This window comes from Amycolatopsis sp. NPDC051903 (genome assembly GCF_044452505.1).
Taxonomy (GTDB): domain Bacteria; phylum Actinomycetota; class Actinomycetes; order Mycobacteriales; family Pseudonocardiaceae; genus Amycolatopsis.
Genome location: NZ_JBITBT010000043.1, coordinates 1 through 54,844 on the forward strand (window position 1 = coordinate 1; position 54,844 = coordinate 54,844).

Here is a 54,844-nt window from a genome sequence, read left to right on the forward strand (position 1 = left end):
CGGGCCCCGCCCGCTGGGTCTCGGGCCTGGTCGTCTAGGTCAACGGCGGAGCCATCGCCTGACCCACCGCTTGGAGTGGGCCGCACGCCGCGTGGCGTGCGGCCCCGGCGTCACCAGGTGACGGGCACGCTCGACACGCCGCCGGTGAGGCGGTTGGTGCGCACGTCGAGCTCGTCGACCGGCACGGCCAGGCGCATGTGCGGGAAGCGGCGGAAGAGCGTGCCGAACACGACCCGCAGCTCGGTGCGCGCGAGGCTCGCGCCGATGCAGAAGAAGCCGCCGTAGCCGAACGCGATGTGCGAATTGGGCTTGCGCTCGGCGTCGAACTCGTCCGGGTCGGCGAACACGCTCGCGTCGCGGTTGGCCGACGCGGTCGAGATCATCACGGCGTCGCCCCGGTTGATGGTGACCCCGCCGAGCTCCACGTCCTCGTGGGCGTAGCGCAACAGGCCCAGCCCACCCGGCGCGGACATCCGCAGGATCTCCTCGACGGTGGTGTGCAGCCGGCCTTCGACGTCCCCGGCCAGCGCGTCGCGCCGGGCCGGTTCGGTGAGCAGGAACAGCACGCCGAGGTCGATGCGGTTCGACGTGGTCTCGTGGCCGGCGAACAGCAGCCCCGCCGCGAGGCGGGCCAGCTCGTCGTCGGTGAACGCCGGGTCGTCGGCCTGCGCGGCAACGAGATCCGACACCACGTCCGGCGCCGGCTCCGCGCGCTTCTTCGCCGCCAGCTCGGCCATGTAGGCCGTGAACTCGGCCATCGCGACCTGCGCGTCGCCGCCGCTGTCGAGCACGCCGATGCGGTCGGACAGGTCGCGGAACTTGGCGCGGTCGGCGTAGGGCACGCCGAGCAGTTCGCAGATCACCAGCACGGGCAACGGGAACGACAGGTACTCGTGCAGGTTCACCGGCGTGCCGCCGGCCGCGTCGTGCGCCGCCTCGAGCTCGTCGAGGCACCGGTCGGCCAGCGCCTGGATGTGCTCGCCGAGCTTGCGCATCCGGTTGGCCGAGAACGACGGCACGAGCAGGCGCCGCAACCGCGCGTGCTCGGCCTCCTCGTTCTCGTAGCTGCCCTGCGGGCCGGCCAGCACCGCCGCGTCCGACACCGCCGACGCCTCTTCGGGTTTCGGGTGCGAGCGGCCGAACCGCGCGTCGGCGAACACCGCGCGCGCCTCTTCGAAGCGCGTGACGAGCCAGGCCGGATCACCGGCCGGCGTCGTCACGCGCACGATCGGGCCTTCGCGGCGCAACACCTGGTACAGCGGCGCGATCTCCAGGACGTTGGGCCGGTCGAACGGGAGCCGCGGGCGCTCCGTGGTGGTCATCGGGACTCCTCCTCGGGTGACGGTTTCCGGGCCCGCGCACGCACCGTGGCGAGCCAGCTCTGTTCCTGCTCGCCGCGGCGCGCGACCTCGGCCAGCACGAGCCGGCTCCACGGGTCCTCCTGCGCGGCGGCGAGCTTGGCGAGGCGTTCGCACTGGGCGACGAGCGCGTGTTCCCGCGCGTCGAGCACGCGCAGGCGTTCCTCGGGTTCGAGCCAGCCGAACCCCGCGAGCCGCGCGAAGAACTCGGCGGGGTCGCCGGCCAGTTCGGCGGGCAGGTCCGCGAGCAGGTCGTGCAGCAGCTCGCGGCCGACGTCGGTGATCGTGTAGACGTGCCGGGGCGGCTTGCCGTCCTGCGCTTCGTCGACCCGCGTGACGGCGCCGGCTTCGGCGAAGCGGCGCAGCGTCGGGTAGAGCGAGTTGTTCGACAGCGCCCGGCCGCTGGATTCCTCGACCTGCTTGCGCAGCTCGTACCCGTGCAGGGGCTGCGCGGCGAGCTTGGCCAGGAGCAGGACGTCGATCCACATCTAGGTCACCGTAACCTAGGTCTCGGTGACCCAGCAACGGCCGAACGGCGGCAGCCGGGGGAAAATCGCCGTCAGGCGCGCAGCACGGCGGCGCCGGCGAACCGGCCCGCGGCGAGGTCCGAGAGGGCCCGGTCCGCGTCGGCCAGCGAGTACGGCGTGGTCGTCACGTGCAGCCGGTGGCGCCCGGCGAAGTCCAGGAACTCGCGGGCGTCGGCCCGGGTGTTGGCCGTGACGCTGCGGACTTGCCGCTCCTGGAACAGGTGCCGCTGGTAGTTGAGCTCCGGCACGTCGGTGAGGTGGATCCCGGCGATCGCGAGCGTGCCGCCGCGGTCGAGCGCGGCCAGCGCGACCGGCACGAGCCCGCCCGCGGGCGCGAACAGGATCGCCGAGTCCAGCGGCTCGGGCGGCGCCGCGTCGGCGGGCCCGGCCGAAGCCGCGCCGAGTTCGAGCGCGAGCTCTTGCGCCGCGCGGCCGCGGGTCAGCACGTGGACCGTGGCACCGCGTGCGATCGCCACCTGCGCCGCGAGGTGCGCGCTGCCGCCGAAGCCGTACAGACCGAGCCGGCCGCCTTCGGGCACTTCGGCCCGCAGCAGCGCGCGGTACCCGATGAGCCCGGCGCACAGCAGGGGCGCCAGTTCGTCGTCGGTGTACCCGGCGGGCAGGTGGTGCGCGTACGCCGCCGGGACGACCGCGTACTCGGCGTACCCGCCGTCGGCGTCCCAGCCCGTGTACCGCGAGTACGGGCACAGGTTTTCCGCGCCCCGCAGGCAGAACTTGCACTCGCCGCACGTGTGGCGCAGCCAGGCGACCCCGACGCGGTCGCCGGGCCCGAACCCGCGTGCGGTCTCCCCCATCGCGACCACTTCGCCGACCACCTCGTGCCCCGGGGTCACCGCGGGCCGGTGGACCGGCAGATCACCTTCGACGACGTGGAGGTCGGTGCGGCACACCCCGCACACGAGCACCCGCACCAGCAGCTCGTCCGGCGCCGGTTCGGGAACCGGGCCGGCCGAGAGCCGCAGCGGGCCGGTGCCGATCGGGCCGGGCGCGGTGACGCGCCACGAGCGCATGGTCGCGGGCACTCCCGTCATGACCGCTCCTTCGTCCGGGTAACCCGAACGTACCGCGCGCGGTGCGGGACGGCGGGCGCTGCGCCGCCCCGCACCACCCGGTCGGTCAGCGGCCGCCCCACTGGAAGGTGACGGTGGCGCCCGGTCCGGCGGTCGCGTCGAACGAACGATCAACCGACACCACAGTGAACTTCTGCTCCATCTTCGCGGTGTTCACCGCGACGACGGTGGTCGAGCGGTCGGGGTTCGTGAACGCGACCGCCTCGATCGGCGTGCTGTTCCCGCTGGTGTAGACCACGGACGCGGCGACGTGCACTGCGCCCGGCGGCACGAACTTCGAGAAGTGCTCGAGGTCGCGGTACTGGTCGTTGTAGGTCACGGCCTTGGTCTGCGAGTTCACGGTGATCGTGCCGTTGCAGGTGCCGCAGCCGCCCAGGTGCGGGCCGTGGTTCTCGTCGAGCGCGATGTTCCAGTCGATCGAGCTGCGGCCCCAGTTCTTCATCACGCCGAGGATCGTCGAGGAGTCGCCGCCCTCGCACTCGGTCATGAAGATGTCCTTGCCGGGAAACGATGCCTTGAGCGGTGTCTGGGCGTCCGGCGAACCGTAGTAGCAGTGGTAAGCGGTGCCCGCCAGCCACTTCGCGGCCGGCGTCGAGAGCAGGTCGTACGGGTACTCCGGCTGCGGATCCTCCCCCGCGCGCTGGTGCGAGGCGATGTCACCCGGGTGCTCGGCCCAGTTGTGGTCGAAGCCGAGGATCTTCGTGTCGAGGTGCGCGCCGCGCAGCGCCGGGCCGAGGGCCTCCACGACCTTCGCCTCCTGCTGCCACGGCAGGTCGGTGCCCGGGTAGTTGTTCCGCTCCAGCGCCTGCGGTTCGTTCTGCACGGTCAGGTAGTCCACGTGCACACCGGCCTGCTGGTAGGCCTGCACGAACTTCACGAGGTAGAGCGCGTAGGCGCGGTAGATCTGCGGCGAGTCGATGAGCTTGCCGTCGATCATCGAGCCGGAGGTCTTCATCCAGCCCGGCATGCTCCAGGGGCTCGCCACGATCTGCAGCTTCGGGTTGAGCTTCTTCGCCTGCCGCACGAGCGGGAGGATCTGGGCCTCGTCGTGGGCGATGGAGAAGTGCTTCATGGCGTAGTCGGTCTGCCCGGCCGGCAGGTCGTCGTAGCTGTAGTCCTGGCCCACGGCGAAGTCCGACGCGCCGATGGGCTGGCGCAGGAAGGACAGGCCCGCGCCGGCGCGCGGGTCGAAGAGGTTCTTCATGACCTCGTCGCGGTCCTGCGGCGCGAGACCGTAGAGGACGTGGGCGGACGAATCGGTGATGGCCGCGCCGAACCCGGACACGGTCTGGAACTTCACGTTCGGATCGAGCCGGATCGTCGTCGGGGCGTCCGCGGCCGGGGTCTGCCACGGCAGCTGGGCGTCGACGGGCGTGGCGTCGCCGGGGTTCGTGAGCCACTCGTGGACGGTCTGCGAGACGGCGGCGGGCACCGCCGGGGCCTCGGCGGCCGGCACCGCTGACGCGGCCCGGGGTTCGGACGCGGCGGTCGCCGACCCGGCCGCCACGGTCACGACGGCCGCCGCGGCCGTCACCGAACACAGCACTCTTCGCAAGCGCGGCATGCAGATTCCTTCGCTTCACGGGGAAAACCCACCGGACACGGCGCGGGGACGGCGCCGCGGCGACCCCTGCCGCGTTGGCGGCCGCGACCGGGATCCGGCTCGACACAACCAAACCGCGCGCCCGGTGACAAGCTCCCGGCCGCCGTTTTCCCGTGGTTCAGGCGGTTTGCCCCGGCCGGGTGCCGCTCAGCGGTACCCCGCACGCCGGGATCCCGTTGCGCGGCAAGGCAATTCAGCCCGCCGAGTGGGTGCTCGTTATCGTGGCGCAGCCCGCCCCGGGAGTGTGAGGAGACTCGATGAGCACCGTGCGCCACGGCCTGTACCTGCCCCCGTTCGGGCCGTTCGGCGACCCCGCCGTGCTGGTGGACCTCGCCGTGCGCGCCGAGGCCGCCGGCTGGGACGGGGTGTTCCTGTGGGACCACGTCGCGAGCGGAACCGCACCGATCGCCGACCCGTGGACGACGCTCGGGGCGATCGCGCAGGCGACGCGCACGATCCGGCTCGGCCCGATGGTCACGCCCCCGGCGCGCCGCCGGCCGTGGGTGCTGGCGCGGCAGGCCTCGACCGTCAGCAGGCTCTCCGGCGGGCGGCTCGTCGTCGGCACCGGCCTCGGATCCGACGAATCCGGGGATTTCAGCCGCTTCGGCGAGCCCCTCGCCGACCGGTCGGCCAAGTTCGACGAGGCGCTCGGGCTCGTCCGCGCGATCTGGGCGGGCGAAGCCGTGCACCACCGGGGCACGCACTTCCAGGCCGACCTCGACGCGAGCGCGCCCGAGCCGCACCGCATCCCGATCTGGACGGCGATGTCCGCCGAGCACCCGCGGGTCCTCGCCCGCGCCGCCGCCGGCGACGGCATCTTCCCGCTGGCCGGACCCCACCCACCGGCGCCGGCGGACCTCGCCCGGCTCGTCGCCGCGGTGCGGCCGGCGGACCGGCCGTTCGACGTCGCGGTGGCCGGCAACGCGAGCCCCGCGTGGGAGGAGCCGCCGAAGGTCGATCTCGCCTCGCTCACCGAAGCGGGCATGACGTGGTGGCTGGAGTCGCTGATCCACTTCGACCCGCTGGAGCTGTCGCTGGCGGTGGTGGACGCCGGGCCGCCACGCGGGTGACGGCTCGCTCTGCCCGGCCCGCCACCGCCTGTTAGGTTCGAGGCAAGACCGGTTGAGCACCCAGCCGCCACCAGACCGCGTCCGGCACCGCGCCGGACGCAGGGCCTGCTGCCGGCGGATGCCCGGCGGGGCCCGTGAGCCGGGAGGAACCCGCCGTGACCGACGACCTCAGAGCGCCTCGCCTGCGGCGCGTGCCTTCGCTGGACATCACCGCGAAAAGCGGGTCCGGAACGACCATCGTCTCCGCGGCCGGTGAGATCGACACCGCCGTGTCGGACCTGCTGCGCGACCAGCTCGCCGCCGAACTCGAGGCGCGGCCGAAGGTGCTCGTCGCCGACCTGTCCGAGGTGCCGTTCTGCGATTCCAGCGGCCTGTCGGCGCTGATCGACATCCGCAACCGCGCGGGTGAGGCCGGCGTGCTGTTCCGGATCGTTACCCAGCAGCGCGGCCTGCTGCGCCCGATCGGCCTGCTGCACCTCGACGCGGTGCTCGAGATCCACCCGACGCTCGAAAAGGCCACGGAAGACGTTCCTTCTCCCTGATCCCGCCCGCGCCGGGGTGCGGGCCGGCGGTACTGGGCCTAATGTCCCCTCATGAGCGATCTGCCGCGGTTTCCCGACGGAGCGGGCGAGCCCCCACCGCCGTATTCCGAACCCCCGCGCCCTGACGTGCCCGCCACCATCACCGGCGCGTTCTGGGCGTTCATCGTCTCCACCGTGATCGGCATCGTCGGCGCGCTGCTGCTGTTCGGGCAGAAGAACGAGCTGATCGACGCCGCCCGCCGGGCCAACAGCGCGCTGAGCGAGGAGCAGCTCACCCAGGCCGCGAACATCGCGCTCGGAGTCGCCGTTGTCATCGCGATCGTCATCGCCCTGCTCTACGTGCTCTTCGCCGTGAAGCTGCGGGCGGGGCGCAACTGGGCGCGGATCGTGCTCACCGTGCTCACGGTCCTGCAGGTCCTGTCCCTGGTCGCGGGCAGCGGTGGCACCTGGCTGAGCTACCTGTCCGGGCTCGCGGCGGCGATCGGCGTGGTGCTCTCGTTCCTCGGCGATTCGAACACCTACATCGCGGCCTCGAAGCAGATCCGGCGATAACACCCGGCCGGCGGCTGGCGGCTCTAGTGCACTTGCACTACCGTGGGCACATCGGTTGAGCCACCAGCCGCCATCACTCCCGTGCGCCGGGAGGGCCGGTGCCGATCGGCTGGGTCCCGGACTCCGGCCCCTCTCCACCACTCCCCGGGCGGGGTGCGACCGACGAGAGGCGGGCCGCGATGAGCGCCCTACGCCACACGAAAGCACCACTACCGCCGACCGACCGCGTCGATCCGAAGGGCCTGCTGCGCCTGCACGTACACCGCCCCGTGCCGGGCGCGTCCGTGGTGGAGGTGGTCGGCGAAGTGGACTTGTGCACCGCGCCCCACTTGGCGGAGGTCCTGGAATCACGCATCCGCAGCACCGTCGGCGTCGTCATCGTCGACCTGGGCCGCACCACGTTCCTCGCCGTCGCGGGCCTGAAAGTGCTGCGCCGCATGCAGTTGCTGGCCGAACTCCTGGACACCGACTTCTACGTCGACCCCGGCGACTCCCACGCGGTCCGCCGGCTGCTGGACCTCCTGCCGCTCGGCTGCGAACGCCCGGGCTGCGCCGCCGGTCTCGCCGGCGTCGAGGTGCCCGGACAGCGGCGGCTGAACACCTGAGCGCCCGGGTCGCACCCCGACCCGCCTGAGCCGTTCACCCTCCGTTGGTTGCCCGGCCGGGACGGCCCTGTCCAAGATGTCGGGATGATCGAGCGCCACCACCACCGGCACCACCCCGACGACCAGGACGGGCTCGCCGAAGCCGCCGAGCACGCGGGTTTCGACCTCGGCACCGACCTCGCCCAGCCGGTGGCCGGGCACGAGCACACCGCCTTCGACGCGGAGACCGACCTCGGCGTCGACGGGGAGCCACCCGAACTGCGTGGCTGAGCACCGGAGCGCCCCCAGCACACGAGGATGGCCCCCGACCGGAGCCAGGTCAGGGGCCATCGTCTCGTCGGCCGACACGCTGTGTTCGCCTCTCGGCAAATCGCGCGACGCGGCTCCAGCCGGACGGAATTCCGCGAGGGCACAGGGGTGAGCCCGGGGGACACGAAGCGCATCGACCAGCTCGTTCAACATCACGAGCGGCGATCGGTATTCCCGCTCAGGCGGGCCCGGGGTCGCGGAAGTCGTCGGGGCTGACCTCGTCGAGCAGGTCACGGAACTGCCGGATCTGATCCTCACTGCTCTCGGCCGGGTCGCCACCCAGCGCTTCGGCCGGGTCGTCCCCGCCCGCCACCGTCACGTCGACGGCGGCCTCGGCGAGCACGTCCTCGGCGACCTCGATGGGCGCGTGGGCGCGCAGGCCCACGGCGATCGCGTCGCTGGGCCGCGCCGACACGCGCACGCCGTCGGCCAGCACGAGGTCGGCGTGGAAGATGCTGTCACGCAACTCCGTGACCTCGACTCTCTCGACGCGCTGCCCGAACGCGGAGAGCACTTCGAGGATCAGCTCCACCGTGCCCGGCCGGGCCGACACGACCTGCTCCTGCGCCGCCGCCAGCTCCTGCGCCTCGGGAGCGCCGATGGTGATCGCCAGCCAGCGGCGGAGTCCCGTCTCCTCGCGCAGCAGCACCACCGGGGCCACCTCCTGCGCGACGACGGCCAGCCCCTGGACTCGCACCTGCACCATTGTGGTTCACCTGCTTCCGAACTGGAGTCCCCGGAGGGACATACCCAGTGTCGCGCGTGAGCACGCGTGTGCGCGCGATCGGGTCAGGTAAAACTGGACACGGCGGCCACGAACTCGGCCGCCACGTCGTAGAGCTTGCGGTTCCCGTCCTGGGAACGCTTCACGAGCCGTTGAAAAGCTTCTTCCGCCGTGATGCGGTGAGCGGCCATCAGGATGCCCTTCGCCTGGTCGATGATCGCCCGCGTCTCGAGCGCCCGGTTGAGCTGCGCCACCAGCTCTTTCGCGTCGAAGTAGCGGCGGGCGCTGCGCAGGCCGAACACGACGGTCGCGGTGTAGAGCTCGAGGATCTTCACCTCGAGGTCGCTGAACCCGTGTTCACCGAAGCCGAACAGGTTCATCGCGCCCGTCATGTCGCCGTCGACGGTCAGCGGCGCCGCGAGGAAGCTGGCCACGCCGAGCTCTTCGGCGGCCGACACGAACTGCGGCCACTGGTCGCCCACGGCGCCGACCCCGACGCGCACCGGTGCGCCGGTCTCGGCCGCGCGCAGGCACGGGCCGTCCCCGACGCGGTACTGCTCGCGGTCGAAGTTCACCGCCCGCTGGTCGGTGCTCGCGACCGTCTCGGCGACGCCGTCCCGGACCAAGGTGATGCTGGCCATGTCGGCCCCGGCCACCACCTCGACGACGTGCTCGCAGACGGCCTGCAGCATCTGGCCCAGATCGAGCTCCTGGTGGTCCAGCATCGCGGTCAGCGACTCCATCGCCACGGTGACTTCGTCAAGCCGCGCGGATAGCCGGTTCCGGCCGCCGGTCATGTTCCCCAAGCCCCTTCTGTTGGTACGCGAAGGGCGCAGCTGACCAGGCGAGACCCGGGCGCGCGCCACCGATGGCCGCTAGCGCTTTAACGGGTCCGCGGGCGAGATTACTGCATCGGGATCACGTGTGCGGCAGGCGGTCGCCGCTGCTCGCGCGAGCCGGGAACCCGACGTGTCGAAGCACGCCCGAGTGGGTATGCGGAAGGCATGGACAACGATGGAGCCGGCAGCTCGCCGAACCACGGGATGCCCGCCGTCGACAAGCTGCTCGACGAGGTCGTCGAGTTGCGCCTGCCCGCGGAAACCGGGCAGATCCCGCTGGTGCGGATGCTCGCGCAGGCGGTCGCCGCCCGCGCCGACTACGGCCTCGATTCGATCGCCGACGCGAAGATGGCCGTGGACGAAGCGTGCGCGCAGCTCGTGGAACTCGCCGACCTCGGCTCGACGATGACGTGCCGGTTCCGCGTCGCGCCCGACAGCATCGACATCACGGTGGCGACCGACGTCCGCCACGCCCGGCTGCCCAGCGAACGCAGCTTCGGCTGGCACGTGCTCACCACCCTGGCCACCGCCGTGTCGGCGACCAGCTCCCCCGCGGCGGGCGCCGGCAACACCCTGGCCATCCGCCTGTCCCTCGGCCCGGAGACGATCCGGTGAACCAGCAGCCGATCACCCGGCGCCGCGACGAATACAGCCACACGGCTCCTCTCTTCGAAGAGTTCGTCGGCCTCGACGCGGACGACCCCCGTCGAACGCGCGTGCGCGAGCAGCTCGTGACGGAGTTCCTCCCCGTCGCCGAGCACATCGCCACGCGCTTCACCGGGCGTGGCGAGCCCCGGGAGGACCTCGTGCAGGTGGCCCGCATCGGGCTGATCAACGCCATCGACCGCTTCACCCCGGAGCGCGGCCCGGACTTCCTGTCCTTCGCCGTCCCCACGATCATGGGCGAGATCCGGCGCCACTTCCGCGACACCGGCTGGTCCGTCCGCGTGCCGCGGCGCCTGAAGGAACTGCACCTCGCCCTCAGCCACGGTTCGAGCGCGCTGTCGCAGACCCTCGGCCGCTCGCCCACGCCGACCGAGCTGGCCGAGCACCTCGGCCTCGACGTGTCCGAAGTGCACGAAGGTCTCATCGCCGGCAACGCGTACCAGACGCTGTCGGTCGACAAGCCGGTGCACGACGACGCGGAACCCCTTTCGCTCGCGGACACCCTCGGCGAAGAGGATTCGGAACTGGAGCACATCGAAAACCACGAAGCTCTTCAGCCACTGCTGCGCGAACTCCCGAAACGCGAACGCGCGATCCTCGTGATGCGCTTCTTCGGCGGGCTCACGCAAACGCAGATCGCCGACCGCGTCGGCATTTCCCAGATGCACGTGTCCCGCCTGCTGTCGCAGACGCTCGAACAGCTCCGCGGAAAACTGACCGGCGACCCCTGACCCCGAGCCGAAAGCTTTTCACCACAAGGCTTTTCGACCGCCGTCTAACCGCTGGGCGTTACAGGAATTCCGCGATCTCACCCACGAGAGCGACCCACGCCGCAGCCCGTTGTCGGGCCACCCGTCATCTGCAAGGATTCACTTCCCGTCCACGACGAAGGAGTGTCCGGTGGCTTCGATCCTCAACCCCTACATCAGCTTCCGCGACGACGCCCGGCAGGCCATGCAGTTCTACCGGGACGTGTTCGGCGGGGAGCTCACCCTGAACACCTTCGGCGAGTCCGGCATGCCGGACGCCCCGGAGGCCGACAAGATCATGCACGCGCAATTGCAGACCGACAGCGGTTTCACGTTGATGGCGGCCGACACCCCGCCGGGGATGGACCACAACCCCGGCACCAACATCTCGATCAGCCTCAGCGGCGACGAGGGCGACCGGCTGCGCGGGTACTGGGCCAAGCTCGCCGACGGCGGCACCGTCGCCGTCCCCCTGGAGAAGCAGATGTGGGGCGACGAGTTCGGCATGTGCGTGGACAAGTTCGGGATCGGCTGGATGGTCAACATCTCCCAGCCGCAGGGCTGAGCACCCCGTCCACCACCGCGCCCGGTCCGATCGGAACGCAGCCGAACGGGCCGGGCGCGTTCGTGGTGCGGACGCGCGCCGGCCGAGCCGGTTGCGCGTGGCTGCACCCGGGTAACCGTCGCTGGTCCGCCGACACCCGGAAACCGGAAAGGGATGGCCTGATGCGCGTCGTGATCGTGGGTGGCGGGTTCGCCGGGTACCACGCGGCGAAACGCCTGTTGAAGACCGCCGGCGACGACGTCGAGGTCGTCGTGGTCAACCCCACCGACTACTTCCTGTACCTGCCGCTCCTGCCCGAGGTCTCGGCCGGGCTCCTGGACCCGCGCAGCATCACCGTCTCCATCCCCGCCACGCTGCCGGGCGTGCGGCTCGCGCTCGGCACGGTGTCCGGTGTGGACTTCGGCGCGCGCACGGTGACCTACACCGACCCCGAGGACCGCACGCGGCACCTGTCCTACGACCGCCTCGTGCTGGCGGCCGGCAGCGTCAACCGGCTGCTGCCGATCCCCGGCGTGGCCGAGAACGCGCACGGGTTCCGCGGCGTGCCCGAAGCGCTGTACCTGCGCGACCACATCACGCGCCAGATCGAACTCGCGGCCGCGGCGACCGACCCGCAGGAGCGCGCCGCGCGCTGCACGTTCGCGGTGGTGGGCGCCGGGTACACGGGCACGGAAGTGGCCGCGCAGGGGCCGGCGTTCACCGACGCCCTCGTCGCCCGCCACCCCGAGCTGCGGGGACAGCCGGTGCGGTGGCTGCTGCTCGACATCGCCGACCGCGTGCTGCCCGAACTGTCGAAGCACCTGGCCAAGACCGCCGACACCGTGCTGCGCGAACGCGGGATCGAGGTCCTGACGAACACTTCGGTGAAGGAGGCGACCCCGGACGGGGTCACGCTCACGTCCGGCGACCGGGTGCCGACCCGCACGCTCGTGTGGTGCGTCGGGGTGCGGCCCGACCCGCTCGTGGCCGACCTCGGCCTCCCCACCGCCAAGGACCGGATCGTGGTGACCACCGAGCTCGGCGTACCCGGCTACCCGGAGGTGTTCGCCTGCGGCGACGCCGCGGCGGTCCCCGACTTGACCCGGCCCGGCGAGTACACGGCGATGACCGCGCAGCACGCCGAACGCCAGGGCAAGCTCGCCGGCCGGAACGTCGCCGCTTCACTGGGTTACGGCCAGGCCGGCACCTACCGCCACCACGACCTCGGGTTCGTGGTCGACCTCGGCGCCGGGCACGCGGCCGCGAACCCGCTGCACCTGCCGCTGTCGGGGTTTCCCGCGAAGCTCGTGACCCGCGGCTACCACCTGCTGGCGATGCCGGGCAACCGGTTGCGCACCGCCACCGGCTGGGCGCTCGCCACCGTGAGCAAGCGACCGACCGTCCAATTGGGACTGGTACGCGGGCCGTCCGTGCCGCTGAACACGGATTCCCCGGAGCTGCCGCACCGCCACTGAGCCGACGCCGTGTTCCACAGTGGACTGATCAAGCCTTGACCTCGACGGCCGCGCCCACGGGCAGGCCGGCGAAGAACGCCTCCGAGTCGGCGTCGCTCAGGTGGATGCAACCGTGCGAGGGCTTGTCCAGCGGCCCGGCGTGGAACGCGATGCCGCCGGGCGCGAAGAACACGGAGTTGGGCATCGGGTCGCCGTACTCACTACTGGTGTGGACCTTGTCCTTCCACGCGACCGCGAACGTGCCGACGGGTGTCGGCTGGCTCGCGTCCCCCGGCTCCATCGCGACCGGGCCGCGCACGACGACACCGTCCTTCAGCAACCACGCCAGCCGCAGCGACAGGCTCGCGCACGCGCCGGTCGTCACGGCACAGGGCGGGGACGGCGGTGGCGGCGCGGTGGTCGACGTCGGGGTGGTGACCCTGGCCGGGGCGGTCTGCGGAGCGAGGCTCGAGGCCTCCGCCAGCGGTTTCGGAGTGGGCTCCCGGGGTACCGAACACGCCGTCACCGCCGCCGCCGCGGCCACTGCCAACAGTCCGGCCGCGTAGATCTTCGCCTGCATCAACACTCCCGTCCGTCCGGTCCGGGGTGGTCGACGAGTGAGCGGACCGGAAGGTTGAGCCCGTGATCGCCGACACTACCGAGCAGGAATGTTGACGCATCAGCAAATTGTTCGTTAGGTTCGACGGAGGACCTCGCGAGGAAGTGGACATGGAACTCGGTATCTACAGCTTCGGCGACCGGCCCGCCGACCCGCTCACCGGTGAACAGGTGCCGGTCGCACAGCGGCTCGCCGAAACGATCGAGCGCATCAAGCTCGCCGACGAGCTCGGTCTCGGGTTCTACGGGCTCGGCGAGCACCACCTGCAGCAGTACGCGATCTCCAACCCCGCGACCGTGCTGGCCGCGGCCGCGAGCGTCACCGAGCACATCACGCTCGCCAGCGCCGTCACCGTGCTCTCCACCGAGGACCCGGTGCGCGTGTACCAGCAGTTCACCACGCTCGACCAGCTGTCGGCCGGCCGCGCGGAACTGCTCGCCGGGCGCGGCTCGTTCACCGAGTCGTTCCCGCTCTTCGGCGCGGACCTCGGCGACTACGACGAGCTGTTCGAGGAGAAGCTCGCCCTGCTGCTGCGCATCGACCGCGAAGACCCGATCACGTGGTCCGGCCGCTTCCGCCCGCCGCTGGACAACGCGCACATCTACCCGCGACCCTACGGCCGGCGGCTGCGCATCTCCGTCGGCACCGGCGGCAACCCGGAGTCCTCGATCCGCGCCGGCCTGCTCGGCCTGCCGGTCGTCTACGCCGTGATCGGCGGCGAGCCGGAGCGGTTCGCGCCGCTCGTGGACCTCTACCGCCGCGCGGGCGAGGCCGGCGACCACACCGCCGACGACCTCGAGGTGACCATGGGCGCCATCGGCTTCGTCGCCGAGAACTCCCAGGACGCCAAGGAAACCTTCTTCCCCTACTGGCTCGAGACGATGAAGTGGGGCGCCCGCTCCCGCGGCTGGGCCGTGCCGACGCGCGCCGAGTACGACCAGTACACCGCCGGCGCCCGCGCCCTGTTCGTCGGCAGCCCCGGCGAGATCGCCGACCGGCTGATCTCGGTCGGCAAGCTCACGGGCGCGAAGCGCTACGCCATGCAGATGGACTGGTCCGGCGTGCCCCACGCGAAGGTGATGCGGGCGATCGAACTGCTGGGCACCGAGGTGCTGCCGCAGATCCGCAAGGAGTTCGGCTGAGCCGTCAGCAGAACTGCTTCGCTCCCCCGGCGAGCAGCGCCGCTCGTTCCACCGCCACGCGCAGCAGATCCCTTGGCGCGCAACACGTTTCCACCAGTCCGGCGACCAGCGCGCCTTCCGGGGTGTAGGTGCGGGTACCCCGCCGCAGCGCGGGCCAGGCCGGGCCGGCGTGCCGGCGCAGCACGGCCTCGACCGGATCCGACACCGGAGCCGGGGTGCCCAGGCCGAGGCGGCCGCCGGACATGACGCGCAGGTCCGCGGCGGCCGCGAGGGCGTAACCGGCGCCCAGCGCGTCGCCGCCGAGTGCGGCGACCACCGGGGCCGGGTGGTGGGCGATCGCGAGCACGGCCCGTTCGAGCCGGTCGGTGGCGCCGCCCGCGAAGCCGCGGGCGAACACGTCCTCACCGCCGGTCAGGACGACCGCGTGCGAGCCGCCGAGGTAGGCCAGCGCGGCGGTGATCCGGTCCAGCGCCTCGGGGACCAAGGCGCCGCAAGGATTTTCGTGCATCCGGACCACCGCGACACCGTGGTCGTGCTCCAGGTCGATCATGCGCCGTCCTCCCGGGAACTCCTCGAGCCGCTCACGACGGGATGTCGATGCCGTAGTCCCGGATCTTGCGGTAGATCGTGGCCCGGGACATCCCGAGGGAGTGGGCGGCGCGGGACTTGTTGCCGTCGGCGTCCAGCAGGCTGCGCACGATCGCGTCGCGCTCCAGGGACTCCAGCGGGTTCAGCACGCGCTTCACGACCGTCCGGCACTCCGGCGGCAGGTCTTCCGGCTCGATCACGCCGGCGCGGCGCGTGTGCACGACCTTGCGCAGCACCTGCCGCAGCTCGGCGATGTTGCCCGGCCACTCCGCGCGCAGCAGCAGCTGCAGCGCGGCCGGCGAGCAGTGCAGCAGCGGGCCCTTGCCGAGCTGCGCGAGCAGGAACGGCACGAGCACCCGCACGTCCTCGATGTGGTGGCGCAGCGGCGGCACCGTGACCGACGTGGGGAAGTGGCGCATCAGGTCGGCGTCGAGACCGTCCTGCTCGCCGTCGGCCACGGTCGCGACACCCCACACACGCGCGTCGAGCCGGGCCTCGTCGAGCACCGCGGCCAGCTTGCGCTGCTGCTCGCGCGGGAGCTTGTCCAGGTGCCGGAACACGACCGTGCCCGGGCCCTCGCTCAGCGCCCGCCGCACGGAGCTCTCCCACTCCCCCGGCCCGGTGCCCGCCAGCTCCACGACCTCGCACGGCGCGCTCGCCGTGGCCCCGGAGTGCGCGGCCCGCGCGACGGCGAGCTTGCCGCTGCCGGGTTCGCCCTCGACCACGGTCCACTTCCGGTCGCGCGCGAACCGCCCGACGGAGTGACACGCGCGCGCCCACAACGCCCCGGTGCCGACGACACCGGGTAGCACCGGCTGGCGCGTGTCCACGCGCGCGGCGACGACTTCGGGTTCCTTCAGCAGGCGGGCCCGCACGACACCGCCGGCCGGGCCGACGTCGCTCGACACCGGTGTGTACGACAGGCGCGCGCGAGCGCCGCTCGGCAGGTCCATCGACAGCGACCGGTCCGACTGCGAGCTCAGCGCCTCGACCGCCCGGGCCAGCAGCGCGGCCTGGTCCTCGGGCACCAGCAGCTGGCGGGCGTGGTCGTTGAGCATCACGAGGTCGTTGTTGACCGCGAGCACGATGCCCTGCCCGCGCCGGCACGCGCGCAGGTAGGCCGAGAACAGGCTCAGCTCCCGCAGGCCGACCTGGTTCATCAGCTCGGTCTCGATGTCGTGCGCGGTCGCCTTCGCCAGCGCCAGCAGCAGCGGGCCCGCGTCCTTGCGCCAGCACGTGAGGTCGAGCAGGCCCAGGACCTGACCCGAGACCGGGTGGCGGATCGGGACGCCGGCGCACGCGAGCGTGTCCAGGTTCTCGGCGTAGTGCTCGTGCCCGAACACCGCGGTCGCCTGCCGTCCTTCGAGCGCCGTGCCGATGCCGTTCGTGCCGACGAACTCCTCGGCGTAGCTGAACCCGCGCGCGAGCTGCACCCCGTCGAGGTAGCGCTCCAGCGCCCGGTCCTCCGTCCGGCGGTCCAGCACGAGCGACTGGTCGTCGGTGAGGATCACGCTCACGGCGAGGTCGCTCAGCTTGTCCTCGAGCGCGTCGAGCACCGCGCCGGCGCTCTGCAGCAGCGGCGTCTCGAGGTTGGGGTCCTCGACGTACGGCGTTCTGACGTGGTCTGCCGCCACCTGGTGCGTCCTCGACCGCCACCACGACGCGAGGATCGTCTTGCGGACGCTCGCCGCGTCGACCTCTTCCGTGGTCAGGAACCGCTCCCTGGCCGTCGCGAGCCCGTCCGGCGACGAAATGGAGGCGCCTGCGTCGGTCAAAGCCTCACCTCCCGGCAGTAGGGCGCCGTGCGCCCCGGCCGGCACACGACGTCGTGTACCGGTCACCATAACGGCACCGCTGACCACTGCCTGTCTCAAATTGAGACCACCGTCACAGGGTGCGCAGGGTGTCATCTCCTCCGTCCGGACGGCGACGTGCGAGCTGCATCCGGTGCCCGGCGAGCAGGCGGCCCGGCCCCGGATCACCACCCGCGAGTAGCGCGAACGAGCCGAGCCAGGAACTGCCGACGACCGATCAGGTGGAGGTACACGGCGTGAGTCGACAAAGTCTGAGCAAGGCCCACAAGAAGATCACGGAGCTGTCGTGGGAACCGACCTTCGCGACCCCCGCGAAGCGCTTCGGGACCGACTACAAGTTCGACAAGGCTCCCAAGAAGGATCCGCTGAAGCAGATCCTCCGGTCCTACTTCCCGATGGAGGAGGAAAAGGACAACCGCGTGTTCGGCGCCATGGACGGCGCCATCCGCGGCAACATGTTCCGCCAGGTCCAGGAACGCTGGATGGAGTGGCAGAAGCTGTTCCTGTCCATCATCCCGTTCCCGGAGATCTCCGCGGCCCGCGCGATGCCGATGGCCATCGACGCGGTGCCGAACCCCGAGGTGCACAACGGCCTCGCGGTGCAGATGATCGACGAGGTCCGGCACTCGACGATCCAGATGAACCTCAAGCGCCTCTACATGAACCACTACATCGACCCCGCGGGGTTCGACATCACGGAGAAGGCGTTCTCGAACAACTACGCCGGCACCATCGGCCGGCAGTTCGGCGAGGGCTTCATCACCGGTGACGCGATCACCGCGGCCAACATCTACCTCACGGTGGTGGCCGAGACCGCGTTCACGAACACCCTGTTCGTCGCCATGCCGTCGGAGGCCGCGGCCAACGGCGACTACCTGCTGCCCACGGTGTTCCACTCCGTGCAGTCCGACGAATCCCGCCACATCAGCAACGGCTACTCCATCCTGCTGATGGCGCTGGCGGACGAGGACAACCGGCAGCTGCTCGAGCGCGACCTGCGCTACGCCTGGTGGAACAACCACTGCGTGGTCGACGCGGCCATCGGCACCTTCATCGAGTACGGCACGAAGGACCGCCGCAAGGACCGCGACAGCTACGCCGAGATGTGGCGGCGGTGGATCTACGACGACTACTACCGCAGCTACCTCATCCCGCTCGAGAAGTACGGCCTGAAGATCCCCCACGACCTCGTCGAAGAGGCCTGGAACCGGATCATCAACAAGCACTACGTGCACCGCGTGGCGCAGTTCTTCGCCACCGGGTGGCCGGTGAACTACTGGCGCATCGACCCGATGACCGACACCGACTTCGAGTGGTTCGAGTCGAAGTACCCGGGCTGGTACAACCAGTTCGGCAAGTGGTGGGAGGCGTACAACCGCCTGCGCTACCCCGGCAAGAACAAGCCGATCGCGTTCGAGAACGTGGGCTACGAGTACCCGCACCGCTGCTGGACCTGCATGGTCCCCGCCCTGATCCGCGAGGACATGGTGACCGAGAAGGTCGACGGTCAGTGGCGCACCTACTGCTCGGAGACCTGCGCGTGGACCGACACCACGGCGTTCCGCGGCGAGTACGAGGGCCGCGAGACCCCGAACATGGGCCGGCTCACGGGCAAGCGCGAGTGGGAGACGCTCTACGACGGCATGGACCTCGCCGACATCATCTCCGACCTCGGCTACGTCCGCGACGACGGGAAGACCCTCATCCCGCAGCCGCACCTCGACCTCGACGACCCGAAGAAGCTGTGGACGCTGAACGACGTCCGCGGGATCACCTTCGGCAGCCCGAACATCGCGCTCAACAAGATGTCGGACGCCAAGCGCGAGGCGCACATCGCCGCGTACAAGGCGAACCCGAACGTCACGGTGGCCTGAGGCCGCACCCCGAAACGGTTCCCGCCGGGGTTCCCGGGTTCGAGTCCCGGGTGCCCCGGTGGGTGCCCCCATCCCCCAGGAGCGGCGTCCATGGGCGACAAGCACAACATCCGGTTCGAACCGGTCGGCATCGACATCGAGGCCGACGAGGACGAGACCATCCTCGATGCGGCCTTCCGGCAGGGCGTCATGCTCATGCACGGCTGCAAGGAGGGGCAGTGCTCGGCGTGCAAGTCCTTCTTGCTCGACGGTGACCTGCAGATGGACCGGTACTCCACGTTCGCGCTGGCCGACTACGAGAGCGAGGAAGGATTCGTGCTGCTCTGCCGAGGGCACGCGTACTCCGACCTCGAGATCGAGCTGACCAACTACGACGAGGACATGATCCGGTCCGGCCTGCCGGTCGTCACGGCGGGAACCACGGTGGAGTCGATCACCGACCTGACCCACGACATCTCGCTCGTCCGGCTGAAGCTGGACGACGACGCCGGGATCAGGTTCCACCCCGGGCAGTACGTGGACATCAGGATCCCGGGCACGGAGGAACACCGGTCGTTCTCGATGGCCAACACGTCCGTGGCCGATGGGGTCCTCGAGTTCATCATCAAGCGCTACCCCGGTGGCAAGTTCTCCGGGCTGCTCGAGGGTTCCCTGTCCGCCGGCGACCCGCTGGAGGTGACCGGGCCGTACGGCACGTTCACGCTGCGGGTCAGCTCCGACCGGCGGCTGGTGTTCGTGGGCGGCGGGGCCGGGATGTCCCCCATCCTGTCGCTGCTGCAGCAGATGGCGGACAGCGGCAACGAGCGGGAGGTCGTGTACTACTACGGCGCCCGCACCGAGCGGGACCTCTTCCACCTCGAAGAGATGGCTGAGCTCGCGCGGCAGCTGCCGAAGTTCCGGTTCGTCCCGTGCCTGTCGGACTCCGCTCCGGAGGGCTGGCCGGGTGACGGCGAAGGCGAAACGGGTCTGGTGACCCAGGTGCTCGAGCGGCGGGAGGACAACCTCGCCGAATGCGACGTGTACCTGTGCGGCCCGCCGCCGATGATCGACGCGGCCCTGCCCCTGCTCGAAAGCCTGGGCGTGCCCGGCGATCAGGTCTTCTACGACAAGTTCACGATCACGGCCGCGGCGGAGGACTAACCCCCGCACGGACCGATCCCACCCGAAGCAGGCCACTACACACAGAGAGGTGTGCTCATGGTCAGTACGGAAAAGCCCCAGCAGAGCTTCCCCAAGCCGGAGTTCACCGGCGCCGAAGCCGGACTGCTGGAGTTCCCGAGCTCGAAGAGCCGCAGCTACAACTACTTCAAGCCGCGCAAGCTCCGCGCGACGATGTACGAGGACGTGACCTTCGACGTCCAGCCCGACCCCGAACGGCACCTCTCGCAGGGCTGGATCTACGGCTTCGCGGACGGTCCGGGTGGCTACCCGAAGGAGTGGACGCAGCTCAAGTCGTCCGACTGGCACCAGTTCCTCGACCCGAACGAGGAGTGGGAACAGACGATCTACCGGAACAACTCCAACGTCGTCCGGCAGATCCAGCTCAACCTCGAGAACGCGAAGAAGGCCGGCGCCTACCACAACTGGGCGCCGGGCTGGGTCAAGTTCGTCGAGCGCCACCTGGGTGCCTGGATGCACGCCGAGCACGGTCTCGGCATGCACGTGTTCTGCTCGGAGCAGCGGTCCGCCCCGACGAACATGATCAACAACGCGATCGCCGTGAACACCGCGCACAAGCTGCGCTTCGCCCAGGACCTGGCGCTGTACAACCTGGACCTGACCGAGTCGGAGATCGACTTCGACGGCTCGGTGCACCGTTCGGTGTGGCACGAGGACCCGGCGTGGCTGGGCGTCCGCGAGAACGTGGAGCGCCTGACCGCGATCGGCGACTGGGCCGAGTCGCTCTTCGCCGCCAACGTGGTGTTCGAGCCGCTCGTCGGGGTGCTGTTCCGCAGCCACCTCGTGATGCAGGTTTCGGCCCGCAACGGCGACTACGTGACGCCGACGCTGGTCGGGGCCGGCGAGCACGACTACGAGCGGGACCGCGGCTACACCCGTGCCCTGTTCAGCTTGCTCACCAACGATTCCGCCCACTCCGCGCACAACAAGCAGGTGCTCACGGGGTGGCTCGAGAAGTGGGTGCCGGTGTCCGTGGCCGCCGCCCGCACGCTGCAGCCGATCTGGTCGCAGCCGCAGGAGAAGGTCGTGTCCTTCGCCGAGTCCTGGGACGCGTCGGTCACCGGCCTGCGCACCCTGTTGTCCGAACTCTCCCTCGACGAGCCGAAGGGGCTGCTTTCATGACCGCGAGCAAGCAGTACACCGTCGACCGCACCGCCTCCAACATGTGCGGCGTCACCTTGATGAACAACCAGAACGGCTACGTCGTGGCCGAGGTCATGCGCGGCAAGCCGGGTGTCACGGTGGCGGAGTACCCGTCCATGATCCGGGTCGACGGCAAGAACCGGATCGTCTTCGGCTGGGACGAGATCTCCGAGGCGATCGGGTTCGAGTTCGGTCAGCCGGACTTCGAGGAGATCATGTCCACCCACTACGGGCGCATGGTCCACCTCGACGACGAGACCATCCTCTTCGCCAACCCGGAAGACGCGGCCGAGTACATCGACTTCGATCTCGAACCGGTCGAGTAGCCCGCGCACCAGCGCCGGTTCGCGCCCCAGGGGGGCGGGGGGGGGGGGGGGGGGGGGGGGCGGGGCCCCCCCCCCCCCCCCCCCCCCCCCCCCCCGGCCCGCTTCCCGACGAGAGGATCCCCATGTATCGCAAGGACGGCGAGAGCTACTTCATCGTCGACAGCCACGTGCACTTCTGGGACGGCAGCCCCGCCAACCAGGCCAACCGGTACGGCAAAGGCTTCATCGAGTGCTTCTACGACTACCACCGCAACCTGAGCCCGGCGGAGTGGCTGTGGTCGCTGGAGAAGTTCGGGAAGTACTCGGAGCAGACGCTGATCGAGGACCTGTTCACCGCGGGCTACGTGGACAAGGCCATCTTCCAGCCGACCTACCTCACCGACTTCTACGTCAACGGGTTCAACACCACCGAGCAGGACGGCGTGGTCGCGGAGAACAACCCGGGCAAGTTCATCGTCAACGGGGCGTTCGACCCGCGTGACGGCGAGGCCGGCCTGGCCAAGCTCGAAGCGCTGGCGCGGCGGTGGAACCTCAAGGGCGTGAAGCTCTACACGGCCGAGTGGAAGGGCGATTCGAAGGGCTGGAAGCTCTCGGACCCGTGGGCCTACCGGTACCTCGAGAAGTGCGAGCAGCTGGGGATCCGCAACATCCACGTCCACAAGGGACCGACGATCTACCCGCTCAACCGCGACGCGTTCGACGTGGCCGACGTCGACGACGCGGCCAGTGCGTTCCCGAACCTGAACTTCATCATCGAGCACGTGGGCCTGCCGCGGCTGGAGGACTTCTGCTGGATCGCGACGCAGGAGCCGAACGTCTACGGTGGACTCGCGGTCGCGATGCCGTTCATCCACACGCGACCGCGCTACTTCGCGCAGATCATCGGCGAGCTGCTCTACTGGCTCGACGAAGACCGCATCACCTTCGCCAGCGACTACGCGATCTGGCAGCCGAAGTGGCTCGTCGAGAAGTTCGTGGACTTCCAGATCCCCGAGGACATGCAGGCCGAGTACGGCACGCTGAGCACCGAGGTCAAGAAGAAGATCCTCGGCCTCAACGCCGCCGAGCTCTACGACATCGAGGTGCCCGCCGAGGTCACCGCCGGACCGGCCGCCCGGGTTCCGGCATGACCGCCGCCACGGCCGAAACGCTGACCAGCCGGGTCTGGCGCACGCTCGCCACGGTCGTCGACCCCGAACTCGACGAAGCGATCACGGACCTCGGTTTCGTGGCCGGCGTCCAGGTGCGCCTGCACGACGACCGCGGCCACGCCGTGTCGGTGCGGCTGCGGCTGCCGACCTACTTCTGCGCGCCCAACTTCGCCTACCTGATGGTGGCCGACGCGCACGACGCGGTGCTGGCGCTGCCGAGCGTCGACACGGTCGACATCGTGCTGGAGGACCACTTCGCCGCCGAGGAGATCAACGCGGGAGTGGCGGCGGACGCCGGCTTCAGCGGGTCGTTCCCCGCGCAGGCCGGCGGCGAGCTCGACGAGCTGCGGCGCACGTTCCGCCGCAAGGCGCACCTGGCGTGCCTGGAGCGCGCGGTGCGCAAGCTCGTGGCCGAGGGCTGGCAGGTCGACGCGCTGTCGGCGGGCCGGCTCGGCGACGTGCCGCAGTCTCCCGAACGCGAGAGCCTGCTGCGCCGCCGCGCCGAACTGGGGCTACCCACCGACCCGGCGTCACCGCTGCTGCTCGAGGACAGCGGTGAAGAGATCCCCGCGGAAAACGTCGCCGCTCGGCTGCGGTTCGCCAAAGCCGTACGCGTGAGCATCGAGGGCAACGCGGGCCTGTGCCGCGGGCTGCTGCACACCCGCTACTCGCGCATGGCCGAAGAAGTGCCCTCGTGACAGCGGTGCTCTCGGTGTTCGGCTACGGCGGGACGCCGGCGGTGCCGATCACCGAGTTCAGCTCCACCGAGATCAACCTCGACGGGTCGTCCTCCGATCCCGCCGAGCCCACGGTGTTCGCGGCGCGGGCCCGGGTCTCGCCGCGCACCAGCACGTACGCCCTGACGGATTCCGAGAAGGCGCTCGACGATCTGGACCGCGGCCCCGTCCGCGGCCGCGCGATCCTCGTGCCCTGACCGCCGGCAGGTTCAGCCGCGACCACGACCTCCGTACGGAAAGGACAGACATGGCCAAGGATCTGCGGTTCAACGTCGAAGCGCGCCAGCTGCTGGAGTCGGGCGTGAACGCGCTCGCCGACGCGGTGAAGGTGACGCTCGGCCCGAAAGGCCGCAACGCGGTGATCGAGAAGCTCACCGGCGCGCCGACGATCACCAACGACGGCGTGACCATCGCCAAGGAGATCCAGCTGCGCAACCCGTTCGCCAACATGGGCGCGCAGCTGGTGAAGGAAGTGGCGATGAAGACCAACGGCGTGGCGGGTGACGGCACGACCACCGCCACCGTGCTGGCGCAGGCGATCGTGCGCGAAGGCCTGCGCGCGGTCGACGACGGCGCCAACCCCCAGCTGCTGAAGAACGGCATCCAGAAGGCGGTGCAGCGCGTCGTCGAGGTGCTGCAGACGACCGCGCGCGAAGTCACGGAAGCGGGCGACCTCGCGCACGTCGCGACGCTGTCGGCGAACAACGACCCGGAGATCGGCGACATCATCGCCGAGGCGATGGGGCGCGTCGGGCTCGGGGGCGTGGTGACGGTCGAGGAGTCGCCGGCCTTCGGGCTGCAGGTGAACTTCGTGGACGGCGTCGAATTCGACAACGGCTACATCTCGCCGTACATGGCGCAGGACAAGGACCGGATGGAAACGGTCTTCGAGGACCCGTACCTGCTGCTGACCAACGAGAAGATCTCGAAGGTGCAGACGCTGATGCCGCTCCTGGAGCAGGTGACCAGGACGCAGAAGCCGCTGGTGATCATCGCGGAGAACGTCGACGGGCCCGCGCTGGGCATGCTCGTGGCGAACAACGTGCACAACACGTTCAAGTCGGTCGTGGTGCGCGCGCCCGGTTTCGGGCACCGGCGCATCGCGGAGCTGTCGGACCTCGGCGTGTTCACCGGCGGCGAGGTGATCACCGGCGACGCGGGTCAGAGCCTCGACGCGGTGCGGCTGGAGCAGCTGGGCCGCTGCCGGCGCATCACGGTCACCGAGGGCAGCACCACGCTCGTCGGCGGCGCGGGTGCCGACACGGCGGTGTCCGCGCGGATCGAGCAGATCAAGCGGGAGCTCGAGCGCGCGGAGAACGAGCACGACCAGGACAGCCTGCAGGCGCGGATCGCGCGGCTGTCCGGCAGCGTCGCCGTGATCCACGTGGGCGCCGCGACGGAGGTCGAGCTGCGCGAGAAGCAGCACCGCGTGGAGGACTCACTCTCGGCGACGCGCGCGGCCATCGAGGAGGGCATCGTCGCGGGCGGCGGCACGGCGCTCGTGCAGGCCCGGTCGGAACTCGACGGTCTCGAGCTGACCGGCGACGCGGCGGTCGGGCGCGACATCGTCCGGCGCGCGCTGGCCGAGCCCCTGCGCTGGATCGCGATCAACGCGGGTTACGACGGCGACGAGGTGCTCTCGCGCGTCAGCTCCGCCCCGCGCGGCTCCGGCTTCAACGCCCTCACCGGCGAGTACGGCGACATGTTCCACGCGGGTGTCATCGACCCGCTGAAGGTCACCCGCTCGGCCCTGCAGAGCGCGGCCTCGATCGCAGCGCTGCTGCTGACGACCGAGACGCTCGTCGTGGAGGAGATCATCCAGAACCCGGGCGCCATCGTGGCCCCCGGCTTCGGCGATCTGGCCGAGGGCATGGTGCGGCCGTCGAACATCTACTGAGTCGCCGGGCCGGCGGTGCTCCTCGCGGGGCACCCGCCGGCCGGGTCGGCTTGCCGAGTGCTTCCGGCACCTGGTCCCTCCTCCGCCACGGCGGACCGGCCGGGTGACGCGACTTTTGGCGAACAACCGGAGCAGCCGGACGGCAATCGGCCACCGGCGAGCCGGGGCGCGCGGCCCCGGCGTTCCCGGACTCGGTTCCCGGCGCGGGACGCCCGCCGGGGGCCGCGGCTGGTCGTGGGTACGGGTGGTCGCGGCGCCCGGCCCACGCCCGGTCACAGCACGTGCGGCCACTGCGGCTTTGCGGAGGACACCATGATCTTCATCGTCGTCAAGTTCACGGTGCGGCCCGAGCGCAGCGAAGACTGGCTCGGCCTGGTCGAGGAGTTCACCCTCGCCACCCGGCGCGAACCGGGGAACCTGTTCTTCGAATGGTCGCGCAGCGTCGACGTGCCCCACCAGTTCGTGCTCGTCGAAGCGTTCGCCGACCCCGACGCCGGCCGCGCGCACCTCGCGTCGGCGCACTTCGCGAAGGCGATGGCGTGGATGCCCGGCGTCATCGCCCGCACGCCCGAGATCGTCAGCCTCGACGCCCCGGGCGCCGGCTGGAGCCCCATGGCGGAGCTCCGCATCGACTGACCGCCCCCACCACCCAGTACGGGGCCGGACCGCCGCGACGGGTCCGGCCCCGTCCGGCGGTCACCGCTTTCTGCCCCGCCGGGAGCGGCGGGCCGCGCGGCCGAGGATCCACGCCAGGGAAATCACGACGGCACCCGCCGTGATGCCCCACGCGGTGACGTCGACGGCCGGTACCCACGTGACCTCGGAGCCGCGGACGACGAAGGCGCCCGTGGGGCGCGCGAAGAGTCCGAAGCCGAGGCCTTCCTTGTCCGGTTCCTCGTGGCCGCCGCCACCGCCGCCGGTGACCATGGCCGCCGGGATGACAACGATGCCGTCCTTTTCAACGGGCTCGCCGTACACGCGGGTGGCCGTGTACAGCTCGGTGGTCGAAGCCACGATGTCCTTCAGTCCCATGTGGTCACTCCTTCGGTGAAGTTCCTGCCGCCCATGATGCTCGTCCGTTACAACGTCCGGGTGAAGTCCCTGGCCACCACAGCTCAGGTTGTTAGCGTGGACGCCGCTGACTCGAGGGGACGGTAGGACATGACAGCACCCGCACAGGACCGGACCAGCACACCACGAAGACCGGCGAAAGGAGAAGAACCGTTGTACCGCAAGGAAGAACCCGGGCTCGCGCTGAGCATCGCCCTCACGACGGCCCTCGGTTTCGCCTGGGCGGCCGAGGTGGGCGTCGGGGTCGGGATGAGCATCGGGCACCTCGTCACGGGGAACGCCGGCAAGCCGATCGCCCGCTGAAAGACGCTGAAGGCGCTGAAAAACGCGGCACCGCAAAGGAATCGGCGGTGCGCCCAGGCCCTCGCACCGGATCGCACCGTCCAGCTAGGACCAGATCGTCACGTACACCGGTGGCCTGAACCTCGACGGGGGCACCCCGCTGCCCGGCGCGCGCATCACGTGCATCGCCGCCGGGGTCGTGAGGAAGTGGCGCAGCGAGTTGGCCGCGCCGGTGCGGCGGTCGGTGGGCAGGGTGGTCACGTACCAGCACGTCGACATCGGCGTGTGGCGCGTCGGGACGACGGCGAGTTCGTGCCGGCGCAGCTGCGGGGCCACGAGGTGCTCCAGCGCCACCGACACGCCGCTCCCGCTGGCGGCGGCCGACCACGCGGCGGTCTGGTTCGGGAAGACCTGGATCGCGTCGTCGGGTACGCCGAGGCGCGCGAGCAGCCGGCCGGTGTCACTGCCGGGGTCGGCGCCGGAGGGGTCGAGCAGCCACGGCCAGTGCGCCGGGCTGCCCTGGTGGCGGCAGTGCGGTGAGCCGACGACCACGAGCGACGCTCGGAAGATCGGCGTGCAGTCGAGGTCCTGGCCGCCTTCGCCGGTCACGTCGGGGCCGAGCGCGACGTCGGCGAGGCGGTTGGCGATCAGCACGGGCAACTCGGCCACGCGCGCGAGCCCGGACGACGCGTCGATGGCGTTGCCGGATCTTCGCGTGAACGCCTCCAGCAGCGGGTTCGCCACGAACTCCGCGATCTCGCTCGTGACGGCGAGCTGCAGCCGCGCCGCGTAGCCGTTGGCCTGGCGCACGGCGGCGTCGGCCTCGGCGCCGAGCGCGACCATCTGTGACGCGATGGGCAGCAGCCGGCTGCCGCCCGCGGTGAGGGTCATGCCGCCGGAGCGCTTGGTGAGCAGCTTGTCGCCGTGGTGCTGGCGCAGCGCGGCCAGGGCCTGCGACACCGCGGGCTCGCTCACGCCGAGCGCCTTCGCGGCGTCGGTGACCGATCCCAGCCTCGCCACCAGGACGAACGCGTTGAGCTGGCCCAGTGTCATGGTCAAATACTCTCGGTAACCCCGGACCATCGACACTACTCCTTAAGCAAAGGGTTAATCCAGCCCCGGACGAGCCGGTCGAGAGCGTTAGCTTCGGTTCATGGACGACGAAGCCCTGGAGGTCCTGCGCGAAGTCTGGCGTGCCCGCGGCCAGGACGCCGACGAGGTCGAGGCCGCCTGCGGCCCGCAGCGGGCGTGCAAGAGCATGGCCGCCGTCGGGTTCGGCGAGCTGGCCGCCGCGGGCGACGGCGACCTGCGGTCCGCCTGGCGCACCCAGCTCGCGCGCGAGGGGAAGCTGGCCCCCGGTACGACCACGGTGCGTGATCTCGTGCTCGGCGCTGACGAGCAGGGATGAGCGAACCGGACACCGTCGCGGACCTCACCGCCGCCCTGCGGGGCGGGGGCTACCTCGCCGACCGCGGCCTCGCCACTGCGCTGCTCGTCGGGCTGCGGCTGCACCGGCCCGTGCTGCTGGAGGGCGAGGTCGGCGTCGGCAAGACCGAGGTCGCGAAGACGCTCGCCACCGTGCTGGAGCGCCGGCTGATCCGGCTGCAGTGCTACGAGGGCATCGACACCGCCCAGGCGCTCTACGAATGGGACTACGCCCGCCAGCTGCTGCGGATCCGCGCGCTGCAGGACCACCGGGCCGACGACGACTCCGTGGTGGAGCAGCTGTTCGGACCCGAGTTCCTCGTCGAACGGCCGCTGCTGGCCGCCGTCCGCGCGGGCGCCGGGGCGGTGCTGCTCGTGGACGAGATCGACCGCGCCGACGACGAGTTCGAGGCCTTCCTGCTCGAACTGCTCTCGGACTTCCAGGTCACGATCCCCGAGATCGGCACGATCGCCGCGCCCAGCCCGCCGCTGGTCGTGCTGACCTCCAACCGCACGCGCGAACTGCACGACGCGCTCAAGCGCCGCTGCCTCTACCACTGGCTCGGCTACCCGGGCGCCGACCGGGAAGTGGAGATCGTGCGCGTGCGCGAGCCCGGCGTCGAGGCGGCGCTGGCGCGGCAGGTCGTCGCCGCCGTGCGCCGGCTGCGGGAGCTCGACCTCGCGAAGCCGCCCGGGGTCGCCGAAACCATCGACTGGGCGCGCATGCTGCGGTTCCTCGGCGAACCGGTCCTCGACGAGCGCGCCGCCGCCGACACGCTCGGCGCCGTGGTGAAGGACCGCGACGACCTCGACGTGGTGCGGGAAAACCTGGCGGAGCTCACCTCCCGTGGCTGAGTTCACGAGCGTGCTCACCGGTTTCGCGCGGGCCCTGCGCGAAGCCGGGCTGCCCGTCGGCTCCGGTGACGTGCTCACCTACTGCCGCGCCATGACGACGCTGGATCCCGCCGACCTCGTCGACCTGTACTGGGGCGGGCGCACGACGCTGGTGAAGCGCCACGAGGACCTCCCCCGCCACGACGGAACGTTCCGGCGCTACTTCCTCGGCGCCGGCGAACCGCCCGCCGAACTGCGCACGATCCTCGCCGAATCCGCGACCGACGCCGTGCTCGCGATGCCCGAGACCGAGCGGGGCGAGGAGCAGGAGACGGACACGCGGCTCGGGCTCTCGGCGTCCGATGTGGACACCCTCAACCGCAAGTCGTTCACCGCGTGCACCCCCGAAGAGCTCGCCGCGATCCGCCGCATCATGGCCCGGCTGCGCCTGACACCGCCGAAGCGCCGCACCCGCCGCACCCGGCCCGCTCACACGGGCCGCGCGCCGGACCTGCGGCGCACGGTGCGCGACTCGCTGCGGACGTTCGGTGAACCGCGTGCCCTGCGGTGGCGGGCGCGGCGCGTGCGGCTGCGGCCGCTGATCCTCGTGCTCGACGTGTCCGGGTCGATGGCCGACCACTCGCGAGCGCTGCTGCAGTTCGCGTATTCCGCCCGCCGCGCGGCGGCGCGGGTCGAGGTGTTCTGCTTCGGCACGCGCCTGACGCGGATCACGGACCGGCTGGCCGCGCGCGACGCCGACGAGGCACTGGCGCGAGCGGCCGCGGCCGTGGTCGACTGGGAGGGCGGAACCCGGATCGGGGCCGCGCTGGACGAGTTCGTCCGCACCTACGGCCGGCGGGGCCTGTGCCGCGGCGGCGTGGTCGTGATCTGCTCCGACGGGTTCGACCGCGGCGACCCGGACGTGCTGGCCCGGGCGGTGGAGCGGCTCTCGAGGCTGTGCCACCGGCTGGTGTGGACGAACCCGCACGGTGGCACCGGGCCGGGTGCGCTCGGCATGACGATCGCCGCGCCGTACGTGGACCTGCTGGTGAGCGGCCACGACCTGCGCAGCCTCGAGGAGCTCGCGGCGGAGCTGCCGCGGCTCGGTTAGGAGAGCGCGATGCGGTGGAGTGTGGGCATCGAGGCGGACGGCGACCGCGTGTTCACGCGCGAGGAGATCGTGAACCTGGCCGACGCGGTCGCCGCGGCGGGCGGCATCGCCAGCGGCATCGGCACCACGCGCTACGGCGTGCGGCTGCTCGTCGACGCGCCCGACCGCGACAAGGCGATCACCCTGGCCACCGCGGAGTTCCGCCGCGCCGCGCGCGAGGCGGGCCTGCCGCCGCTGCCGGTGGGCCGCGTCGAGGCCGTGAGCGAGTGATCCGCCTCGGCACCGCGGCGGGCTACCCGTTCGACGGCCCGCGCCTGCTGGGCGGCTGGACGCCGCCGGCGGTGGCCGCGGTGTACGCCGTCCTGTACCGGCCCGATCCCGAAGGCCGGCCCGACCGCTACGCCGTGATCTACGTCGGCCACGCCGAGGACCTGTCCCGCGCGCGCCTGCCGTTCCGCCACCCGCGCGCCCCGTGCTGGATCGCGCGGGCCGGTTCGCGGTGGAAGGTGCACATCTGCACCTACGAGGTCCCGGGCGGCCTGCCCGCGCACCGCGAGCAGATCGTCCGCGAGCTCACCGCGGTCTACCGCCCGCGCTGCAACGAAGCCCAGTACGAGCACACCTGGCACGAGAACTGGATCGGCCGCAGCGGGTGAGCGCTCAGTGCGGAGCGAACCCCACCGCCTGGTGCAGCCGCGACCGCCGCGTGCCCGACGCCGGCCGCGCCGGCTCGCGCTCCTCGGTGGGCGGCGTGTCCGTCGCCCCGGCGACGATCTCCTCCGCCATCCCGTACAGCAGCGGCAGCGCGCCGGCCACCACGCCGCCGGTGCGGTTGATGTGGGAGACGCCCGGGACGATCGCTTCGGCGTGCTCGTTGATGCGCGCCACGGTTTCCGCGCAGTCCTCGAGGTTCGTGGCGACGCGGCCGAGCAGGCTGCCGACCCAGAACAGGTAACCGGCCAAGCCCGCGATGAGCAAGGCGATCTCGACGACGGTCAGCACGACCAGGGTGGTGGTCACGACTTCACCTTTCCGAGCACGCGGCCCAGGAACAGGTGGTGTTCCAGGCCTTCGGCGAGCACGGCGTCGACGCGCGAAGCCGTGACGGGGATGAGCGCGGTGTCCGCCGTGTTCGCCTCGGCGCCGTGCAGCGTGTCGCGGATGCCGCCGACGCGGCGGTCGATCACCTGCACGTAGCGGATGAGCAGGCTCAGCAACGCGACGACCACGAGGAGCACCACGAGGCCGGCCGCGAGCGCGATCCACCACAGGGTTTCCGTGGACATGGCTCAGCCTCCCAGCCGCGCGCGGCCGCGTCGCAGGCCCGCGACGATGACCTCGGCGTGGTCGATGGTGGTGCGCAGCCCGGCGAGCGACGCCGTGTCGCGTTCGGCTTTCTTGAGCTCGTCGTCGATCAGCGGCGCGGCGCGGCCGATGGAGCGCGCCAGCACCAGGATCGGCACCACGAGCGCGACGACGACCACCACGAGCGCGCCGCCGATCGAGAAGCCGATGATCCAGCCCGTCGTCACGACACTCCCCCTTTCACACCGACTCGCAGAAATCGCGCACCGGCTTGAGGTTCGCGTTCACCGAACCGAGCGCGACGGGCACGGGCGCCGTGCGCTCGGCGATCACCCGCACCCCGCCGAGCACTCCGCCGAGGGTGCGGCGGACGTGGCGCAGGTGGAGGATGACGCGCAGCAACCCGACGGCGACGAACAGGATGATCACAGCGCTGACGGCCAGCGTGGCCCAGGCGGCGGCGGGCATGGCGGAACTCCTTTCAGCCCAGCAGCTTCGCGACGCTGCCGGCGTAGCGGGTAGCGCCGACGGCCACTTCGTCGATGGTGCGGTCGGTGCGCGCGAGCGCGGCGGGCACGGGTTCGAGCTGCCCCGCGAGCCGCCCGCCGCCGGCGAGGACGCCGTCGGCCGCGGCGCGGATCCGCTCGAGCGCCGCGAGCACGCGGTTGAGCAGGGCGATGACGACGGGCAGCACCACGAACAGCAGCACGGCGTTGCCGATCCACCACAGGACCACGGTTGCCTCCTCAGGCCGGGGTGCTCGGATAGGGCGCGAAGAACCGGCGGAACACGCGTTTGAGCGCCATCAGCGTGGCCTGCAGGCCGATGGTGAACCCGCGCGCGGGGGCCGCCGCGTGCCGGGCCGCCGGCTGCTCGCCGCGTTCGGCGCGCGCGATGGCCTCCTGCACGTTGAGGGCGAACTGGCGCATCAGCACCGACGAGACGTCGGAGATCATGCCGCGCCCGTACTGCGCGGCGGCGCCGGACACCTGCAGGTCCTGTTCGAAGTCGACGCGGGTGCCCACGTCCGCGCGCGCGAGCGTCGCCGTCACGACCATGGCCGCCTGGCCCCGGCCGCGGGCTTCGGCACCGCTCGCGTCGACCACGAGCCGGCGGGCTTCCTCGTCGCGCGAGGTGATGGCGGCGACGCCGTCGAACTTGAGCGACACCGGTCCCAGCCGGACGCCCACGCGGCCGCGGTAGCGCTCGTCGCCGAGCTCCTCGGTCAGTTCGGCGCCGGGCAGGCACGTCGCCACGGCGGGCACGTCGTCGAAGAAGCGCCAGACCTTGTCGACCGGCTGCGCGACCTCGAACTGGTTGCGGATCAGCATCGGCTCTCCTTCTTCGCGTAGGCGGCCGGGTCGCGCAGGAATTCGGCGCGGCACCCGGCGCAGCAGAAGCTGTGTTCGAGACCCTCGTAGACCACCGGGTCGGTCACGATGACCGTCATGCCGCACACCGGGTCCACGGCTTCGGTGGTCTCGGCGGCTTGGGTGACGGCCGCTACCGGCGGGATCCCGCGCGCCGCCCGGATCCGCACCAGCTCCGCGAGGATCGCCACGGCGATCTCCCGGTGCGAGACGTGGCCGAGGTCGAGCCCGGCCGGCACCTGCACCCGGGCGAGCTGATCGGCGGCGACACCGCGATCGGCGAGGTACCCGAGCACCGCCGCGCCGCGCCGGCGCGACCCGACGAGCCCGAGGTACACCGGCCGCGCGGCCAGCGCGCGTTCCACCGCGTCCTCGTCGGCGTGGCCCTGCGTCGCGACGACCACGAACGACCGCTCGGTGGCCGCCGCCGGATCGTCGGCGAGCTGCGCGTGCCAGCCGAGCGAACCCGCCAGCTCCACGAGTGTGCGCGCCATCGGCGAGCGCCCGACCACCACCAGGTGCGGCGCGGGCTGCACGGGTTCGATGTAGACCTCCAGCGCGCCCTCGCTCTGGCACGAGATCGGGACCACGGTCATGCCCTCGGGCACCGCCCCGGCGAACTGGTCGGGCGACCCGAGCAGCAGCAACCGGGGCTCGCCCGCGACGAGCGCCTGCCGGGCCTCTCGCAGCACCGTCGGTTCGGCGCACGCCCCGCCGATCCACCCGTGCAGCTCACCGGCGGCCGTGATGATCGCGCGGCAGCCCTGCTTGCCCGACGACGGGCCCTGCCGCCACACCACGGTCGCGAGGGCGAACGCCTCGCCGCGGCGGGCGAGTTCGCCCGCCTGTTCGAGCACGTCCCAGCCATCCGGCGCGGACACGGCACTCACCTCAGTCGTCCGTGCGCACGGGCGGCGCACCGGACACGTCGTGGCGCTGCGTCAGCGCCTCCCACACGCGGTCGGGCAGCAGCGGCATGTCGATGTTGCGCACGCCGGTGTCGTCGAGCGCGTCCATGACCGCGTTCACGAACGCCGCCGGCCCGCCGACCGCCGCGCACTCGCCGATGCCCTTGGCGCCGATCGGGTGGTGCGGCGACGGGGTGACGACCTCGCTGTGCAGCTCGAACCCCGGCGTCTCCCACGCGGTGGGCAGCAGGTAGTCCATGTAGTTCGAGCCGACGCAGTTGCCCTCGGCGTCGAAGGTGATGAACTGCATGTTCGCCATCGCGTAGGCCTCGGTCAGCCCACCCATGATCTGGCCCTCGACGATCATCGGGTTGATGCGCACGCCGCAGTCGTCGACCGCGACCGTGTTCAGCACGTCCCACACGCCCGTCTCCGGGTCGACCTCGACCGTCACGATGTACACCGCGAACGGCCAGGTCAGGTTGGGCGGGTCGTAGTAGGCGTGGTTCTCCAGCCCGGGTTCCATGCCGTCGGGCATGTTGGAGTACGCGGCCATCGCACATTCCTGGATGGTCACGCCCTGCGTCGGCGCACCGCGCACGTGGAAGCGGCCGAGTTCCCACTCCAGGTCCTCTTCGGACACTTCGAGCAGGTGCGCCGCGAGCTTGCGCGCCTTGGCCCGGACCTTGCGCGACACCATGGAGATCGCCGCGCCCGCGACGGGGGTGCTGCGCGAGGCGTAGGTGCCCATGCCGAACGGCGCGGTGTCGGTGTCGCCCTCCTCCACCGTGACGTCGTCGGCCGGGATGCCGAGCTCGTGGCTCACGATCTGGGCCCACGTGGTCTCGTGACCCTGGCCCTGGCTCTTCGCCCCGACGCGCAGCAGCGCCTTGCCGGTCAAGTGCACGCGCAGTTCGGCGGAGTCGAACATCTTGATCCCGAGGATGTCGTACTCGCGGCTGTTGCCCGCGCCCAGCGGTTCGGTCATCGTCGAGATCCCGATGCCGAGGCGGCGCCCGCGGCTGCGCGCTTCCTCCTTCTGCCGCAGGAAGTCCTCATAGCCGACGGCTCGCAGGCCGACGTCGAGGCACGCTTCGGGCTGGCCGGAATCGACGAGGAACCCGAACGGCGTGCGGTGCGGGAACGCGTCGGCGCGCACGAAGTTGCGCCGCCGGAACTCCGCCGGGTCCAGGCCGAGGTCCTTCGCAGCCTGGTGGACCATGCGTTCCTGGAAGAACATCGCCTCGGTGACGCGGAACGAGCAGCGGTACGCGACGCCGCCGGGCGCCTTGTTGCTGTACGTGCCGCGCGCGGTCAGGTGCGCGGCCGGGACGTCGTAACAGGCGAACGTGGAGTGCAGCAGCCCGATCTTGAACTTGCTGGGCTGCGCGTCGGCGAAGAACGCGCCGTGGTCGGCGTCGGCGTGCATGCGGACGCCGAGGATCTTGCCGTCGGCGCGCAGCGCCAGCTCACCGTCGAGGTACATGTCGCGGGCGAAGCCGGTGGAGATCAGGTTGCCGGACTTGTCCTCGATCCACTTCACCGGGCGCTCCAGCAGGATGGAGCACAGGATCGAACACACGTAGCCGGGGTACACGGGCACCTTGTTGCCGAACCCGCCGCCGATGTCCGGGGAGATGATGCGGATCATGTGCTCGGGCAGTTCGGCCACCATCGCGACGGCGGCGCGGATGATGTGCGGCGCCTGCGTGGTCATGTAGACGGTGAGCTTCTGCGTCGCGCGGTCGAAGTCCGCGACCGAGCCGCAGCACTCGATGGGCGACGGGTGCGAACGCGGGTAGTGCAGCCGCAGCTTCGAGACCACATCGGCCCGCTCGAACGCCGCGTCGGTGCCGGCGCGATCGCCGACCTCCCAGCGGTACACGACGTTGTCGGCCTGGCCGGCCTTGTCGTCGCGGATCACCGGCGCGTCCGGCGCCACGGCCTGCTCGGGGCTCACGATCACCGGCAGCGGCTCGTACTCGACGTCGATGGCCTCGCACGCGTCCTTGGCGATGTACGGGTCGTCGGCGACGACGCACGCCACTTCCTGGCCCTGGAAGCGGACCTTGTCCGTGGCCAGCACGGCCTGGGTGTCGTAGGACAGCGTGGGCATCCAGGCGAGGTTGCGCGTCGCGGCCATCTCGCCGGTGAGCACGAGCCGCACACCCGGGATCTCCCACGCCCGGCTCGCGTCGATCGATTTGATGCGCGCGTGCGCGAGCGGGCTGCGCAGGATCTCCATGTGCAGCATGCCGGGCAGCACGATGTCGTCGGTGTAGTTCCCGCGGCCGCGGATGAACCGGTTGTCCTCCACGCGCTTGCGGCTCGCGCCGAGCCCGCCGATCTTGTTCTCGTCCAACGCCTGCGACACGTCGATCCTCCTATTCGGACCGCAGCTTGGCGGCGGCCCACAGCACCGACTTCACGATGTTCTGGTACCCCGTGCAGCGGCACAGATTCCCCGACAGCGCCCAGCGGACGTCCTCTTCGGACGGATCCGGGTTCTCGTCGAGCAGCGCCTTGGCCGAGAGCATCATCCCCGGCGTGCAGAAACCGCACTGCAGCCCGTGTTCCTGCCGGAAGCCCTCCTGCAGCGGGTGCAGCTCGCTCGCCGTGGCGAGCCCTTCGACGGTCATCACGTCGTGCCCGTCGGCCTGCACCGCGAACATCGTGCACGACTTCACCGCGCGCCCGTCGACGAGCACGGTGCACGCGCCGCAGTTGGTGGTGTCACACCCCATGTGCGTGCCGGTGAGCCGCAGGCCCTGGCGCAGCAGGTGTGCGAGCAGCAGCCGCGGTTCGCACTCGACCACGTGCCGCTCGCCGTTGACCGTGACCGTGATCCGGCGGACGGGGACGTCGCCGGTCGCTTCGTCGTGGATCTCGTGAACGCTCGTCATGCCGCTTCCTCCCCGTTGCCGGCCAGCGCGCGCACGACGAACGTGCGCACCAGGTGGCGTTTGAACCCGGCCGTGCCCCGGTGGTCGGTCTTCGGGCGTGCGGCCGCCGCGGCCAGTTCGGCGGCGTGCGCGACGCTGCCGGCGGTCAGCGGGCCGCCGACGAGCGCGTGTTCCGCGTCGGTGGCCTCGATCGTCGAGGCGCCGACGCCGGTGAGCGCGATGCCGGCGCGGGTGACCGTGCCGGACTGGGTTTCGATCGCCACGGCGACCCCGACCGTCGCGAAGTCGCCGACCCGGCGCTCCAGCTTGAGGTAGCCGCCCGAGGGTGTGCCGCGGGGTGCGGGGATGACCGCTTCGACGGCGATCTCGTCGGGCGCGAGCGCGTTCTGGAACGGCCCGAGCACGAAGTCGCGGGCCGCGATCGTCCGCCGCCCGGCCGGGCCTTCCGCGACGATCGACCCGTCGAGCGCGAGCACCACCGACGCCCAGTCGCCCTGCGGGTCGGCGTGGCACAGCGAGCCGACGAGCGTGCCGCGGTTGCGCACGATGGGGTCGGCCACGAGCGGCGCCGCGGCCGCCATCGTCGGCTGCGTGGACTTGAGCAGCTCGGACCGTTCGAGGTCGGCGTGCCGGCACAGCGCGCCGACGTGGAGGTTGCCGGCGGCGTCGAGTTCGTGGTGGGCCAGGCCGCGGATGTTGTTGATGTCCACGACGAGCGAGGGCGAGGCGAAGCGCAGCTTCATCAGCGGTACAAGGCTCTGCCCGCCCGCGAGCACCTTGGCCTCGTCGCCGCCGGAGTGCAGCAGGTCGAGCGCTTCGGCGAGCGACCGGGGAGCTTCGTAGCGGAACCGGGACGGGTACACGTGGCCCTCCTCAGGTGGTTTCGGGAGGTTCGGCCACGGCCGTGGGGAGGGTGTCCTCCTCCGGGTCGGGGCGCGGGCGCTGGTGCGGTGGCCACGGACCGGCGACCGGGCGGCCCGCCACCTTCAGGAAGTCCACGAGCTCGGGCCACGCCCGCACCGTCGGGCTGTGTCCCGCCGCGGGACCTTCGTCGGGTGCGTCCTCCACGAGCTCGTACAGCCGGGGGTTGCCGCGGCTGTACCCGTCGGACTCGATCCGCATGACGCGCACCTGCTTCCGCCGTTGGTCAGGTGCGGTGATGCTCCCTCCGGACGGGGAGCCGGACAATCCAGGATTAACCCTTTGCTTAACCCCGAGCCGACCTGGGCGGAACCGGTCCCCCGCGCGAATTAGGGCATCGGTTAATCCGCTGTTGCGGCGCCCGCGCGCGACGGGGACGATCGACCGTTATGCAGGTGCCGGCGCAGTTCGAGTACGAGCGGGCCTCGAGCGTCGAGCACGCGCTGGCGCTGCTGGCCAAGTACGGCCCGGAAAGCCGCGTGATCGCGGGCGGGCACAGCCTGATCCCGATGATGAAGCTGCGGCTGGCCCGGCCGGAGGCGCTCGTCGACGTCAACGAGCTCACGGAGCTGGCGGGCATCGGGATCGACGGCGGCGAGCTGCGCATCGGTGCGCTCGTGCGGCACGCGGAGCTGCTGACGTCGGCGGAAGCCGGCGCGCTGTTCCCGATCCTGCCCGACGCCGAGCGCGTGATCGCCGATCCGATCGTGCGCAACCGCGGCACCGTCGGCGGCTCGCTGTGCCAGGCGGATCCGTCGGAGGACCTCTCCGCCGCGTTCGCCGCCGTGCACGCGAACGCCGTGATCCGCGGCGAGGAGGGCACGCGGACGGTGCCGGTGCGGGAGTTCTTCAGCGGCCCCTACAGCACGGTCGTCGGCCCCGCCGAGCTGCTGGTGGAGCTGCGGCTGCCGATCCGCGAAGGCGGCGGGAGCGCGTACGCGAAGGTCGGCCGCCGCGCGGGCGACTGGGCGGTCGCGGCCGCCGGCGCGTCGCTGGTGCTGGACGGCGACGGCGTGGCCGAGGCCGGCATCGGGCTCACCGCGGTGGGCGCGACGCGGTTCGTCGCGGCCGAGGCCGAGGACTTCCTGCGGGGCGGCGGCGCGTCGGCGGAGCGGTTCGAGAAGGCCGGGCTCATCGCGGCCGAGCACTGCTCGCCGGCCGCCGACCAGCGCGGGCCGGTGGACTACAAGCGCCACCTCGTCGCGACGCTCACCACGCGAGCGTTGCACCGGGCCAAGGAAAGAGCGGTCGCGTGGAGATCACGGTGACGGTCAACGGCGAAACCCAGCGCCGCACGGTCGAACCGCGCCTGCTGCTCGTGCACTTCCTGCGCGACGACCTCGGGCTCACCGGCACGCACTGGGGCTGCGACACCTCCAACTGCGGCACGTGCGTGGTGTGGCTCGACGACCTGCCCGTGAAGTCGTGCACGGTGCTCGCCGCGATGGCCGACGGCAAGCGCGTGCGCACGGTCGAGGACCTCGGCCACGGCGCCGCGCTCGACCCGGTGCAGCAGGGTTTCGTGGCGTGCCACGGAATCCAGTGCGGGTTCTGCACCCCCGGCATGCTGATGACCGCGCGCTGGCTGCTCGACCACGACCCGGATCCGAGCGAGGCCGTGATCCGCGAAGCGATCTCCGGGCAGCTGTGCCGCTGCACCGGCTACGAGAACATCGTCCGCTCGATCCGGTGGGCGGCCGAGCACCCGGACGGAGCACCGGCATGACCTACGGCTCGTTGCCGCGCAAGGAAGACGCGCGGTTCGTGCGCGGGCGCGGCACGTTCGTCGACGACCTGGTGCTGCCCGGGATGCTCCACGGGGCGATCCTGCGCAGCCCGCACGCGCACGCGCGCCTGGTGTCGGTGGACGCGAGCGCGGCCGAGGCGCACCCGAAGGTCCGCGCGGTGCTCACGGGCGAGGACCTGGCCGCGCGCGGGATGGCGTGGATGCCGACGCTCTCGCACGACGTCCAGGCCGTGCTCGCCACGGACAAGGTCCGGTTCCAGGGTCAGGAGATCGCGTTCGTCGTCGCCGAAGACCGTTACGCGGCGCGCGACGCGCTGGAGCTGATCGACGTCGAGTACGAACCGCTGCCGGTGGTCGTCGACGCGCCGGCCGCGCTCGCGCCCGGCGCTGCCGTGATCCGCGACGACCTCGGCAAGGCCGACAACCACGTGTTCGACTGGTCGGCCGGCGACGCCGAGGCGACCGAGGCCGCGTTCGCGAAGGCGGACGTGGTGGCGCGCCAGGACATGCTCTACCCGCGGGTGCACCCGGCACCGCTGGAGACGTGCGGCGCGGTGGCGGACGTCGACGCGATCACCGGCAAGCTCACCGTGTGGGCCACCGCGCAGGCACCGCACGCGCACCGGCTGCTGTACTCGCGCGTCACGGGGCTGCCCGAGCACCGCATCCGCATCGTCGCGCCCGACATCGGCGGCGGGTTCGGCAACAAGGTCGGCATGTACCCCGGATACCTGTGCGCCGTCGTCGGTTCGATGGTGACCGGACGGCCGGTGAAGTGGACCGAGGACCGCTCCGAGAACCTGATGAGCACCGCGTTCGCCCGCGACTACCACATGAGCGGTGAGATCGCGGCGACGCGCGAGGGCAAGCTGCTCGGGCTGCGCGTGCGGGTGCTCGCCGACCACGGCGCGTTCAACGGCACCGCGCAGCCCGCGAAGTTCCCGGCCGGGTTCTTCCACGTCTTCACCGGGTCCTACGACCTGCCGGCCGCGTACTGCTCGGTCACCGGCGTGTACACGAACAAGGCGCCGGGCGGCGTCGCGTACGCGTGCTCGTTCCGGATCACCGAGGCGGTGTACGTCGTCGAGCGGATGATGGACGTGCTGGCGCGCGAGCTCGGGATGGACCCGGCGGAGCTGCGCATGCGCAACCTGCTGCGCCCGCACCAGTTCCCCTACACGTGCGCGACCGGCTGGCAGTACGACTCGGGCGACTACCCGCGCGCGCTGGAGCTGGTGAAGGAGCTGGCCGGCTACGACGAGCTGCGCCGCGAACAGGCGGCCAAGCGGAGGCGCGGCGAGCTGATGGGCATCGGGCTCAGCTTCTTCACCGAGGCCGTCGGCGCGGGCCCGCGCGAGCACATGGACATCCTGGGCTTCGGCATGGCCGACGGCGCCGAGCTGCGCGTGCACCCCACCGGTTCGGCCGTGCTGCGGCTTTCCTGCATGTCGCAGGGACAGGGCCACGAGACGACGTTCGCGCAGCTCGTGTCCCACGAGCTCGGCATCCCGCCGGACGAGGTCGAGGTCGTGCAGGGCGACACCGACCACACGCCGTTCGGCCTCGGCACCTACGGTTCCCGCTCGACCCCGGTGTCCGGCGCGGCCGCGGTGACGGTGGCGCGCAAGGTCCGCGAACGCGCGCGGCAGGTCGCGTCGGCGATGCTCGAGGTGAGCCCGGACGACCTCGAGTGGGAACGCGGGCGCTGGTTCGTGCGCGGCGTGCCGGACCGCGGGCACACGATCCGCGAGATCGCGCTGGCCGCCCACTCCGACCTGGCCCTGCCCGACGGCGTCGAGGGCCAGCTCGACGCGAGCAGCGTGTACAGCCCACCCAACCTGACCTACCCGTTCGGCGCGTACCTGTGCGTGGTCGACGTCGACGCCGGCACGGGCCAGGTGCGGGTGCGCCGCTTCGTCGCGGTCGACGACTGCGGTGTGCGCATCAACCCGATGATCGTCGCGGGCCAGGTCCACCGCGGGCTCGCCGACGGCATCGGCATGGCGCTGATGGAGCTCGTGGCCTTCGACCCCGAGGGAAACCACCTCGGTGGCTCGTTCATGGACTACCTGCTGCCGACGGCGCTCGAGTGCCCGTCGTGGGAGCTGGGCGAGACCGTCACGCCGTCACCGCACCACCCGATCGGCGCCAAGGGCATCGGCGAATCGGCCACGGTCGGCTCACCCGCCGCCGTCGTCAACGCGGTCGTGGACGCGCTGGGGCCCTTCGGCGTGCGCCACGCCGACATGCCGCTCACGCCGGCCGCGGTGTGGCGGGCCATGAAGGGCGCGCCGCTGCGCGCCGACCTGGCGATTTCCTGACCGCCTGAACCGGCGCGGCGCCCGATCCGTGTTCCTGACGGGGAGTGCGGAAAGGAGCCGCCATGTCTGCCACCCCGCTCACGGGCCGGGCGCTCGCCATGCTGCGGGCCGTCGCCGATGGCCGGGCCGAGCTGGCCGGCGGCCGCGAACCCGACCTGCGCGTCGACGGCCTGCTCTGCACCGACCAGGCGACGGCCCATCGGCTCACGCACACCGGCCTCGTGCGCCCCGCGGCACCCGGCGCGCCCGGGCAGTGGGTTCGCGCCGAGCTGACGCCCGAGGGAATCCGCGTGCTGGACGTGAACTCAGCGGCCTGACGAGCGGGGGAAGGCCAGCACGGCACCGAGACTGAGCACCGCGACCCCGACCATGTAGAGCGACACCGACAGCGACGTGCCGGTCGAGGTCTGCAGCGCCGTCGCGATCAGCGGCGCGAACCCGCCACCCAGCACGGCGCCCACGGCGTAGGCGAAGGAAGCGCCGCTGTAGCGGAACCGCGGTTCGAACAGCTCCGCGAACAACGCCGACTGCGGTCCGTAGGTCGCGCCCAGGCCGAGGTTCAGCACCACCACCGCGACACCGAGCAGCCACGGCTGGCGCGTGTCGACCAGCAGGAAGAACGGGATCGACCACACCACCAGCAGGACCGAGCCCACGAGGTAGACCCGCTTGCGGCCCACGCGATCGGACCAGCTCGCCGCCGCCACGATGCTCACGAGCCACACCACGCTGCCGAGGATGATCTCGACCAGCATCGTCGTGCTGGACAAGTGGAGCACCGACGTCCCGTACGACAGCAGGTAGGCGAAGAACACGTACCCCAGCGCCGTGTTCGCGATGAAGCTCACCGCCGCCACCAGCACCTCGCGCGGGCGCTGCCGCAGCACCTCGACGATCGGGACGCGGCTGCGCTCGCCCGTGTCCCGCAGCCGCGCGAACACCGGGCTCTCGGCCACCCGCAGCCGGATCGCCAGGCCCACGGCCACGAGCACGAGGCTGACCAGGAACGGCACGCGCCAGCCCCACGACCGGAAGTCCTCTGGCGACAGGGCGCCCGAGACCACGAAGAACACCAGCTGCGCGAGGATGAGCCCCGCGGGCACCCCGATCTGGGAGAACGAGCCGTAGCGGCCGCGGCGCCCCTCGGGCGCGTGCTCGACGGCCATCAGCGCCGCCCCGCCCCATTCGCCGCCCGCCGAAATGCCCTGCAGCACCCGCAGCACCACGAGCAGCACGGGTGCGAGGACGCCCGCCGACCCGTACGTCGGCAGCACCCCGACCGCGGCCGTCGCGAGCCCCATCAGCACCAGCGACGCGACGAGCATCGCCTTGCGCCCCACGCGGTCGCCGAAGTGGCCCCACACGATCCCGCCCAGCGGGCGCGCCACGAACCCGACGCCGAGCGTCGCGAACGCCGCGAGCGTGCCCGACGCCGGCGACAGCGAAGGGAAGAAGAGCTTGTTGAACACCAGCGCGGTGGCCGTGCTGTAGATGAAGTAGTCGTACCACTCGATCGTCGTGCCGATCGAACTCGCCAGCGCCACGCGGCGCACCTGCGCGCCGCGGTCGAGGACCTGCTCCGCCATGCCCGGCTCCCCCCTTGTTGATCAAGGGCCGAGAGTAGTGGCGGCCGGGCGCCGGCGGCAGGTCCGGAAGTAAGTCAGCTTTTGCCCATCCGTACCAGCGACCCGAGCGACGCGTCCGGCAGGTAGGCGCGGGTGAGCGCCACCCCGATCCGCGGCAGGTCGGCCTCCTCGCGGTAGGCGAGGTACATCGGGACGTAGCGCGGGTTGAACTTCATCTTGAAGGTGTGCAGCGAGCGGAAGCCGTAGTACGGCTCCATCGCGCCGCCGAAGGAGTCGAGGAGGCGTTCGAGCGGCGCGGCCGGCGGGGCGTCCGGCGCGCGCGCCAGCGGGGCGCCCGAGAGGGACACGAAGCGGGCGCCTTCGGCGCGGAACTCCTGGCAGCTCGAGGCGATGAGGAACTCCACGACGGGCCGGAACCCGTTGCCGCGCCGGCGCATCACGTCGAGGGTCCAGCCGCCGATCCGGCCGTCGCCGCAGTACACCGGCAGCCACGACGTGACGCCCTGCACGACCCCTTCGGGATCGAGGGCCAGGCCGACGCGCGTGCGCGGGTCCAGCGCCTCGTCGACACCGCCGAGGGTGAAGCCCATCTCGGGCATCCCCTTGTCCCCCACCCACTCCTCGGAGATCGCCCGCACCTGCGCCACGAGCGACCACGGCTCGTCGGCCAGGGTCACGAGGCGGAAGGCGACGTTCTCCTTCTTCGCGCGGTTGAGGGCCGAGCGCACGTTCTGCCACGCCTTGCCGCGGAACTCCAGGTTCTCCAGGTCGACGATCGTGTCCTCGGCGACCTGCACGCGCGACCAGCCGAGCCCGTCGGTGACCGCGATCGTCTCGTCCGTGACCGAGAACAGGCACGGGATCAGCCCCGCGCTGTCGCACGCTTCCGAGAACGCGGTGATCGCGCCCGGGACCGCGCCGATCGGGTCGCCGAGCGCGATCGCGACGCCGGCGTGGCGGTGGTAGGCGAGGTAGGACTCGTCGTCGGGGAAGAAGTGGTAGTTCTCGGGCCAGGTGGTCATCCACGACAACGTGCCGCCGCCGTGGCGTTGCAGCAGCTCGGTCGCGGTGTCGACGTCGCGCGTGCCGAGCGCCCGCCGGCGTTTGCGCCGCGAGGGCACGCGGAACGCGCTGCGCGCCGCGACCAGCACGGTCAGTTCCGCACCCCACAGCACGGCGTCGGCGACGAGGAACGGCGCGTTTTCGATCGTGTAAGCCAGGCCGAAGATCTCCGCGATCACCACGAGCACGGCGATCACCACACCGAGCAGCACGATCAGCGACGCGAGCCCGACCGCCCAGCGCCACGCGGCGCGTTTGCCGCGGCGCAGGCCGTTGATCATCAGCGCGATGACGATCAGCACGATGGCCAGCTCCGGGATCGAGTCGGCCTGCCCGGCCGTCGACCCGAGCGGGCTGGGGCCCGGCGCGATGCGCACCACGACCTGCACGGCGCCGGCGACCACGAGGCCGGTGACCGCGAGCAGGCGCCACTCCCGCCGGCTCGGCCTGCCCAGCGAGCGCACGCGCCGGGGCCCGGCGAGGCGGCGCGCGAGCGGTAGCGTAGCCCCGACCGCGAGCAAGTGCTCGAGATCCGCGAGCGTGCCGACGTAGAGGATCGACACGCCGACGTACACGCACAGCAGCGCCCGCAGCCGCAGCCGCCACGGCGACTTGATGGTCGCGCTCACCACCGCGACCACGGCCAGCGCTCCCGCCGAGAAGCCGACGTCGGTGCGTGCGGCCAGTGCCACGGCCCAGTCCCAGCCGGTGGTGCGCAGGCCGAGCAGGACCAGCGCCGCGCCGAGGGTGGCGGCGAGCTGCGCGCCGACGGCGATCGCGGCCGTGCGGCGGGTGCCCAGCCGCGCTTCCGCGGGGCCGACCAGCAGGGCGAAGCCGCCGGCCACCGGCAGGTAGAAGATCGGCGTCAGTGCGAAGAACGGCCCGGTGAGGAACGTCCACCAGCGCCCGTTCTCCAGCGAGGGCAGGCCGTAGGAGACCAGCGGGAACCACTCGCGCGATGCCACGGCGCTCCACAGCGACCCGGTCGCGAGGCCTGCCACGACCATCACCAGGACCACCGCGGTGGTGAACGGGGCCCGCCGCCACAGCAGCAGGACGATCGACCGCAGGCGGTCGAGGAACTCGGGGTGTCTCGCGGGCTCGACCGCCGCGGCGTGCTGGGCCATGGGTCCCTCTCGGTCGCTCAGTCCGTCAGGACGGCGGTCCCGTCGATGTGGAGACGCGGGCGCGCGGGCGGCCCAGAGCGAGGGCGAGGACGGCGACCACGACGAGCACGACCCCGCCGATGAAGAACCCGAGCGCGTAGCCGAACAGCCGCGGCAAGGACAGCGTCACGTCGAGCTGCGCGTTCACCCCGGCCGAGCCGTCGGCGTTCATCACGACGGCCCGGTAGTCGCCGTCGCGCAGCTGCCACGTGAGATCGGTGGAGCCGGAGGCGACCCAGAACGGCTGCGTGGCCGGCGGCCGCACGGTGAGCGCGCCGTTGACCCGGGTGGAGTTCGCCGAGAACGGGGCGAGGTCGAAGTCGCGCGCCTGCTCGATCGCGGCGCCCGCGAGGTAGCGGTCCACCTCGGCGGCGGGCCCGATGCCGAGGAACAGGCCCGAGGTGTTGCCCCCGGTGGCGTGCACCGTGACCGAAGGTGCACCGAGGAAGCGCGTGAGGCTCGTCGAGTCGGTGACCTGCGCGGTGTCGGTCACGAGCGCGACGGTGGGCGTCGACACGGCGTGCTGGCCCGAGCGCAGCTGCCCGTTCGTGCCGAAGATCAGCAGCAGCACCCCGCCACCGATGGCCAGGCACACCCCGACGACGAGCACCACGATCGAGAGGACGATCACGGCCACGCGCGCCGGGCTGCGCCGCGGCGGCGACTGCGGGTAGGTGGCACTCATCGTCGGCTCCCCGGCTCGAAGACAGGTCCAGCCCGGACGATCCCCTGCGGCGGCGGCACGCGAATCCGTGAACTCACCAGTGTCCACAGTGGTCGGAAAGCGACGCGGAACCCCGTCGCGCCGGAAACTCACCCGTCGAGGTCGAGGCGCGCCAATTCCGTGCGCGAGGTGACGCCGAGCTTCGTGAACACCTTGTGCAAGTGGTACTCCACGGTCCGGCGGCTGAGGAACATCTTCGCGGCGATGTCGGGGTTGCTGGCCCCTTCACCCGCGAACCGCGCGATCTGCAGCTCCTGCGGGGTCAGCCGCGCCCACTGGGCTTCGTCGCGTTTGTGGGCGCTCTCGCCGCTCGCGCGCAGTTCGGTGGCGGCGCGCTCGGCCCACGCCGCGGCACCGGCGCGTTCGAACGTCTCCAGCGCGGCCCGCAGGTGCGCCCGCGACTCGCTGCGGCGCCGTTCGCGGCGCAGCGATTCACCGAGCAGCAGCTGGGTGCGAGCGCGTTCGAGCGGCTGGCGGCCCTGCGGGTCGAGCCGCACCGCGGCGCGGAAGCGGTCGACCTCACCGGACAGCAGGCCCTCGCACCGGCTCAGCGCCGCGGTCGGGCCCGGTTGCGGGCTGCCGCGCGCCCAATGGGCCAGCGCCGTCACGGATTCGCGCACGGCGCCGGGTTCACCCGCGCGCACGGCGGCCTCGACCAGGTCCGGCGTCGCCCACAGCCGGATCAGCGCGTGGTCGCCGGGTCCGCCGGGGGCCAGTGACCACAGGCGCGTCGCGGCTTCGGCGGGCTGCCCGGCGCCCAGCGCCAGCAGGCCGAGCGCCCAGTCGGCGCCCGCCGCGACCACCGTCAGGCCGCGGTCCGCGGCCACCCGGTGCGCCCGGTCGGCGGCGCGCCGGCAGGCCGGCCCGTCCCCGGTCCAGGCGGCGGCGAGCGCGAGGCTCACCAGCGCGAGTCCCACGTCGAGCCCGAGGTCACCGGCGAGCCGCAGGCCCTCGGTGGCGTTGGCCGTCGCCTCGGCCGGGCGCCCGGCGAGGACGTCGGTGAACGCCAGCCGGTCGAGCACCATCGGCAGGGCACCGACTTCGCCGCCGGCGCGGGCCCGCGCCACCGCCCGGGTGTAGGCCGTGCGGGCCGTGTCCACGTCGCCCAGGTACAGCGCGGCCCGCCCGGTCCACAGTTGCCGCACCGGATCGTCGTCGGCTCCCGCCGCGTCGACGACGGAGCCGAGCAGCCGGGCGCCCGCGTGCCAGTCGTCGCGGGCCAGGCTCGCCCACCCCGCGACGAGCCGCGACTGGTCACCCTCGCCCGCACACCGTTCGACCTCCGCCGCCAGCACCGGATCGCCGAGCAGGGCCGCGGCCTCGCCCGCGTGCACGAGCGTCGCCGGACCGTCCTCCGGCGTTTCCGCCGCGCTGCGCAGCAGCAGCCGGCACGCGGCCGCGGGATCGCCGGACCGCAGTTCGACCATGCCGCGCAGGAACCACCCGCGGCCGCGCACGGACCGTGGCGTGTCAAGCCGTTCGGCGGCGTCGAGCAGCGCCGCGACGCGGCCGTTCTGCCCGGCGTGCCAGGCGTCCTCGGCCGCGGCGACGAGCAGCGCCGCCCGGTCGGCGTCGGCCGTGCTCAGCTGCGCGGCGCGCTCCAGCGCGTTGGCCGCGGCCGCCGCCCCGCCGCGGGCCCGCGCCCGCGCGGCCGACTCCTCCAGCGCCTTCGCCAGCTCCGCGCTCGGCTCGAGCGCCGCCGCGGCGAGGTGCCAGGCCCGGCGATCGGTGTCGTGCGCGGCGTCGAACACCGCTCCGAGGGCGAGGTGGGCCGAGCGCCGGGCCAGGAACGTCGCGCCGTGGTACACCGCCGAGCGCACGAGGGGATGGCGGAACTCGAGCCGGTCGCCGAGCACGCCGACGAGACCCGCGCGCTCGGCTTCGTCGAGCCCAGCCCCGTCCGCGCCCGCGGCGCGCAGCACGGCGAGCAGGTCCCCTCCGCTCTCGGCCGACGCGACGAGCAGGAACCGTTGTGCCGCTTCGCCGAGCGCCCGAACGCGGGCGAGGAACAGGCGTTCCACGTCCCGGCCGGCGTCGAGCGGCACCGGCAGCGGGGCGCGTCCGGCGAGCTGGTCGGCGCTCAGGGAAGCCGGGATTTCCAGCAGCGCCAACGGGTTTCCGGCCGTGCCCGCTACGAGCGCGGCGCACACCCCGGGTGCGAGCCCCGGCGCCGCTTCGTCGAGCAGTGCCCCGGCGGCTTCGACGGCGAGCCCGCCCACGGCGAGTTCGGGCAGGCCGGGCGCGCGGAATTCCCGGCTTTCGCCCTCGCGAGCGGCGAACAACAGTGCGACCCCGTCCTCCTGCACCCGCCGCGCGACGAACGCCAGTACCTCCGCGGACCCGTGGTCGAGCCACTGGGCGTCGTCGACGAGGCACAGCAAACCCCGCTCGCCCGCGACCTCCCCCAGCAGGGACAGCGCGGCGACGGCGATGAGGAACGGATCACCACCGCGGCCCGGGGCGAGCCCGAACGCGCCGCGCAGGGCCGCCGCCTGCGGGTCCGGCAACAAGCCGGCCCGGTCGAGCACGGGGTGCAGCAGCTGGTGCAGCGCGGCGAACGGCAGCCGCACCTCCGTTTCCACGCCCGCGCCGCGAAGCAGCCGCATGCCACCCGCTTCCGCGGCCGCGTAGTTCAGCAGCGCCGACTTGCCGGCGCCCGGTTCGCCGCGCAGCACGAGCGCGCCGCTGCGGGAATCGCGGGCCGCCGCCAGCAATCCCCGGATCTCCGCGCACTCGGCTCCCCGGCCGTAGAGCATGCAGCGGATGGTAACCCCGGGTCCGGGCCGTCCCCGGCGCCGCGAGACCGGGCATCTCACGGATGCCGGGGCGCCGCGTGGCCGGGCAGCGTGGGCCGCACGAACCGAACCCCTCACCAGGCGAGGGCCCATGGGCATCGCGCACCTCGACGCCGTGGTCGTCGGAGCCGGCCTCGGCGGGCTCGCCACCGCGCTGCTGCTGGCGCGCGCCGGCGCGTCGGTGACCGTGCTCGAACGCGACCCGGACCCGGGCGGGCGCGGCTGCGGAATCCTGGTGCAGCCCAACGGGTTGGCGGTGCTCGCCGGCCTCGGCCTCACCGGTGCGCTCGAACGCGAAGGCCACGCGATGCGCGCCACCGCGCTACTCGGCACGCGCGGGTCGACGCTCGCCAAGCTCACCGTGCCCGGCTTCGGCCCGGGCCTCGACCACGTGCTCGCCGTGCGGCGGGGCCTGCTGCACGCCGTGCTGCGGAAGGCCGTGCGAGAGGAACCGGTGATCGACCTGCGCCTCGGCGCGACGGTGAAAAGTGCGGATCCGGCCGGGTCCGTCGAGCTCGAGTGGCACGGCCGCGGAAGCGTGATCGAGGCCGATCTGGTGGTCGGCGCGGACGGCGTCGATTCGACCGTGCGCGACGGCGGCTCCTTCGGCACCCGCCGGCGCGTCGACGGCGAGAGCTACGCGCGCGGCCTGGTGCCCCGCCGCGGCGACGACGTCGTGGGCGAGGTGTGGACCGAACTCGGCCTGTTCGGCGCGGCCCCGGTCGACAAGCGCACCTGTTACTGGTACGCGTGCGTCACCTCGCCCGCGGTCGCGAACGCCCTGGACTCACGCGACCTGGCCGCGTTCCAGGCCGCCTGGGCCCGCGTCTCCCCCGGCGCCGGCCACCTCGTCGCCCGCCTGACGGCGATCGACGAACTGCTGATCACCCCCACCACCCGCATCGACTGCTTCCCCTGGCACGACGGCCGGCTCGTCCTGCTCGGCGACGCCGCCCACGCCATGGCGCCGACCGTGGGCCAGGGCGCGAACTCCGCACTGGTCGACGCCGCCGTGCTCGCCGCCGGGCTGGCCGAGGACTCCGTCGACGCCGCGCTCTCGCACTACACCGACCGACGGCGCCCGGCGGTGCTGCGCGTGCAGAACCACGCCGACCGGCTCGCCCGGCTCTCCTCCCGGTCCTCACCCGCCGCCCGCCACCTGCGCGACTGGACCCTGCGCACGAGCGCGCTGACCGGCTCGTCCACCCGCCTCGTGCGAGCGGTCCAGCAGGAGGATCCGGCGGAACTGGTGGCGCTCGTCACGAAACTGACCGGCAGCTGACGCGTGTTCCCCGCGCCGTCGGGCTTTCCCGTCAGCTGTCGGTCTTGTGCAGCTTGAGCACGCGGCCGGTGACCGGGTTCGCCATCGCCCGCAAGTACGCCCGCGCGACCTCCGCGGCCGGCACGGGCGTGAACCCCGGGAAAAACGGGTGGTAGGCCACCGATTCGGTCAGCACCGTCGGGCTGACGCAGTTGATCCGCACGCCGCGCGGCAGCTCCGTCGCCGCGGCTTTCACGAAGCCCTCCACGAGGTGGTTCACCGTCGCGCCGATCGTCGCGGCGGGCGTGACCTCGTCGGTCAGCACGCCCGACACGAGCGTGAACGAGCCCCCGTCGGTGACGTGCGGCAGCGCCGCGCGCACCACGTTGACCTGCCCGAGTCCCTTCGACGCGAGCGAATCCGCCCACTGCTCGTCAGTCGCCTGCTCGAACGGCGCCGGGAACACCTCGCCGGCCGCGCAGGCCACCGCGTCGAACGACCCGAGCCGCGCGAACAGCCGCCGAAGGCTCGCGAGATCGGCGAGGTCCGCCTGGAACTGCCCGGACTTCCGCCCGACGGTCACGACCTCGTGCCCGTGTGCGGCCACCGTCTCCGCCACCGCCGCGCCGATCGTTCCCGTCCCGATGACCACTGCCTTCACGACTTCTCCTTGGTGTCACGTTATGCCACATCTGTCAGTAACTGACACATTCAGCGTGTCACGACACCTGGAGGTGCGTCCACCGGGGCCACGCCGAAACTCACGACACGAGGGCACTGGCCCGCGTCCTTCCGAGCCCACAGTGACGGCCGCAGCGAGCGCCGCTGGCTTGAATCGTTTAAACCAACCCGGTCCGCCGAGCGGCGTCAGCAGCCGCAGGACTCCCGCACGACCAGCGCCGGCGGGGCGGGCCGCTCGGTGTGCTCCGCGAGGTCGAGCACGCCGAGCTCATCGAGGAGCACCGCGCCCGCGTAGCGGCCTTCGCCGAGCGCGTCGACCGCGACCGTGGTGAGCGCGGGCGAGAACATCGCCGAGGTCGGGATGCCGTCGATGCCGACGACCCGGCACTCGCCGGGCCCGATCCCGGCTTCCGCGAGGGCGCGCAGCAGGCTCCACGCGAGCTCGTCGCTGTGACACACGAGCGCTTCGGGCGGCGACCCGCCGGCGAGCAGCCGGCGCGCGGTCGCGTAGGCCTCTTCCGGCGTCGGCGCCGTGCCCACCGCCCACCGCTGCGCGAAGGTCACCCCCGCGTCCGCGGCCCGTTCCCGCAGGCGCGCCAGCCGCACCCGGCGAGGCCGGGCCGCTTCCACACCACCGAAGTAGCCGACGGTGCGCACGTGGTGCTCCGCGAAGAGGTGGTCGGCCGCGAGGTCCGCGATCGCCTCGTCGTCCTGGTGCACGAACGGCAGCCCGGCGCCCTCGATGTCGCGGTTGACGAGCACGAACGGAAGCCCGGCAGCGTGCGCCGCGCGCAGATCGGCCGCCGGGGTGTCCAGCACGGGGATGACGACGGCTCCCGCGGCCCGCTGTTCGGCGAGCGTGCGCACGAGCTTGAGCTGCTGCTCGACACTGCCTCCGGTGTTGGCCAGCAGCAGCACGAACCCGTGCTCGGCCAGCACTTCCTGGACCCCGGTCGCCATCTGCGCGACGAACGGGTTCGTGATCACCGGGACCACGAGGCCGACCAGGTTGCTGCGGCCGCGCCGGAGGTTCGCCGCCGCGCGGTGGTAGACGTACCCGAGCCGGGCCGCCTCGGCGCGGACGCGTTCCCGCGTCGCGGGCGCCACGACCGGTGCGTCGCGGAAAGCCAGGGAGACCGTGGAGAGCGACACGCCGAGGGCGTCCGCGACCTGCTGCATGGTCACGGCACCACGACCGTCCCGCGGAGTGCGTGTCGCCACGGGGAGAACTCTCTCACGCGCCGGCGAGGTCCGGCACGCCGCCTCCGCGCCTGAAACGTTCAAAGAATCATGGCCCGGACTCTTGTGTCCCGCCGCCGGGCGGTGTCAGCATGAACCGGCTTTCAATCGATTGAAATCGATGAGGAGACGACGATGTCCCCCTCCGCACCTCCCGGCGCGCGGATCAGCGCGCCGCAAGCGTCCCGCTCGCAGTGGTACCGCACCGTGCTCGCGTGCGTGGCCGATTACCTCGACGCCGGCTCGATCGTCGGGGCGTCGGCCGCCCTCACCCTGTGGACGAGTGCGTTCGGGCTCTCCCCGACCGCGCTCGGCGTGCTGGCCGCCCTCGGCGTGAACGCCGGGTCGTACGCGGTCGGCTCCCTCATCGGCGGACGCCTCGGCGACGTGCTGGGCCGCAAGCGCATCTACCAGTGGGACCTGCTGGTGTACATCGTCGGCGGGCTCGTCCTCGTGTTCGCCGCCCAGGGCTGGATGCTGTTCGCCGGCCTGATCGTCATGGGGCTCGCGGTCGGCGCCGACGTGCCGACGTCGTGGGCGCTCATCGGGGAGATCGCACCCGACCGGGCGCGCGGGAAGTTCGTCGGCATGACGAGCGTGTTCTGGAACCTCGGCCCGGTCGTCACGCTCCTGCTCGCCTTCGCGCTCGCACCACTGGGCCTGCTGGGCACGCGGATCCTGTTCGCCCACCTCGTGCTCGTCGCGGCCGTCACGTGGCTGCTGCGCCTGCGCATGGCCGAATCGGAACTGTGGCTCGCCGCCAAGCGCAGGGCGGGCAGTGGCGCCGGCGAGCTCCGCCGGCTGTTCCGGCACTACTCGAAGCGCATGCTGTTCGTGTTCGCCGTCCACACGCTCGGGTCGATCGCGCTGGGCACGTTCGGCTTCTTCCTCCCCTACATCCTCCGCACGATCGGCTCGCAGTCCCAAGCCGCGAGCGTCGGGTTCAACGCGATCAACTTCGCCCTCACCGGGCTGGGCGTCGGCTTCCTCTACGTGCCGTTGATCGAGCGCGTGAACCGGCGGGTGTTCTACGGCGTCGCGGGGATCGTCGCGGTGGTTTCGGTGCTGCTGCTGGTGTTCCTCCCGCTGAGCAACCCCGCCGTGGTGCTGCTGTTCATCGTGCTGCAGGCCCTTTCCGCGGCGTGCGGCCAGGAGCAGTTCTACCGCCTGTGGTGCCAAGAGCTCTTCCCCACGATGAGCCGCGCGACGGCGCAGGGGCTGATCATCTTCGCGCAGAAGGTCGTCCTGGCCGTGTGGAGCGTGTTCGTGCCCGTCATCGTCGCCGCGAGCTTCCACGCCTTCACGTGGATCCTCGCCGCCGCGACGGCCGGCGCCGTGGTGATCGGTTTCGTCTGGATGCCCCGCAAACCCGCGACGCTGGAGGACGTGGCCTGAGGTGAGCGCACCCAACATCCTGCTGATCTTCTGCGACCAGCTGCGCGCCGACGCCCTGCGCGCCTACGGCAACCCGATCGGCCGCACACCGGTGCTCGACGACCTCGCCGCCGGCGCCGCCGTGTTCGACTGCGCCTACACACCGTCGCCGGTGTGCGTGCCCGCGCGAGCGGCCCTGCTCACCGGTGCCGAACCGCAGACCAACGCGTGTTTCGACAACGGCGACCCGATGCCCGCGAAGCCCACCTTCGTGGCGCAGCTGACCGATGCCGGCTACCGCACCCACGGCGTGGGCAAGATGCACTTCACACCCGACCCTCAGGACCTGCGCGGGTTCGAGACCCGCGACCGCGGCGAGGAGTTCGGCACCGCGCGGGACGACGACTACCTCGCGTTCCTGGCGGCCGCGGGCTACGGCTACGTCGAGCGGCCGCACGGCCTGCGCGACGAGATGTACTACGTTCCGCAGCTGTCCCCGGTCCCGGAGCACCTGCACTTCTCGCACTGGGTGGCCGACCGCTCGATCGCGTTCCTCGACTCGGCGCCGAAGGACCGGCCGTTCTTCCTCTGGTCGAGCTTCATCGCGCCGCACCCGCCGTTCGCGCCGCCGTCGCCGTGGCACCGGCTGTACGAACCGTCCCTGATGCCCGACCCGTTCGAACCGGCCGGCGGCGCCGGACTCCTCACCTCCTACGACCGGCTGCAGGCCCGGTACAAGTACCGCGACGGCGGCCGCGACCGGCGGTTGTGGCAGCTGATCCGTGCCTACTACCTCGCCTCGGTGTCCTTTCTGGACTACCAGGTCGGCCGGATCCTCGCCGCGCTCGAGCGCAGCGGTCAGCGCGACAACACCGTCGTCGCGCTGACCGCCGACCACGGCGAATTCCTCGGCGACTACGGCACCTTCGGCAAGCGGTCCTTCCTCGACCCCGCCGCCCGCGTGCCGCTGCTCGTCTCCGGCCCGGGCTTCACCGCCGGGCGGCGGCCCGACCCGGCGAGCCTCGTCGACGTCGCGCCGACGTTCCTGCGCGCGGCCGGCGCCGATCCGTCCACAGCGGACGGTCTACCGCTGCAGGAGCACCACGACGGCCGCACGGTGTACGGCCAGTTCCAGCACGGCCCCCGCGGCCTGTACGCGGTGATCGGCGAACGCTGGAAGTACATCTGGTCCGCGCCCGACGCGCGGGAGTACCTCGTGGACCGCCGAAGTGATCCGCGCGAGACGCAGAACCTCGCCTACCACGTCCGGGTGGCGGATGTGCTGCGCGCAAACCGCGACCAAGCCCGCGCGCATTTCACCGACCTCGCCGATGCCGATTTCGCGGCCGCCTCCGGCAACGCCGGGCTGGATCTCGAAACGTCCGCCGCGGACGCCGGGCTGGCCGCGCTGCGCGCCGTTTCGCTCGACCGCGACGCGTCGACGCTCGTCGTGCGGCCGGGCGGCTGGCCCGAAGCACCACCCGGCTACCGCCCCGAGGGCTGAGCGCTCAGGACGCGGTGGTGAACTGCGGCATCTGCGCCATGATCCGCTGCAGCTCGCGGTCGTCGGACACGCCCTGGAAGTCGTGGCGCGGGGTGTAGTGCTGTTCCAGCCGGGCGAGCTCCTCGCCGCTGAGGGTGATCTCCAGCGAGGC

Annotated in this window: 61 protein-coding genes (1 of these 61 cut by a window edge); 32 read left to right on the plus strand and 29 right to left on the minus strand. The window is 71.9% G+C overall.

Going from position 1 to position 54,844, the window contains the following annotated elements; genetic code table 11:
• Positions 1–110 precede the first annotated feature (110 nt).
• The 4 genes from ACIA77_RS44475 to ACIA77_RS44490 form a co-directional block, all read right to left on the minus strand.
• Entirely contained in the window at positions 111–1,322 is a 1,212-nt protein-coding gene (locus ACIA77_RS44475; RefSeq protein ID WP_395892214.1) for a cytochrome P450, read from the minus strand.
• Positions 1,319–1,846 (minus strand): PadR family transcriptional regulator, encoded by a 528-nt coding sequence (locus ACIA77_RS44480; RefSeq protein WP_395892215.1) that lies wholly within the window; start codon positions 1,844–1,846, stop codon positions 1,319–1,321. The genes ACIA77_RS44475 and ACIA77_RS44480 overlap by 4 nt, the downstream gene beginning before the upstream one ends.
• Before the next feature lie 71 nt (positions 1,847–1,917).
• Positions 1,918–2,916 carry a zinc-binding alcohol dehydrogenase family protein gene (locus tag ACIA77_RS44485; protein ID WP_395892290.1) on the minus strand — a complete coding sequence of 333 codons (999 nt, stop codon included), beginning with the start codon at positions 2,914–2,916 and terminating at the stop codon, positions 1,918–1,920.
• Positions 2,917–3,022: 106 nt separating this feature from the next.
• Positions 3,023–4,540 carry a glycoside hydrolase family 30 beta sandwich domain-containing protein gene (locus ACIA77_RS44490; protein WP_395892216.1) on the minus strand — a complete coding sequence of 506 codons (1,518 nt, stop codon included), beginning with the start codon at positions 4,538–4,540 and terminating at the stop codon, positions 3,023–3,025.
• Between the two features lie 296 nt (positions 4,541–4,836).
• Here ACIA77_RS44490 and ACIA77_RS44495 point away from each other — a divergent pair, with 296 nt between their 5' ends.
• From ACIA77_RS44495 to ACIA77_RS44515, 5 genes are all read left to right on the plus strand, one after another.
• Positions 4,837–5,649 carry an LLM class flavin-dependent oxidoreductase gene (locus ACIA77_RS44495; protein WP_395892217.1) on the plus strand — a complete coding sequence of 271 codons (813 nt, stop codon included), beginning with the start codon at positions 4,837–4,839 and terminating at the stop codon, positions 5,647–5,649.
• 155 nt (positions 5,650–5,804) lie between these two features.
• A complete protein-coding gene (locus ACIA77_RS44500) occupies positions 5,805–6,191 on the plus strand; it encodes an STAS domain-containing protein (RefSeq protein ID WP_395892218.1) in 387 nt (128 codons plus the stop codon).
• A gap of 51 nt (positions 6,192–6,242) precedes the next feature.
• Entirely contained in the window at positions 6,243–6,743 is a 501-nt protein-coding gene (locus tag ACIA77_RS44505; protein WP_395892219.1) for a hypothetical protein, read from the plus strand.
• 179 nt (positions 6,744–6,922) lie between these two features.
• Positions 6,923–7,348 (plus strand): STAS domain-containing protein, encoded by a 426-nt coding sequence (locus tag ACIA77_RS44510; protein WP_395892220.1) that lies wholly within the window; start codon positions 6,923–6,925, stop codon positions 7,346–7,348.
• 84 nt (positions 7,349–7,432) lie between these two features.
• On the plus strand, positions 7,433–7,618 hold the full coding sequence (locus ACIA77_RS44515) for a hypothetical protein (RefSeq protein WP_395892221.1): 186 nt from the start codon (positions 7,433–7,435) through the stop codon (positions 7,616–7,618).
• Between the two features lie 217 nt (positions 7,619–7,835).
• Here ACIA77_RS44515 and ACIA77_RS44520 read toward each other — a convergent pair whose 3' ends face one another.
• Together ACIA77_RS44520 and ACIA77_RS44525 are read right to left on the minus strand one after the other, a co-directional pair.
• Complete coding sequence (locus tag ACIA77_RS44520) at positions 7,836–8,363, minus strand: bifunctional nuclease family protein (RefSeq protein ID WP_395892222.1); 528 nt, start codon at positions 8,361–8,363, stop codon at positions 7,836–7,838.
• Positions 8,364–8,446: 83 nt separating this feature from the next.
• Positions 8,447–9,178, minus strand: a complete 732-nt coding sequence (locus tag ACIA77_RS44525) for an ANTAR domain-containing response regulator (RefSeq protein ID WP_395892223.1) — start codon at positions 9,176–9,178, stop codon at positions 8,447–8,449.
• Positions 9,179–9,385: 207 nt separating this feature from the next.
• Here ACIA77_RS44525 and ACIA77_RS44530 point away from each other — a divergent pair, with 207 nt between their 5' ends.
• The 4 genes from ACIA77_RS44530 (at position 9,386) to ACIA77_RS44545 (ending at position 12,654) form a co-directional block, all read left to right on the plus strand.
• Positions 9,386–9,835, plus strand: a complete 450-nt coding sequence (locus ACIA77_RS44530) for an ATP-binding protein (protein ID WP_395892224.1) — start codon at positions 9,386–9,388, stop codon at positions 9,833–9,835.
• Entirely contained in the window at positions 9,832–10,617 is a 786-nt protein-coding gene (locus tag ACIA77_RS44535) for a SigB/SigF/SigG family RNA polymerase sigma factor (protein ID WP_395892225.1), read from the plus strand. The genes ACIA77_RS44530 and ACIA77_RS44535 overlap by 4 nt, the downstream gene beginning before the upstream one ends.
• Positions 10,618–10,786: 169 nt before the next feature.
• Complete coding sequence (locus ACIA77_RS44540) at positions 10,787–11,200, plus strand: VOC family protein (RefSeq protein WP_395892226.1); 414 nt, start codon at positions 10,787–10,789, stop codon at positions 11,198–11,200.
• A 161-nt stretch (positions 11,201–11,361) separates the two neighbouring features.
• Positions 11,362–12,654 (plus strand): NAD(P)/FAD-dependent oxidoreductase, encoded by a 1,293-nt coding sequence (locus ACIA77_RS44545; protein WP_395892227.1) that lies wholly within the window; start codon positions 11,362–11,364, stop codon positions 12,652–12,654.
• 28 nt (positions 12,655–12,682) lie between these two features.
• Here ACIA77_RS44545 and ACIA77_RS44550 read toward each other — a convergent pair whose 3' ends face one another.
• Positions 12,683–13,213, minus strand: a complete 531-nt coding sequence (locus ACIA77_RS44550; RefSeq protein WP_395892228.1) for a L,D-transpeptidase — start codon at positions 13,211–13,213, stop codon at positions 12,683–12,685.
• A gap of 149 nt (positions 13,214–13,362) precedes the next feature.
• On the opposite strand from ACIA77_RS44550, the gene ACIA77_RS44555 reads away from it, so the two are divergent.
• Positions 13,363–14,394 carry an LLM class flavin-dependent oxidoreductase gene (locus ACIA77_RS44555; RefSeq protein ID WP_395892229.1) on the plus strand — a complete coding sequence of 344 codons (1,032 nt, stop codon included), beginning with the start codon at positions 13,363–13,365 and terminating at the stop codon, positions 14,392–14,394.
• Positions 14,395–14,398: 4 nt separating this feature from the next.
• Here the strand turns inward: ACIA77_RS44555 and ACIA77_RS44560 are convergent, their stop codons facing one another.
• Together ACIA77_RS44560 and ACIA77_RS44565 are read right to left on the minus strand one after the other, a co-directional pair.
• Positions 14,399–14,944, minus strand: coding sequence for an enoyl-CoA hydratase-related protein (locus ACIA77_RS44560; RefSeq protein ID WP_395892230.1), 546 nt, complete (start codon positions 14,942–14,944; stop codon positions 14,399–14,401).
• Positions 14,945–14,975: 31 nt separating this feature from the next.
• On the minus strand, positions 14,976–16,757 hold the full coding sequence (locus tag ACIA77_RS44565; protein ID WP_395892231.1) for a sigma-54-dependent Fis family transcriptional regulator: 1,782 nt from the start codon (positions 16,755–16,757) through the stop codon (positions 14,976–14,978).
• Positions 16,758–17,032: 275 nt separating this feature from the next.
• On the opposite strand from ACIA77_RS44565, the gene ACIA77_RS44570 reads away from it, so the two are divergent.
• The 9 genes from ACIA77_RS44570 to ACIA77_RS44610 all read left to right on the plus strand — a co-directional run bounded on the left by ACIA77_RS44570 (position 17,033) and on the right by ACIA77_RS44610 (position 25,739).
• Positions 17,033–18,670: an aromatic/alkene/methane monooxygenase hydroxylase/oxygenase subunit alpha gene (locus tag ACIA77_RS44570; protein WP_395892232.1), complete on the plus strand. Its 1,638-nt coding sequence runs from the start codon at positions 17,033–17,035 to the stop codon at positions 18,668–18,670.
• A gap of 90 nt (positions 18,671–18,760) precedes the next feature.
• Positions 18,761–19,810, plus strand: a complete 1,050-nt coding sequence (locus ACIA77_RS44575; RefSeq protein ID WP_395892233.1) for an FAD-binding oxidoreductase — start codon at positions 18,761–18,763, stop codon at positions 19,808–19,810.
• A gap of 57 nt (positions 19,811–19,867) precedes the next feature.
• Positions 19,868–20,971 (plus strand): aromatic/alkene monooxygenase hydroxylase subunit beta, encoded by a 1,104-nt coding sequence (locus ACIA77_RS44580; protein WP_395892234.1) that lies wholly within the window; start codon positions 19,868–19,870, stop codon positions 20,969–20,971.
• Positions 20,968–21,318, plus strand: a complete 351-nt coding sequence (mimD, locus tag ACIA77_RS44585) for a propane 2-monooxygenase effector subunit MimD (protein WP_204095584.1) — start codon at positions 20,968–20,970, stop codon at positions 21,316–21,318. Before ACIA77_RS44580 ends, mimD begins: the two co-directional genes overlap by 4 nt.
• A gap of 122 nt (positions 21,319–21,440) precedes the next feature.
• Positions 21,441–22,448 (plus strand): amidohydrolase family protein, encoded by a 1,008-nt coding sequence (locus ACIA77_RS44590; RefSeq protein WP_395892235.1) that lies wholly within the window; start codon positions 21,441–21,443, stop codon positions 22,446–22,448.
• Positions 22,445–23,167: an iron-sulfur cluster assembly protein gene (locus ACIA77_RS44595; RefSeq protein ID WP_395892236.1), complete on the plus strand. Its 723-nt coding sequence runs from the start codon at positions 22,445–22,447 to the stop codon at positions 23,165–23,167. The genes ACIA77_RS44590 and ACIA77_RS44595 overlap by 4 nt, the downstream gene beginning before the upstream one ends.
• On the plus strand, positions 23,164–23,403 hold the full coding sequence (locus ACIA77_RS44600; protein WP_395892237.1) for a hypothetical protein: 240 nt from the start codon (positions 23,164–23,166) through the stop codon (positions 23,401–23,403). The genes ACIA77_RS44595 and ACIA77_RS44600 overlap by 4 nt, the downstream gene beginning before the upstream one ends.
• Positions 23,404–23,453: 50 nt before the next feature.
• Positions 23,454–25,103, plus strand: coding sequence for a chaperonin GroEL (gene groL, locus ACIA77_RS44605; protein WP_395892238.1), 1,650 nt, complete (start codon positions 23,454–23,456; stop codon positions 25,101–25,103).
• Positions 25,104–25,415: 312 nt separating this feature from the next.
• A complete protein-coding gene (locus tag ACIA77_RS44610; RefSeq protein ID WP_395892239.1) occupies positions 25,416–25,739 on the plus strand; it encodes a putative quinol monooxygenase in 324 nt (107 codons plus the stop codon).
• A 60-nt stretch (positions 25,740–25,799) separates the two neighbouring features.
• On the opposite strand, the gene ACIA77_RS44615 is transcribed toward ACIA77_RS44610, so the two are convergent.
• The gene (locus ACIA77_RS44615) at positions 25,800–26,135 is read right to left on the minus strand and encodes a hypothetical protein (protein WP_395892240.1); all 336 of its coding nucleotides are present in this window, start codon (positions 26,133–26,135) and stop codon (positions 25,800–25,802) included.
• Between the two features lie 192 nt (positions 26,136–26,327).
• Here ACIA77_RS44615 and ACIA77_RS44620 point away from each other — a divergent pair, with 192 nt between their 5' ends.
• Positions 26,328–26,477, plus strand: coding sequence for a hypothetical protein (locus ACIA77_RS44620; protein WP_395892241.1), 150 nt, complete (start codon positions 26,328–26,330; stop codon positions 26,475–26,477).
• Positions 26,478–26,561: 84 nt separating this feature from the next.
• On the opposite strand, the gene ACIA77_RS44625 is transcribed toward ACIA77_RS44620, so the two are convergent.
• On the minus strand, positions 26,562–27,509 hold the full coding sequence (locus ACIA77_RS44625) for a LysR family transcriptional regulator (RefSeq protein ID WP_395892242.1): 948 nt from the start codon (positions 27,507–27,509) through the stop codon (positions 26,562–26,564).
• Between the two features lie 100 nt (positions 27,510–27,609).
• Between ACIA77_RS44625 and ACIA77_RS44630 the strand changes: the two genes are divergently transcribed.
• From ACIA77_RS44630 to ACIA77_RS44650, 5 genes are read left to right on the plus strand one after another with little or no spacing between them, the layout of a single operon-like run.
• Positions 27,610–27,864, plus strand: a complete 255-nt coding sequence (locus ACIA77_RS44630; RefSeq protein ID WP_395892243.1) for a hypothetical protein — start codon at positions 27,610–27,612, stop codon at positions 27,862–27,864.
• Complete coding sequence (locus ACIA77_RS44635) at positions 27,861–28,736, plus strand: AAA family ATPase (protein ID WP_395892244.1); 876 nt, start codon at positions 27,861–27,863, stop codon at positions 28,734–28,736. Before ACIA77_RS44630 ends, ACIA77_RS44635 begins: the two co-directional genes overlap by 4 nt.
• Complete coding sequence (locus ACIA77_RS44640) at positions 28,729–29,826, plus strand: VWA domain-containing protein (protein WP_395892245.1); 1,098 nt, start codon at positions 28,729–28,731, stop codon at positions 29,824–29,826. Before ACIA77_RS44635 ends, ACIA77_RS44640 begins: the two co-directional genes overlap by 8 nt.
• Positions 29,827–29,835: 9 nt before the next feature.
• A complete protein-coding gene (locus ACIA77_RS44645; RefSeq protein WP_204095572.1) occupies positions 29,836–30,096 on the plus strand; it encodes a hypothetical protein in 261 nt (86 codons plus the stop codon).
• Complete coding sequence (locus ACIA77_RS44650; RefSeq protein ID WP_395892246.1) at positions 30,093–30,482, plus strand: hypothetical protein; 390 nt, start codon at positions 30,093–30,095, stop codon at positions 30,480–30,482. Before ACIA77_RS44645 ends, ACIA77_RS44650 begins: the two co-directional genes overlap by 4 nt.
• A 4-nt stretch (positions 30,483–30,486) precedes the next feature.
• Here the strand turns inward: ACIA77_RS44650 and ACIA77_RS44655 are convergent, their stop codons facing one another.
• Genes ACIA77_RS44655 through ACIA77_RS44705 form a run of 11 tightly spaced genes read right to left on the minus strand, consistent with a single transcriptional unit; the run spans position 30,487 to position 37,434 of the window.
• Complete coding sequence (locus ACIA77_RS44655; protein ID WP_395892247.1) at positions 30,487–30,846, minus strand: hypothetical protein; 360 nt, start codon at positions 30,844–30,846, stop codon at positions 30,487–30,489.
• Positions 30,843–31,112 (minus strand): hypothetical protein, encoded by a 270-nt coding sequence (locus tag ACIA77_RS44660; protein ID WP_395892248.1) that lies wholly within the window; start codon positions 31,110–31,112, stop codon positions 30,843–30,845. The genes ACIA77_RS44655 and ACIA77_RS44660 overlap by 4 nt, the downstream gene beginning before the upstream one ends.
• 3 nt (positions 31,113–31,115) lie before the next feature.
• Positions 31,116–31,358, minus strand: coding sequence for a hypothetical protein (locus ACIA77_RS44665; RefSeq protein ID WP_395892249.1), 243 nt, complete (start codon positions 31,356–31,358; stop codon positions 31,116–31,118).
• A gap of 13 nt (positions 31,359–31,371) precedes the next feature.
• Entirely contained in the window at positions 31,372–31,599 is a 228-nt protein-coding gene (locus tag ACIA77_RS44670; protein WP_395892250.1) for a hypothetical protein, read from the minus strand.
• A gap of 13 nt (positions 31,600–31,612) precedes the next feature.
• Positions 31,613–31,867: a hypothetical protein gene (locus tag ACIA77_RS44675; RefSeq protein ID WP_395892251.1), complete on the minus strand. Its 255-nt coding sequence runs from the start codon at positions 31,865–31,867 to the stop codon at positions 31,613–31,615.
• A 10-nt stretch (positions 31,868–31,877) separates the two neighbouring features.
• Positions 31,878–32,462: an SRPBCC family protein gene (locus ACIA77_RS44680; RefSeq protein WP_204095567.1), complete on the minus strand. Its 585-nt coding sequence runs from the start codon at positions 32,460–32,462 to the stop codon at positions 31,878–31,880.
• The gene (locus tag ACIA77_RS44685) at positions 32,456–33,382 is read right to left on the minus strand and encodes an XdhC family protein (protein ID WP_395892252.1); all 927 of its coding nucleotides are present in this window, start codon (positions 33,380–33,382) and stop codon (positions 32,456–32,458) included. The genes ACIA77_RS44680 and ACIA77_RS44685 overlap by 7 nt, the downstream gene beginning before the upstream one ends.
• 10 nt (positions 33,383–33,392) lie before the next feature.
• Positions 33,393–35,783, minus strand: a complete 2,391-nt coding sequence (locus ACIA77_RS44690; protein ID WP_395892253.1) for an aerobic carbon-monoxide dehydrogenase large subunit — start codon at positions 35,781–35,783, stop codon at positions 33,393–33,395.
• A 10-nt stretch (positions 35,784–35,793) separates the two neighbouring features.
• On the minus strand, positions 35,794–36,312 hold the full coding sequence (locus ACIA77_RS44695; protein ID WP_395892254.1) for a (2Fe-2S)-binding protein: 519 nt from the start codon (positions 36,310–36,312) through the stop codon (positions 35,794–35,796).
• Positions 36,309–37,175 carry an FAD binding domain-containing protein gene (locus ACIA77_RS44700; RefSeq protein ID WP_395892255.1) on the minus strand — a complete coding sequence of 289 codons (867 nt, stop codon included), beginning with the start codon at positions 37,173–37,175 and terminating at the stop codon, positions 36,309–36,311. The genes ACIA77_RS44695 and ACIA77_RS44700 overlap by 4 nt, the downstream gene beginning before the upstream one ends.
• 10 nt (positions 37,176–37,185) lie before the next feature.
• Positions 37,186–37,434: a hypothetical protein gene (locus ACIA77_RS44705; protein WP_395892256.1), complete on the minus strand. Its 249-nt coding sequence runs from the start codon at positions 37,432–37,434 to the stop codon at positions 37,186–37,188.
• Between the two features lie 188 nt (positions 37,435–37,622).
• On the opposite strand from ACIA77_RS44705, the gene ACIA77_RS44710 reads away from it, so the two are divergent.
• The 4 genes from ACIA77_RS44710 to ACIA77_RS44725 all read left to right on the plus strand — a co-directional run bounded on the left by ACIA77_RS44710 (position 37,623) and on the right by ACIA77_RS44725 (position 41,618).
• Positions 37,623–38,501, plus strand: coding sequence for an FAD binding domain-containing protein (locus ACIA77_RS44710; protein WP_395892257.1), 879 nt, complete (start codon positions 37,623–37,625; stop codon positions 38,499–38,501).
• A complete protein-coding gene (locus ACIA77_RS44715; protein ID WP_395892258.1) occupies positions 38,486–38,959 on the plus strand; it encodes a (2Fe-2S)-binding protein in 474 nt (157 codons plus the stop codon). Before ACIA77_RS44710 ends, ACIA77_RS44715 begins: the two co-directional genes overlap by 16 nt.
• Positions 38,956–41,301, plus strand: a complete 2,346-nt coding sequence (locus ACIA77_RS44720; RefSeq protein ID WP_395892259.1) for an aerobic carbon-monoxide dehydrogenase large subunit — start codon at positions 38,956–38,958, stop codon at positions 41,299–41,301. Before ACIA77_RS44715 ends, ACIA77_RS44720 begins: the two co-directional genes overlap by 4 nt.
• Before the next feature lie 62 nt (positions 41,302–41,363).
• Entirely contained in the window at positions 41,364–41,618 is a 255-nt protein-coding gene (locus ACIA77_RS44725) for a hypothetical protein (RefSeq protein ID WP_395892260.1), read from the plus strand.
• On the opposite strand, the gene ACIA77_RS44730 is transcribed toward ACIA77_RS44725, so the two are convergent.
• The 4 genes from ACIA77_RS44730 to ACIA77_RS44745 form a co-directional block, all read right to left on the minus strand.
• Complete coding sequence (locus ACIA77_RS44730; protein ID WP_395892261.1) at positions 41,607–42,887, minus strand: MFS transporter; 1,281 nt, start codon at positions 42,885–42,887, stop codon at positions 41,607–41,609. The two genes, ACIA77_RS44725 and ACIA77_RS44730, sit on opposite strands and share 12 nt — an antisense overlap.
• 74 nt (positions 42,888–42,961) lie before the next feature.
• Positions 42,962–45,076 carry a bifunctional lysylphosphatidylglycerol flippase/synthetase MprF gene (locus tag ACIA77_RS44735; RefSeq protein ID WP_395892262.1) on the minus strand — a complete coding sequence of 705 codons (2,115 nt, stop codon included), beginning with the start codon at positions 45,074–45,076 and terminating at the stop codon, positions 42,962–42,964.
• A 25-nt stretch (positions 45,077–45,101) separates the two neighbouring features.
• Positions 45,102–45,800 (minus strand): hypothetical protein, encoded by a 699-nt coding sequence (locus ACIA77_RS44740; protein WP_395892263.1) that lies wholly within the window; start codon positions 45,798–45,800, stop codon positions 45,102–45,104.
• Between the two features lie 128 nt (positions 45,801–45,928).
• On the minus strand, positions 45,929–48,595 hold the full coding sequence (locus tag ACIA77_RS44745; RefSeq protein ID WP_395892264.1) for an AAA family ATPase: 2,667 nt from the start codon (positions 48,593–48,595) through the stop codon (positions 45,929–45,931).
• Positions 48,596–48,725: 130 nt separating this feature from the next.
• Here ACIA77_RS44745 and ACIA77_RS44750 point away from each other — a divergent pair, with 130 nt between their 5' ends.
• Entirely contained in the window at positions 48,726–49,916 is a 1,191-nt protein-coding gene (locus tag ACIA77_RS44750) for an FAD-dependent oxidoreductase (RefSeq protein ID WP_395892265.1), read from the plus strand.
• Between the two features lie 31 nt (positions 49,917–49,947).
• Here ACIA77_RS44750 and ACIA77_RS44755 read toward each other — a convergent pair whose 3' ends face one another.
• Together ACIA77_RS44755 and ACIA77_RS44760 are read right to left on the minus strand one after the other, a co-directional pair.
• A complete protein-coding gene (locus ACIA77_RS44755) occupies positions 49,948–50,556 on the minus strand; it encodes a short chain dehydrogenase (RefSeq protein WP_395892266.1) in 609 nt (202 codons plus the stop codon).
• A 206-nt stretch (positions 50,557–50,762) separates the two neighbouring features.
• Entirely contained in the window at positions 50,763–51,797 is a 1,035-nt protein-coding gene (locus tag ACIA77_RS44760) for a LacI family DNA-binding transcriptional regulator (RefSeq protein ID WP_395892267.1), read from the minus strand.
• A 153-nt stretch (positions 51,798–51,950) separates the two neighbouring features.
• Between ACIA77_RS44760 and ACIA77_RS44765 the strand changes: the two genes are divergently transcribed.
• Positions 51,951–53,210, plus strand: a complete 1,260-nt coding sequence (locus ACIA77_RS44765) for an MFS transporter (RefSeq protein WP_395892268.1) — start codon at positions 51,951–51,953, stop codon at positions 53,208–53,210.
• A gap of 1 nt (position 53,211) precedes the next feature.
• Complete coding sequence (locus ACIA77_RS44770) at positions 53,212–54,693, plus strand: sulfatase (RefSeq protein ID WP_395892269.1); 1,482 nt, start codon at positions 53,212–53,214, stop codon at positions 54,691–54,693.
• Positions 54,694–54,697: 4 nt separating this feature from the next.
• Here the strand turns inward: ACIA77_RS44770 and ACIA77_RS44775 are convergent, their stop codons facing one another.
• A protein-coding gene (locus tag ACIA77_RS44775; RefSeq protein WP_395892270.1) for an aldo/keto reductase crosses the window boundary here: on the minus strand, positions 54,698–54,844 show its 3' portion. 903 nt of this gene lie beyond the right edge of the window; 147 of the gene's 1,050 nt are visible here — the last part of the coding sequence; its start codon lies beyond the right edge, outside the window — the gene reads right to left on this strand; it ends in the stop codon at positions 54,698–54,700.

Bases quoted from the DNA above. Each gene is read 5' to 3' on its own strand.
- ACIA77_RS44475 (WP_395892214.1), bottom strand. From the start codon at position 1,322: ATGACCACCACGGAGCGCCCGCGGCTCCCGTTCGACCGGCCCAACGTC.
- ACIA77_RS44480 (WP_395892215.1), bottom strand. From the start codon at position 1,846: ATGTGGATCGACGTCCTGCTCCTGGCCAAGCTCGCCGCGCAGCCCCTG.
- ACIA77_RS44485 (WP_395892290.1), bottom strand. From the start codon at position 2,916: ATGCGCTCGTGGCGCGTCACCGCGCCCGGCCCGATCGGCACCGGCCCG.
- ACIA77_RS44490 (WP_395892216.1), bottom strand. From the start codon at position 4,540: ATGCCGCGCTTGCGAAGAGTGCTGTGTTCGGTGACGGCCGCGGCGGCC.
- ACIA77_RS44495 (WP_395892217.1), top strand. From the start codon at position 4,837: ATGAGCACCGTGCGCCACGGCCTGTACCTGCCCCCGTTCGGGCCGTTC.
- ACIA77_RS44505 (WP_395892219.1), top strand. From the start codon at position 6,243: ATGAGCGATCTGCCGCGGTTTCCCGACGGAGCGGGCGAGCCCCCACCG.
- ACIA77_RS44510 (WP_395892220.1), top strand. From the start codon at position 6,923: ATGAGCGCCCTACGCCACACGAAAGCACCACTACCGCCGACCGACCGC.
- ACIA77_RS44515 (WP_395892221.1), top strand. From the start codon at position 7,433: ATGATCGAGCGCCACCACCACCGGCACCACCCCGACGACCAGGACGGG.
- ACIA77_RS44520 (WP_395892222.1), bottom strand. From the start codon at position 8,363: ATGGTGCAGGTGCGAGTCCAGGGGCTGGCCGTCGTCGCGCAGGAGGTG.
- ACIA77_RS44525 (WP_395892223.1), bottom strand. From the start codon at position 9,178: ATGACCGGCGGCCGGAACCGGCTATCCGCGCGGCTTGACGAAGTCACC.
- ACIA77_RS44530 (WP_395892224.1), top strand. From the start codon at position 9,386: ATGGACAACGATGGAGCCGGCAGCTCGCCGAACCACGGGATGCCCGCC.
- ACIA77_RS44545 (WP_395892227.1), top strand. From the start codon at position 11,362: ATGCGCGTCGTGATCGTGGGTGGCGGGTTCGCCGGGTACCACGCGGCG.
- ACIA77_RS44550 (WP_395892228.1), bottom strand. From the start codon at position 13,213: ATGCAGGCGAAGATCTACGCGGCCGGACTGTTGGCAGTGGCCGCGGCG.
- ACIA77_RS44555 (WP_395892229.1), top strand. From the start codon at position 13,363: ATGGAACTCGGTATCTACAGCTTCGGCGACCGGCCCGCCGACCCGCTC.
- ACIA77_RS44560 (WP_395892230.1), bottom strand. From the start codon at position 14,944: ATGATCGACCTGGAGCACGACCACGGTGTCGCGGTGGTCCGGATGCAC.
- ACIA77_RS44575 (WP_395892233.1), top strand. From the start codon at position 18,761: ATGGGCGACAAGCACAACATCCGGTTCGAACCGGTCGGCATCGACATC.
- ACIA77_RS44580 (WP_395892234.1), top strand. From the start codon at position 19,868: ATGGTCAGTACGGAAAAGCCCCAGCAGAGCTTCCCCAAGCCGGAGTTC.
- mimD (WP_204095584.1), top strand. From the start codon at position 20,968: ATGACCGCGAGCAAGCAGTACACCGTCGACCGCACCGCCTCCAACATG.
- ACIA77_RS44590 (WP_395892235.1), top strand. From the start codon at position 21,441: ATGTATCGCAAGGACGGCGAGAGCTACTTCATCGTCGACAGCCACGTG.
- ACIA77_RS44595 (WP_395892236.1), top strand. From the start codon at position 22,445: ATGACCGCCGCCACGGCCGAAACGCTGACCAGCCGGGTCTGGCGCACG.
- groL (WP_395892238.1), top strand. From the start codon at position 23,454: ATGGCCAAGGATCTGCGGTTCAACGTCGAAGCGCGCCAGCTGCTGGAG.
- ACIA77_RS44610 (WP_395892239.1), top strand. From the start codon at position 25,416: ATGATCTTCATCGTCGTCAAGTTCACGGTGCGGCCCGAGCGCAGCGAA.
- ACIA77_RS44615 (WP_395892240.1), bottom strand. From the start codon at position 26,135: ATGGGACTGAAGGACATCGTGGCTTCGACCACCGAGCTGTACACGGCC.
- ACIA77_RS44625 (WP_395892242.1), bottom strand. From the start codon at position 27,509: ATGACACTGGGCCAGCTCAACGCGTTCGTCCTGGTGGCGAGGCTGGGA.
- ACIA77_RS44630 (WP_395892243.1), top strand. From the start codon at position 27,610: ATGGACGACGAAGCCCTGGAGGTCCTGCGCGAAGTCTGGCGTGCCCGC.
- ACIA77_RS44635 (WP_395892244.1), top strand. From the start codon at position 27,861: ATGAGCGAACCGGACACCGTCGCGGACCTCACCGCCGCCCTGCGGGGC.
- ACIA77_RS44645 (WP_204095572.1), top strand. From the start codon at position 29,836: ATGCGGTGGAGTGTGGGCATCGAGGCGGACGGCGACCGCGTGTTCACG.
- ACIA77_RS44660 (WP_395892248.1), bottom strand. From the start codon at position 31,112: ATGTCCACGGAAACCCTGTGGTGGATCGCGCTCGCGGCCGGCCTCGTG.
- ACIA77_RS44670 (WP_395892250.1), bottom strand. From the start codon at position 31,599: ATGCCCGCCGCCGCCTGGGCCACGCTGGCCGTCAGCGCTGTGATCATC.
- ACIA77_RS44680 (WP_204095567.1), bottom strand. From the start codon at position 32,462: ATGCTGATCCGCAACCAGTTCGAGGTCGCGCAGCCGGTCGACAAGGTC.
- ACIA77_RS44695 (WP_395892254.1), bottom strand. From the start codon at position 36,312: ATGACGAGCGTTCACGAGATCCACGACGAAGCGACCGGCGACGTCCCC.
- ACIA77_RS44705 (WP_395892256.1), bottom strand. From the start codon at position 37,434: ATGCGGATCGAGTCCGACGGGTACAGCCGCGGCAACCCCCGGCTGTAC.
- ACIA77_RS44710 (WP_395892257.1), top strand. From the start codon at position 37,623: ATGCAGGTGCCGGCGCAGTTCGAGTACGAGCGGGCCTCGAGCGTCGAG.
- ACIA77_RS44720 (WP_395892259.1), top strand. From the start codon at position 38,956: ATGACCTACGGCTCGTTGCCGCGCAAGGAAGACGCGCGGTTCGTGCGC.
- ACIA77_RS44725 (WP_395892260.1), top strand. From the start codon at position 41,364: ATGTCTGCCACCCCGCTCACGGGCCGGGCGCTCGCCATGCTGCGGGCC.
- ACIA77_RS44730 (WP_395892261.1), bottom strand. From the start codon at position 42,887: ATGGCGGAGCAGGTCCTCGACCGCGGCGCGCAGGTGCGCCGCGTGGCG.
- ACIA77_RS44735 (WP_395892262.1), bottom strand. From the start codon at position 45,076: ATGGCCCAGCACGCCGCGGCGGTCGAGCCCGCGAGACACCCCGAGTTC.
- ACIA77_RS44740 (WP_395892263.1), bottom strand. From the start codon at position 45,800: ATGAGTGCCACCTACCCGCAGTCGCCGCCGCGGCGCAGCCCGGCGCGC.
- ACIA77_RS44745 (WP_395892264.1), bottom strand. From the start codon at position 48,595: ATGCTCTACGGCCGGGGAGCCGAGTGCGCGGAGATCCGGGGATTGCTG.
- ACIA77_RS44750 (WP_395892265.1), top strand. From the start codon at position 48,726: ATGGGCATCGCGCACCTCGACGCCGTGGTCGTCGGAGCCGGCCTCGGC.
- ACIA77_RS44765 (WP_395892268.1), top strand. From the start codon at position 51,951: ATGTCCCCCTCCGCACCTCCCGGCGCGCGGATCAGCGCGCCGCAAGCG.